Source organism: Sphingopyxis panaciterrulae, from assembly GCF_014199295.1.
Classification (GTDB): Bacteria; Pseudomonadota; Alphaproteobacteria; order Sphingomonadales; family Sphingomonadaceae; genus Sphingopyxis; species Sphingopyxis panaciterrulae.
The window spans coordinates 1-54493 of sequence record NZ_JACIJH010000005.1 but is presented as its reverse complement, the minus strand read 5'-3'; the positions used below and the strand labels follow the sequence as shown (position 1 = coordinate 54493).

59 protein-coding genes (1 of these 59 cut by a window edge) are annotated in these 54493 nt (G+C 68.0%); 30 read left to right on the top strand and 29 right to left on the bottom strand.

What is annotated here, in order from left to right:
• The 5 genes from uppS to rpsB all read right to left on the bottom strand — a co-directional run.
• Positions 1-461, bottom strand: the 5' portion of a protein-coding gene (gene uppS, locus FHR21_RS09780) for a polyprenyl diphosphate synthase (protein WP_221235123.1). The gene continues 187 nt to the left of window position 1, outside the view; 461 of the gene's 648 nt are visible here — the first part of the coding sequence; it begins with the start codon at positions 459-461; its stop codon lies beyond the left edge, outside the window.
• A gap of 164 nt (positions 462-625) precedes the next feature.
• Positions 626-1180, bottom strand: coding sequence for a ribosome recycling factor (gene frr / locus FHR21_RS09775; protein WP_184097703.1), 555 nt, complete (start codon positions 1178-1180; stop codon positions 626-628).
• Positions 1181-1190: 10 nt separating this feature from the next.
• Positions 1191-1916: a UMP kinase gene (gene pyrH, locus FHR21_RS09770; RefSeq protein ID WP_184097702.1), complete on the bottom strand. Its 726-nt coding sequence runs from the start codon at positions 1914-1916 to the stop codon at positions 1191-1193.
• Positions 1917-2030: 114 nt separating this feature from the next.
• On the bottom strand, positions 2031-2957 hold the full coding sequence (gene tsf / locus FHR21_RS09765; RefSeq protein WP_184097700.1) for a translation elongation factor Ts: 927 nt from the start codon (positions 2955-2957) through the stop codon (positions 2031-2033).
• Positions 2958-3094: 137 nt separating this feature from the next.
• A complete protein-coding gene (gene rpsB / locus FHR21_RS09760; RefSeq protein WP_184097698.1) occupies positions 3095-3940 on the bottom strand; it encodes a 30S ribosomal protein S2 in 846 nt (281 codons plus the stop codon).
• A gap of 446 nt (positions 3941-4386) precedes the next feature.
• Here rpsB and FHR21_RS09755 point away from each other — a divergent pair, with 446 nt between their 5' ends.
• Positions 4387-4644: a hypothetical protein gene (locus FHR21_RS09755; protein ID WP_184097696.1), complete on the top strand. Its 258-nt coding sequence runs from the start codon at positions 4387-4389 to the stop codon at positions 4642-4644.
• Here the strand turns inward: FHR21_RS09755 and FHR21_RS09750 are convergent.
• The gene (locus FHR21_RS09750; RefSeq protein WP_184097694.1) at positions 4628-5401 is read right to left on the bottom strand and encodes a CDP-alcohol phosphatidyltransferase family protein; all 774 of its coding nucleotides are present in this window, start codon (positions 5399-5401) and stop codon (positions 4628-4630) included. The two genes, FHR21_RS09755 and FHR21_RS09750, sit on opposite strands and share 17 nt — an antisense overlap.
• A complete protein-coding gene (locus FHR21_RS09745) occupies positions 5401-6135 on the bottom strand; it encodes a phosphatidylserine decarboxylase (protein ID WP_184097692.1) in 735 nt (244 codons plus the stop codon). Before FHR21_RS09745 ends, FHR21_RS09750 begins: the two co-directional genes overlap by 1 nt.
• Before the next feature lie 258 nt (positions 6136-6393).
• Here FHR21_RS09745 and FHR21_RS09740 point away from each other — a divergent pair, with 258 nt between their 5' ends.
• Together FHR21_RS09740 and FHR21_RS09735 are read left to right on the top strand one after the other, a co-directional pair.
• The gene (locus FHR21_RS09740; RefSeq protein WP_184097690.1) at positions 6394-7608 is read left to right on the top strand and encodes an NADP-dependent isocitrate dehydrogenase; all 1215 of its coding nucleotides are present in this window, start codon (positions 6394-6396) and stop codon (positions 7606-7608) included.
• Positions 7609-7826: 218 nt separating this feature from the next.
• Complete coding sequence (locus FHR21_RS09735; protein WP_184097689.1) at positions 7827-9614, top strand: cation:proton antiporter domain-containing protein; 1788 nt, start codon at positions 7827-7829, stop codon at positions 9612-9614.
• Between the two features lie 231 nt (positions 9615-9845).
• Here FHR21_RS09735 and FHR21_RS09730 read toward each other — a convergent pair whose 3' ends face one another.
• Complete coding sequence (locus FHR21_RS09730) at positions 9846-10061, bottom strand: hypothetical protein (protein WP_184097973.1); 216 nt, start codon at positions 10059-10061, stop codon at positions 9846-9848.
• A 299-nt stretch (positions 10062-10360) separates the two neighbouring features.
• On the opposite strand from FHR21_RS09730, the gene FHR21_RS09725 reads away from it, so the two are divergent.
• The gene (locus tag FHR21_RS09725) at positions 10361-11701 is read left to right on the top strand and encodes a PQQ-dependent sugar dehydrogenase (RefSeq protein ID WP_184097687.1); all 1341 of its coding nucleotides are present in this window, start codon (positions 10361-10363) and stop codon (positions 11699-11701) included.
• Between the two features lie 122 nt (positions 11702-11823).
• Here FHR21_RS09725 and dnaN read toward each other — a convergent pair whose 3' ends face one another.
• Positions 11824-12939, bottom strand: coding sequence for a DNA polymerase III subunit beta (dnaN, locus tag FHR21_RS09720; protein ID WP_184097685.1), 1116 nt, complete (start codon positions 12937-12939; stop codon positions 11824-11826).
• A gap of 172 nt (positions 12940-13111) precedes the next feature.
• On the opposite strand from dnaN, the gene FHR21_RS09715 reads away from it, so the two are divergent.
• Complete coding sequence (locus FHR21_RS09715) at positions 13112-13615, top strand: hypothetical protein (RefSeq protein WP_184097683.1); 504 nt, start codon at positions 13112-13114, stop codon at positions 13613-13615.
• A gap of 75 nt (positions 13616-13690) precedes the next feature.
• On the opposite strand, the gene FHR21_RS09710 is transcribed toward FHR21_RS09715, so the two are convergent.
• Positions 13691-14572, bottom strand: a complete 882-nt coding sequence (locus tag FHR21_RS09710; RefSeq protein WP_184097681.1) for a LysR family transcriptional regulator — start codon at positions 14570-14572, stop codon at positions 13691-13693.
• 151 nt (positions 14573-14723) lie between these two features.
• Here FHR21_RS09710 and FHR21_RS09705 point away from each other — a divergent pair, with 151 nt between their 5' ends.
• Positions 14724-15053, top strand: coding sequence for a UrcA family protein (locus FHR21_RS09705; RefSeq protein ID WP_184097679.1), 330 nt, complete (start codon positions 14724-14726; stop codon positions 15051-15053).
• A 6-nt stretch (positions 15054-15059) separates the two neighbouring features.
• Here the strand turns inward: FHR21_RS09705 and FHR21_RS09700 are convergent, their stop codons facing one another.
• Entirely contained in the window at positions 15060-15761 is a 702-nt protein-coding gene (locus tag FHR21_RS09700) for a methyltransferase family protein (RefSeq protein WP_184097677.1), read from the bottom strand.
• 13 nt (positions 15762-15774) lie between these two features.
• Positions 15775-16167 (bottom strand): winged helix-turn-helix transcriptional regulator, encoded by a 393-nt coding sequence (locus tag FHR21_RS09695; RefSeq protein ID WP_184097675.1) that lies wholly within the window; start codon positions 16165-16167, stop codon positions 15775-15777.
• Positions 16168-16283: 116 nt separating this feature from the next.
• On the opposite strand from FHR21_RS09695, the gene FHR21_RS09690 reads away from it, so the two are divergent.
• From FHR21_RS09690 to FHR21_RS09675, 4 genes are all read left to right on the top strand, one after another.
• Positions 16284-17027: an SDR family oxidoreductase gene (locus FHR21_RS09690; protein ID WP_184097673.1), complete on the top strand. Its 744-nt coding sequence runs from the start codon at positions 16284-16286 to the stop codon at positions 17025-17027.
• 174 nt (positions 17028-17201) lie between these two features.
• On the top strand, positions 17202-18440 hold the full coding sequence (gene rlmN / locus FHR21_RS09685) for a dual-specificity RNA methyltransferase RlmN (RefSeq protein WP_184097671.1): 1239 nt from the start codon (positions 17202-17204) through the stop codon (positions 18438-18440).
• Between the two features lie 206 nt (positions 18441-18646).
• Positions 18647-19105, top strand: coding sequence for a hypothetical protein (locus FHR21_RS09680; RefSeq protein WP_184097669.1), 459 nt, complete (start codon positions 18647-18649; stop codon positions 19103-19105).
• A 267-nt stretch (positions 19106-19372) separates the two neighbouring features.
• On the top strand, positions 19373-19696 hold the full coding sequence (locus FHR21_RS09675; protein WP_184097668.1) for a YnfA family protein: 324 nt from the start codon (positions 19373-19375) through the stop codon (positions 19694-19696).
• Between the two features lie 24 nt (positions 19697-19720).
• Here FHR21_RS09675 and FHR21_RS09670 read toward each other — a convergent pair whose 3' ends face one another.
• Positions 19721-19957: a hypothetical protein gene (locus tag FHR21_RS09670; RefSeq protein WP_184097666.1), complete on the bottom strand. Its 237-nt coding sequence runs from the start codon at positions 19955-19957 to the stop codon at positions 19721-19723.
• Positions 19958-20057: 100 nt separating this feature from the next.
• Between FHR21_RS09670 and FHR21_RS09665 the strand changes: the two genes are divergently transcribed.
• Both FHR21_RS09665 and FHR21_RS09660 read left to right on the top strand, forming a co-directional pair.
• The gene (locus FHR21_RS09665) at positions 20058-20609 is read left to right on the top strand and encodes a MarR family winged helix-turn-helix transcriptional regulator (protein ID WP_184097664.1); all 552 of its coding nucleotides are present in this window, start codon (positions 20058-20060) and stop codon (positions 20607-20609) included.
• Entirely contained in the window at positions 20606-21253 is a 648-nt protein-coding gene (locus tag FHR21_RS09660) for an MOSC domain-containing protein (protein ID WP_184097663.1), read from the top strand. The genes FHR21_RS09665 and FHR21_RS09660 overlap by 4 nt, the downstream gene beginning before the upstream one ends.
• A 145-nt stretch (positions 21254-21398) precedes the next feature.
• On the opposite strand, the gene FHR21_RS09655 is transcribed toward FHR21_RS09660, so the two are convergent.
• On the bottom strand, positions 21399-22103 hold the full coding sequence (locus tag FHR21_RS09655; RefSeq protein ID WP_184097661.1) for an arylesterase: 705 nt from the start codon (positions 22101-22103) through the stop codon (positions 21399-21401).
• 17 nt (positions 22104-22120) lie between these two features.
• Between FHR21_RS09655 and FHR21_RS09650 the strand changes: the two genes are divergently transcribed.
• Positions 22121-22834: an ABC transporter ATP-binding protein gene (locus FHR21_RS09650; RefSeq protein ID WP_184097659.1), complete on the top strand. Its 714-nt coding sequence runs from the start codon at positions 22121-22123 to the stop codon at positions 22832-22834.
• Positions 22835-23003: 169 nt separating this feature from the next.
• Positions 23004-25505 carry an ABC transporter permease gene (locus tag FHR21_RS09645; protein WP_184097657.1) on the top strand — a complete coding sequence of 834 codons (2502 nt, stop codon included), beginning with the start codon at positions 23004-23006 and terminating at the stop codon, positions 25503-25505.
• A gap of 12 nt (positions 25506-25517) precedes the next feature.
• On the opposite strand, the gene FHR21_RS09640 is transcribed toward FHR21_RS09645, so the two are convergent.
• The 3 genes from FHR21_RS09640 to FHR21_RS09630 form a co-directional block, all read right to left on the bottom strand.
• Entirely contained in the window at positions 25518-26612 is a 1095-nt protein-coding gene (locus tag FHR21_RS09640) for a S41 family peptidase (RefSeq protein ID WP_184097655.1), read from the bottom strand.
• Between the two features lie 84 nt (positions 26613-26696).
• Complete coding sequence (locus tag FHR21_RS09635) at positions 26697-26894, bottom strand: hypothetical protein (RefSeq protein WP_184097653.1); 198 nt, start codon at positions 26892-26894, stop codon at positions 26697-26699.
• A 55-nt stretch (positions 26895-26949) separates the two neighbouring features.
• Positions 26950-28086, bottom strand: a complete 1137-nt coding sequence (locus tag FHR21_RS09630) for an acyltransferase family protein (protein WP_184097650.1) — start codon at positions 28084-28086, stop codon at positions 26950-26952.
• Positions 28087-28178: 92 nt separating this feature from the next.
• On the opposite strand from FHR21_RS09630, the gene FHR21_RS21165 reads away from it, so the two are divergent.
• A complete protein-coding gene (locus tag FHR21_RS21165; RefSeq protein ID WP_184097649.1) occupies positions 28179-29039 on the top strand; it encodes a LytTR family transcriptional regulator DNA-binding domain-containing protein in 861 nt (286 codons plus the stop codon).
• Positions 29040-29122: 83 nt separating this feature from the next.
• Here the strand turns inward: FHR21_RS21165 and FHR21_RS09620 are convergent, their stop codons facing one another.
• A complete protein-coding gene (locus tag FHR21_RS09620; protein ID WP_184097647.1) occupies positions 29123-30640 on the bottom strand; it encodes an acyl-CoA carboxylase subunit beta in 1518 nt (505 codons plus the stop codon).
• A gap of 70 nt (positions 30641-30710) precedes the next feature.
• Here FHR21_RS09620 and FHR21_RS09615 point away from each other — a divergent pair, with 70 nt between their 5' ends.
• Both FHR21_RS09615 and FHR21_RS09610 read left to right on the top strand, forming a co-directional pair.
• Positions 30711-31220, top strand: coding sequence for a thioredoxin family protein (locus FHR21_RS09615; RefSeq protein ID WP_184097645.1), 510 nt, complete (start codon positions 30711-30713; stop codon positions 31218-31220).
• Position 31221: 1 nt separating this feature from the next.
• Positions 31222-32001: an SDR family NAD(P)-dependent oxidoreductase gene (locus FHR21_RS09610; protein ID WP_184097643.1), complete on the top strand. Its 780-nt coding sequence runs from the start codon at positions 31222-31224 to the stop codon at positions 31999-32001.
• A 1-nt stretch (position 32002) separates the two neighbouring features.
• On the opposite strand, the gene FHR21_RS09605 is transcribed toward FHR21_RS09610, so the two are convergent.
• Positions 32003-33052, bottom strand: coding sequence for a DUF6624 domain-containing protein (locus tag FHR21_RS09605; protein ID WP_184097641.1), 1050 nt, complete (start codon positions 33050-33052; stop codon positions 32003-32005).
• A gap of 77 nt (positions 33053-33129) precedes the next feature.
• Between FHR21_RS09605 and FHR21_RS09600 the strand changes: the two genes are divergently transcribed.
• Positions 33130-34032 (top strand): DMT family transporter, encoded by a 903-nt coding sequence (locus tag FHR21_RS09600; RefSeq protein ID WP_184097639.1) that lies wholly within the window; start codon positions 33130-33132, stop codon positions 34030-34032.
• Between the two features lie 103 nt (positions 34033-34135).
• Here FHR21_RS09600 and FHR21_RS09595 read toward each other — a convergent pair whose 3' ends face one another.
• Positions 34136-35092 carry an L-threonylcarbamoyladenylate synthase gene (locus FHR21_RS09595; RefSeq protein ID WP_184097637.1) on the bottom strand — a complete coding sequence of 319 codons (957 nt, stop codon included), beginning with the start codon at positions 35090-35092 and terminating at the stop codon, positions 34136-34138.
• Positions 35093-35145: 53 nt separating this feature from the next.
• On the opposite strand from FHR21_RS09595, the gene FHR21_RS09590 reads away from it, so the two are divergent.
• The 5 genes from FHR21_RS09590 to FHR21_RS09570 all read left to right on the top strand — a co-directional run bounded on the left by FHR21_RS09590 (position 35146) and on the right by FHR21_RS09570 (position 43638).
• Positions 35146-36882 (top strand): acyl-CoA dehydrogenase, encoded by a 1737-nt coding sequence (locus FHR21_RS09590; protein ID WP_184097635.1) that lies wholly within the window; start codon positions 35146-35148, stop codon positions 36880-36882.
• A gap of 119 nt (positions 36883-37001) precedes the next feature.
• Complete coding sequence (locus FHR21_RS09585) at positions 37002-39293, top strand: EAL domain-containing protein (RefSeq protein ID WP_184097633.1); 2292 nt, start codon at positions 37002-37004, stop codon at positions 39291-39293.
• Between the two features lie 858 nt (positions 39294-40151).
• On the top strand, positions 40152-42092 hold the full coding sequence (locus FHR21_RS09580) for a ribonucleoside-diphosphate reductase subunit alpha (protein ID WP_184097631.1): 1941 nt from the start codon (positions 40152-40154) through the stop codon (positions 42090-42092).
• A gap of 120 nt (positions 42093-42212) precedes the next feature.
• Positions 42213-43277: a ribonucleotide-diphosphate reductase subunit beta gene (locus FHR21_RS09575; protein WP_184097629.1), complete on the top strand. Its 1065-nt coding sequence runs from the start codon at positions 42213-42215 to the stop codon at positions 43275-43277.
• 130 nt (positions 43278-43407) lie between these two features.
• Complete coding sequence (locus FHR21_RS09570; RefSeq protein WP_184097627.1) at positions 43408-43638, top strand: hypothetical protein; 231 nt, start codon at positions 43408-43410, stop codon at positions 43636-43638.
• A gap of 381 nt (positions 43639-44019) precedes the next feature.
• On the opposite strand, the gene FHR21_RS09565 is transcribed toward FHR21_RS09570, so the two are convergent.
• A complete protein-coding gene (locus tag FHR21_RS09565; protein WP_221235114.1) occupies positions 44020-44526 on the bottom strand; it encodes a hypothetical protein in 507 nt (168 codons plus the stop codon).
• A gap of 414 nt (positions 44527-44940) precedes the next feature.
• On the opposite strand from FHR21_RS09565, the gene FHR21_RS09560 reads away from it, so the two are divergent.
• The 3 genes from FHR21_RS09560 (at position 44941) to FHR21_RS09550 (ending at position 46862) form a co-directional block, all read left to right on the top strand.
• Positions 44941-45927, top strand: coding sequence for a hypothetical protein (locus FHR21_RS09560; RefSeq protein ID WP_184097625.1), 987 nt, complete (start codon positions 44941-44943; stop codon positions 45925-45927).
• 54 nt (positions 45928-45981) lie between these two features.
• A complete protein-coding gene (locus FHR21_RS09555; protein WP_184097623.1) occupies positions 45982-46131 on the top strand; it encodes a hypothetical protein in 150 nt (49 codons plus the stop codon).
• A gap of 221 nt (positions 46132-46352) precedes the next feature.
• The gene (locus FHR21_RS09550) at positions 46353-46862 is read left to right on the top strand and encodes a hypothetical protein (RefSeq protein ID WP_184097621.1); all 510 of its coding nucleotides are present in this window, start codon (positions 46353-46355) and stop codon (positions 46860-46862) included.
• Positions 46863-47043: 181 nt separating this feature from the next.
• Here the strand turns inward: FHR21_RS09550 and FHR21_RS09545 are convergent, their stop codons facing one another.
• The 7 genes from FHR21_RS09545 to mnmA form a co-directional block, all read right to left on the bottom strand.
• Positions 47044-47289 carry a DUF2171 domain-containing protein gene (locus FHR21_RS09545; RefSeq protein WP_184097619.1) on the bottom strand — a complete coding sequence of 82 codons (246 nt, stop codon included), beginning with the start codon at positions 47287-47289 and terminating at the stop codon, positions 47044-47046.
• 100 nt (positions 47290-47389) lie between these two features.
• Complete coding sequence (locus FHR21_RS09540; RefSeq protein ID WP_420825276.1) at positions 47390-47800, bottom strand: thermonuclease family protein; 411 nt, start codon at positions 47798-47800, stop codon at positions 47390-47392.
• A 251-nt stretch (positions 47801-48051) separates the two neighbouring features.
• Positions 48052-48381, bottom strand: a complete 330-nt coding sequence (locus FHR21_RS09535) for a hypothetical protein (protein ID WP_184097616.1) — start codon at positions 48379-48381, stop codon at positions 48052-48054.
• A gap of 49 nt (positions 48382-48430) precedes the next feature.
• Positions 48431-49126 (bottom strand): DsbA family oxidoreductase, encoded by a 696-nt coding sequence (locus FHR21_RS09530; protein ID WP_184097614.1) that lies wholly within the window; start codon positions 49124-49126, stop codon positions 48431-48433.
• A gap of 18 nt (positions 49127-49144) precedes the next feature.
• Positions 49145-49297 carry a hypothetical protein gene (locus tag FHR21_RS09525; protein ID WP_184097612.1) on the bottom strand — a complete coding sequence of 51 codons (153 nt, stop codon included), beginning with the start codon at positions 49295-49297 and terminating at the stop codon, positions 49145-49147.
• A gap of 72 nt (positions 49298-49369) precedes the next feature.
• Positions 49370-49798, bottom strand: a complete 429-nt coding sequence (locus tag FHR21_RS09520; protein WP_184097610.1) for a hypothetical protein — start codon at positions 49796-49798, stop codon at positions 49370-49372.
• 57 nt (positions 49799-49855) lie between these two features.
• The gene (gene mnmA, locus FHR21_RS09515; RefSeq protein WP_184097608.1) at positions 49856-50992 is read right to left on the bottom strand and encodes a tRNA 2-thiouridine(34) synthase MnmA; all 1137 of its coding nucleotides are present in this window, start codon (positions 50990-50992) and stop codon (positions 49856-49858) included.
• Between the two features lie 143 nt (positions 50993-51135).
• On the opposite strand from mnmA, the gene FHR21_RS09510 reads away from it, so the two are divergent.
• From FHR21_RS09510 to FHR21_RS09500, 3 genes are all read left to right on the top strand, one after another.
• Complete coding sequence (locus FHR21_RS09510; protein ID WP_184097606.1) at positions 51136-51519, top strand: hypothetical protein; 384 nt, start codon at positions 51136-51138, stop codon at positions 51517-51519.
• Between the two features lie 2 nt (positions 51520-51521).
• On the top strand, positions 51522-51821 hold the full coding sequence (sciP, locus tag FHR21_RS09505; RefSeq protein WP_089215118.1) for a CtrA inhibitor SciP: 300 nt from the start codon (positions 51522-51524) through the stop codon (positions 51819-51821).
• Between the two features lie 178 nt (positions 51822-51999).
• Positions 52000-52284, top strand: coding sequence for a hypothetical protein (locus FHR21_RS09500; RefSeq protein WP_184097604.1), 285 nt, complete (start codon positions 52000-52002; stop codon positions 52282-52284).
• 483 nt (positions 52285-52767) lie between these two features.
• Here FHR21_RS09500 and FHR21_RS09495 read toward each other — a convergent pair whose 3' ends face one another.
• The gene (locus tag FHR21_RS09495; protein ID WP_184097602.1) at positions 52768-53406 is read right to left on the bottom strand and encodes a GNAT family N-acetyltransferase; all 639 of its coding nucleotides are present in this window, start codon (positions 53404-53406) and stop codon (positions 52768-52770) included.
• A gap of 84 nt (positions 53407-53490) precedes the next feature.
• Between FHR21_RS09495 and FHR21_RS09490 the strand changes: the two genes are divergently transcribed.
• Positions 53491-54402: a sugar phosphate isomerase/epimerase family protein gene (locus FHR21_RS09490; protein WP_184097600.1), complete on the top strand. Its 912-nt coding sequence runs from the start codon at positions 53491-53493 to the stop codon at positions 54400-54402.
• Positions 54403-54493: the final 91 nt, after the last annotated feature.

The following is a 54493-nucleotide window of genomic DNA, read 5'->3' as shown; positions in this document are numbered from 1 at the left end:
TCGGCGGTGTCGAGATGCGCCTCGATCGCCTCGGCGGTGATCCCGCCCTCGCTCGCCGCCGCGGCGCGCGCGGCGCGCACCAGTTCGTCCTGCGCGCCGTAGTTGAGCGCGACCGCGAGCGTGGTGCGCTTGTTGCCCGCGGTGCGGTCGAGCGCCTTCTCGATCAGTTCGACGACATCGGGCGCGAGCGCGCGCCAGTTGCCGATGATCTTCAGCTTCACGTCATTGGCGGCGAATTCGTCGAGGTCGCTCAGGATGAAGCGCTTCATCAGCCCCATCAGGTCGCTGACCTCCTCTTCGGGGCGCTTCCAGTTTTCCGACGAAAAGGCATAGAGCGTCATCGCCTCGACGCCGAGGTCGCCGGCGGCGCGCACGATCGTCCGCACCGCTTCCACCCCCGCGCGATGGCCGGCGACGCGCGGCAGGTGGCGCTTCTTCGCCCAGCGGCCGTTGCCGTCCATGATGATGGCGACATGGCGCGCGCCGTGATGAGTCTCGGGCACCGACGAAGCCTAGAACCCCGTTCGCCCTGAGCTTGTCGAAGGGCCGTTCTTTCTTTGGGAAGAAAAGGACGGGGCTTCGACAGGCTCAGCCCGAACGGACGAGAGGGAAGCGCGAGCAGGCACTAACCCAGAATTTCCTTTTCCTTCGCCGATGCCGCAGCGTCGATGTCGGCGATGGTCGCGTCGGTCAGCTTCTGCACCTCGGTCTCGTGGCGCTTGCGCTCATCCTCGCTGATTTCCTTCTTGTTCTCGTCGGCCTTGAGATTGTCCATGCCGTCGCGGCGGACGTTGCGCACCGCGACGCGGGCCTTCTCGGCATATTGGCCGGCGAGTTTCGACAGCTCCTTGCGGCGCTCCTGCGTCATCTCGGGGATCGGCAGGCGCAGCATCTGGCCGTCGACGATCGGGTTGAGACCAAGGCCCGCCGAGCGGATCGCCTTGTCGACCGGTCCAACGTTCGACTTGTCCCACACCTGCACCGTCAGCATCCGCGGTTCGGGCGCACTGATCGAGGCGACCTGGTTCAGCGGCATGTGCGCGCCATAGACCTCGACCGTCACCGGATCGAGCAGCGCCGAATGGGCGCGGCCGGTGCGCAGGCCCGCAAGGTCGTGCTTCAGCGATTCGACCGCGCCGTGCATCCGGCGTTCGAGGTCGGCCTTGTCATATTTCGCCATCGTTTTTCCTCTACTGAGCGGCGTCGGCGACGACGGTGGAGACACCCTCGCCGGCCAGAACGCGCGCAAGATTGCCAGGTTCGCGGATGTTGAACACGACGATCGGGATCTGATTGTCGCGGCACAGCGCCACCGCGCTCGCGTCCATCACCTTCAGATTGTCGGCGAGCACGCGGTCGTAGGTCAGCCGGTCATAGCGTTTCGCGGCCGGGTCCTTCTTGGGATCGGCGTTATAGACCCCGTCGACGCTGGTGCCCTTCAGCAGCGCATCGCACTTCATCTCGGCGGCGCGCAGCGCGGCGCCGCTGTCGGTGGTGAAATAGGGGGCGCCGACGCCGGCGGCGAAGATCACCACCCGGCCCTTTTCCATATGGCGCTCGGCACGGCGGCGGATCACCGGCTCGCACACCTTGTCCATCTCGATCGCCGACTGAACGCGCGTTTCGACGCCGAGCTGTTCGAGCGCATTCTGCATCGCCAGCGCGTTCATCACCGTCGCGAGCATACCCATATAGTCGGCCTGCGCGCGGTCCATGCCCTTAGCGGCGCCGGCCATGCCGCGAAAGATGTTGCCGCCGCCGATGACGAGGCAGATTTCGAGGCCGCGGTCCTTGGCCTCCTTGACCTCGGCCGCCATGCTCGCGACCGTTTCGGGGTCGATCCCGAACGGGCTGGAGCCCATCAACGCCTCGCCCGACAATTTGAGCAGGATGCGTTTCAGGCCGGGCAATGCCATGGAGGAACCTCTGTCGATGGGGTCGCAATATGCGAATGGCGCGCACCCTAGAGCGGGCACGCGCCATTGCCAAGCGGACTGCCGCGCCGAAACGCGACAGCCGCAGCTTTCGATTCAGCGTCCGGCCGCGGCGGCGACTTCGGCGGCGAAGTCGCTTTCTTCCTTCTCGATGCCTTCACCGAGCTGGAAGCGGACGAAACCCTTGAGCGTGATAGTCGCGCCGACGTCCTTGCCGGCGGCGGCGACGACTTCGGCGACCGGGGTCTTGCCGTCGATCACGAAGGGCTGCGACAGCAGCGCATTTTCCTTGCGGAACTTCGCGATCGCGCCGTCGACCATCTTCGACACGATGTCGGCGGGCTTGCCCGACTGCGCCGCCTTTTCCTCGGCGATCGCGCGTTCGCGCGCGACGAGGTCGGCGTCGAGATCATCGCCGTTGAGCGCGAGCGGGTTGGCGGCCGCGACGTGCATCGCAAGCTGCTTGCCGAGCGGCTCGAGCACATCGGCGCCGGCGCTCGATTCGAGCGCGACGAGCACGCCGATCTTGCCGAGACCCGGCGCGGCGGCGTTGTGAACATAGCCGGTGACGACGCCCGAGCCGACCGAAAGGATCGCAGCGCGGCGCAGCGACTGATTCTCGCCGATCGTCGCGATATTCTGGGTCAGCGCCTCGGCGACCGTGCCGCCCGAGGGATAGGCGGCGGCGCCCAGCGCGTCGATGTCCGTCACATTGCCAGCCAACGCGACCTGGGTCACGTCGCGCACGAAGCCCTGGAACTGCTCGTTCTTGGCAACGAAGTCGGTCTCGCTGTTCACCTCGACCACCGCGCCCCGGGTGCCGTCGGTGGCGACGCCGACCAGGCCTTCGGCGGCGACGCGGCCGGCCTTCTTGGCGGCGGCGGCCAGGCCCTTGGTGCGCAGCCAGTCGATCGACGCCTCGATGTCGCCGTTCGTTTCGGCGAGCGCCTTCTTGCAGTCCATCATGCCCGCGCCGGTGCGGTCGCGCAGTTCCTTGACGAGGGCGGCCGTGATCTCAGCCATGGAAATATCCTTTCAAAAGGGCGGACCCGAAACCGGCCCGCGGGACGCCCGCGCGCATGGCGGGGCGATAAGTCAGAACGATGACCGGGACGGCGCCTGCCCAGGGGGCAGCCACCGTCCCGTCATGCGCGAAACGCTCAGGCGTCGCGCTGGCTCTCGGTCTCGGCGGCGGCTTCGGCCGGAAGCTGCTCGTCCTCGGTGGCCGGGACGGCCTCGGCGGCGGGAGCGGCTTCGGCGACCGCCGGCTCGGCGATCGGCTCGACCGCCGCGCCCAGATCCTCGCCGCGCTCGGCGCGGTTCTGCTGGCCGCCGCGGGTCGCCGCCTGGGCCACCGCGTCGCAATAGAGGCGGATGGCCCGCGCGGCGTCATCGTTCGCGGGAACCGGGAAGGCGATGCCGTCGGGCGAAACGTTCGAATCGAGGATCGCGACGACCGGGATGCCCAGAACGTTGGCTTCCTTGATCGCCAGCTCTTCCTTGTTCGCGTCGATCACGAACATCACGTCGGGAATGCCGCCCATGTCGCGGATGCCGCCGAGGCTGAGTTCCAGCTTGTCGCGTTCGCGCGTCTTGTTCAGCACTTCCTTCTTGGTCAGGCCCGACGTGTCGCCGCCAAGCTGCTCCTCGAGTGCCTTCAGGCGCTTGATCGAGTTGGAGATCGTCTTCCAGTTGGTGAGCATGCCGCCCAGCCAGCGATGGTTGACGAAATGCTGGCCCGATGCGCGGGCCGCATCGGCGATCGGCCCCTGCGCCTGGCGCTTGGTGCCGACGAACAGCACCTTGCCGCCTGCGGCCGAGGTCGACGAGATGAAGTCGAGCGCGCGCGCGAAGAGCGGCACGGTCTGCGACAGGTCGAGGATGTGGATGCCGTTGCGCGCGCCGAAGATGTACGGCTTCATGCGCGGGTTCCAACGGTGGGTCTGGTGGCCGAAGTGGGCGCCGGCCTCGATCAGATTCTGCATCGTGACGACGGGAGTCGCCATAGTCTTTCTCCTTCCGGTTAGTCCTCTGGAAGGCAAGAACCGGGGTCTCCGCTAGGGGATGGCCCGGCACCGGTATGGGCGCCTTCCATGTGGAATGGGCGGCCCGTTAGCGGCCTTCGCCGCGAAAAGCAAGGGAAAGAGGCCTCTTCGCTTTCGGCAATAGGACATCCTTTCCGACATTCGTCACCCTGAACTCGTTTCAGGGTCCATGGTCTGCCCTCGAATGAAGCGCCGCGCTAGCCGAGAGAACAGGTCATGGATGCTGAAACAAGTTCAGCATGACGCAAGGCGATGATGCTTTGAACCGATGCCGGAATTCAATTCATCGACAATATCCCTCTATTCGTCGCAATCTCCTTGAGAACAAACAGGGAACATAGAACGAAAGGCCCAGCAAAACCGTTGAACGGGCAAACTCCGCCCGCCGCGCCGGAAGGACAGGGATCATGCTTCAGCTCGCCGCCGCTCTCCTCTTCGCCCTCGCCGTCGGGCTCGGCATCGCGGTGATCCTGGGCATGTTGAAGGTCAATGGCGAGGCGGTGCTGTCGGCGCTGGCCGGCGAGGGCGCCTTCCCGGCCGCGACGGGTCCGCGGACCGGCCCCGCGCCGCAGACGATCCCGCTGCGCCGGGCGGGCGAGCGCCGGAGCGCACCGCGCCCGCTGCGCATCGTCAAGGCGCGCGCGCCGCTCAGCCGCGCCGCCTGATCCGCTTATAGCTCGTGAGGCCGAACGGCAGCAGCACAAGATAGAGGGCACAAACGGCCAGCAGCGTGTGCCAGGGCGCAGTGACGAGCGCCGCGCCGAGCAGGCCGACGCCGGCCAGCGCGAACAGCCGCCACGAGCGGCGCAGGCGGATCGACGACCAGCTATAGGTCGGGATCGCCGAGATCATCAGCATCGCCACGGCGAGCGCCCACGGCATCACCACATACCAGGCCCGAAACAGCTCGTTGCCCGTCACCAGCCAAAGATAGACGGGAACGAAGGCGAGCCCTGCCCCGGCCGGCGCCGGAATGCCCGTGTTGAAACCCGCCGACTTGTGCGGCTGGAAATCGGCGTCCATGCGCGAGTTGAAGCGCGCGAGCCGCAGCGCACAGCCCACCGCGAGCGCGAGCGCCGCGGTCCAGCCGAACTTGGGCGCGTCGGCGAGCGACCAGAGGAACAGGATCATCGCCGGCGCGACGCCGAAGGCGATCACGTCGGACAGCGAATCGAGCTCGGCGCCGAAGCGGCTCTGCGCGCGCAGCAGCCGCGCGATGCGTCCGTCCATCCCGTCGAGCACGCCGGCGAAGATGATCGCGGCGAGCGCCTTTTCCCACTCCTCGCCGATCGCGAAGCGTACTCCGGTCAGCCCGAAGCAGAGCGCGAGCGCGGTGATCGCATTGGGCGCGAAGGCGCGCAGCGGCACCCCGCCGATCCGGCGGCGCGGATCGTCCGGCGCAGGCGCGATCGGCTCCGCCATTATTGCCCGACGCCGTCGAGGGTTTCGCTGGTGCCGATCCGCGCGACGATCGTCTCGCCCGCCAGCGTGCGCTGGCCGAGCAGCACCTGCGGCGTCGTGCCCGCGGGCAGGAACACGTCGACCCGGCTGCCGAAGCGGATCAGCCCGACGCGCTGACCGGTTTCGAGCGGGCTGCCCATGCTGACGAAAGGCATGATGCGCCGTGCGACGAGGCCGGCGATCTGGGTGAAGCCGATGCGCAGCCCGTCGGCGCGCTCGACGACGAAATGCTGGCGCTCATTGTCCTCGCTCGCCTTGTCGAGGTCGGCGTTCAGGAATTTTCCGGGGATATAGACGAGCTTGCGCAGCGTTCCTGCCATCGGGGTACGATTGATGTGGACGTCGAACACGCTCATGAAGATCGACACGCGCAGCACCGGCGCCTCGCCCAGCCCGTCCGGCCCCGCGATCTCGGGCGGCGGCGGCACTTCGGCGATCTGCGTCACCAGTCCGTCGGCGGGGGCGATAATCAGGTCGGCGCCGGTGGGCGTGATGCGGACGGGATCGCGAAAGAAGGCGCCGACCCAGATCGTCAGGCCCAGCATCAGCCACGGCAGCACCGGCCAGCCGAGCAGCCAGAAACAGACGGTGACGATCGCCGCGATCAACAGGAATTTGCGGCCTTCGGGATGCACCGAGGGCCAGCGCCACTTGATGCCGCCGCCGGGGCGGTTCGAGGATATGGTCGTGGACATGGCGGCTCTTCTACGGTGCGACCCCGGCACTGACAATGAATAAGGCAAGCGCCCGGTTCCGCCAGCCGCGCCGGGGGAACCGACCGGCAAGGGCGTCACTTTTCCCGCTCGGCCACCCCGGATCAAGTCCGGGGTGACGAGGAGGGTATCACTCTCCTCCAAAGCCGGACTCCGCCATCGGGTCAGGACAGTTGAACAATCGGGCCGCATTGCCTAAGGCGCGCTGCAAATCCGACTCCCCAAGGAAAAGGCAGGCATATGGGCAAGATCAAGGTAGCGAATCCGGTCGTCGAACTCGACGGCGACGAAATGACGCGGATCATCTGGCAGTGGATTCGCGAACGCCTGATCCTTCCCTATCTCGACATCGACCTGCATTATTACGACCTCGGCATCGAGGAACGCGACCGCACCGACGACAAGATCACCGTCGATGCCGCGAACGCGATCAAGAAGCATGGCGTCGGCGTCAAATGCGCGACGATCACCCCCGACGAGGCGCGGGTCGAGGAATTCGGCCTCAAGAAGATGTGGAAGTCGCCGAACGGCACGATCCGCAACATCCTGGGCGGCGTCGTCTTTCGCGAGCCGATCGTGATGAAGAACGTCCCCCGCCTCGTCCCCGGCTGGACCGACCCGATCGTCGTCGGCCGCCATGCCTTCGGCGACCAGTATCGCGCGACCGACTTCCGCGTCCCCGGCCCCGGCAAGCTGCGCATGGTGTTCGAAGGCGAGGACGGCACGCGGATCGACGAGGAGGTGTTCCAGTTCCCCTCGTCGGGCGTCGCGATGGGCATGTACAATCTCGACGATTCGATCCGCGACTTCGCACGCGCCAGCCTCAACTATGGCCTCGCGCGCCAGTGGCCGGTGTATCTGTCGACCAAGAACACGATTCTCAAGGCCTATGACGGCCGCTTCAAGGATCTGTTCGAGGAAATCTACCTCGACGAATTCAAGCCGAAGTTCGACGAACTCGGCATCACCTATGAGCATCGCCTGATCGACGACATGGTCGCATCGGCCCTGAAATGGTCGGGCAAGTTCGTCTGGGCGTGCAAGAATTACGACGGCGACGTCCAGTCGGACACCGTCGCGCAGGGCTTCGGCTCCTTGGGCCTGATGACCAGCGTGCTGATGACCCCCGACGGCAAGACGGTGGAATCGGAGGCCGCGCACGGCACCGTCACCCGCCATTATCGGATGCACCAGCAGGGCAAGGCGACCTCGACCAACCCGATCGCGTCGATCTTTGCCTGGACCGGCGGCCTCAAGCACCGCGGCAAGCTCGACGATAATGCCGCGCTGACCAAATTCGCCGAAGATCTCGAAAAGGTCTGCGTCGCGACGGTCGAGAGCGGCAAGATGACCAAGGACCTCGCGCTGCTGATCGGCCCCGACCAGAACTGGCTGACCACCGAAGGCTTCTTCGAGGCGATCGTCGAGAATCTCGAAAAGAAGATGGGCGCCTGAGAATAGCCGCTTCGGGGGAGCGGCCGTTCTCATATCTCCGTCGCCCCCGCGAAGGCGGGGGCCGCTGGAGACATAGCGCAAGGCCGATGGCGGCCCCCGCCTTCGCGGGGGCGACGAAGTGAGGGCCAATCCTCCCGGCCGCCCACCCCGCCCCCAAACAAGCATTTTGATTGACAAAGGCGGTAGCCAAGCCCGGCCCCGCTCCCTAAAACCGTTTCATGTCCATCGAAACGGAAGCATCCAGCCTCAGCAACGCCCTGGTCGTGCTCGGGGCCGCGGGGATCGTCATCCCCGCTTTCGCGCGCTTCCGCATCACGCCGGTGATCGGCTTCATCCTCGTCGGCCTGCTCGTCGGCCCGTCGGGGCTCGGCGCGCTCGCGGGCCAATATCCGTGGCTCAAGCATGTCACGATCCGGTCGCCCGAGGATATCGCGCTGTTCGGCGAGTTCGGCATCATCCTGCTGCTCTTCTCGATCGGGCTCGAACTGTCGTTCCGCCGCCTGTGGCAGCTTCGCAAGCTGGTCTTCGGGGTCGGCGCCGCCGAACTGCTGCTCAGCGGCGCGATCCTCGGCGGCGTCCTCTACATGATCGGGACGCTGTCGCCGCCCGCCGCGCTCGGCCTCGGCGTCGCGCTCGCGCTGTCGTCGACCGCGCTGGTGCTGCCGATCGCGGGCACCAAGTCGGCGGTCGGCCAGGCCTCCTTCGCGATGCTGCTGTTCGAGGATCTGGCGATCGTCCCGATCATCTTCGTGCTCGGCGCCTTCGCGCCCAGCGCCGGGGGCGACAATGCCGAACTGCTGCTGACGACGCTGTGGCATGGCGCGCTCGTCGTCGCGGCGCTGGCGATCGGCGGCTGGTTCCTGCTGCCGCGCATCTTCGCGCAGGCGGCGCGCGCCAAGGACCCCGAGCTGTTCCTCGCGGCCAGCCTGCTCGTCGTCATCGTCGCCGCGCTGGCGACCGCGATGGTCGGCCTGTCGCCGATCGTCGGGGCGCTGCTCGCCGGGCTGATGATCGCCGAGACCGAATATCATGGCGAGGTCGAGGCGATCACCGCGCCCTTCAAGGGGCTGGCGCTCGGGGTCTTCCTGATCAGCGTCGGCATGGGGCTGAACCTCGCGACCATTGCCCGCAACTGGACCGCGCTGGTCATCGCCGTGGTCGGCGTCGTCGCGGTCAAGACGATCGTGACCGCCGCGCTGCTGCGCTTTTCGGGCTCGGCGCGGCGCAGCACCGCGGCCGAGGTCGGTCTGCTGATGTCGAGCCCGTCGGAAACCACCCTGATCGTGCTCGCCACCGCCTTCCAGGCGCAGCTCATCAGCCGCGCGACCGCCGAATTCTGGCAGCTCGTCACCGCGATCGGCCTGACCATCACGCCGCTGCTGGCGCGGATCGGCCACGACGTCGCGCGGCGGATCGAGATGGGCAATAGCGAGGTCGAGGCCGAGGAGGCGCCGCCGCGGCGCACCGTCGTCGTCGGCTTCGGCCGCGTCGGCCGCGTCGTCGCCGAACTGCTGCGCGAGCACGACCGGCCCTATATCGCGGTCGACGCCGACATCGACACGGTGGCGGCGGCGCGGCGCGACGGCTTCAACGTCCGCTATACCGATGTCGGCCGGCCGGGCAGCCTCGCCAAGCTGGGGATAGAAAATGCCGAGGCCGTCGTGCTGACGATGGACGATCCAGTCCAGCAATTGCGGATGACGCGGCGGCTGCGCGGCAAATATCCCGACCTGCCGATCATCTCGCGCGCCCGCGGCGCGGACCACGCCGCCGCCCTCTATCAGGCAGGCGCGACCGACGCGGTGCCCGAAACGCTCGAAAGCTCGCTCCAGCTCGCCGAGGCGGTGCTGGTCGGGCTCGGCGCCCCGATGGGGCCGGTGATCGCGTCGATCCACGACGTGCGCGCAAAGATGCGCCACGACATCATGGCCAAGGGCCACCTCGACCGCGAACCGCGCATCCGTAAGCTGCGCTCGTCCCCGGCGCCGGCGGCGGAAGAGGGGTAGAGCGCCGGCGGATCACGGGAATCCCGCCAACCTTCCCCCTCGATGGGGGAAGGATATGAAGCCTTATCGCGCAGCGATTAGGCGCAGTTGGATGGGGGTGATGCCGCAGAGTGCCGCAGCGCCGCAACCCCACCCCCTCCGCTGCGACTGGGCGGCAAGCCGCCAGATCTCGCTGCCTCCCCCATCGAGGGGGAAGGGAGGGACGAAGAAAGATGCGCTGCTTCGCTCCGATCAATGAATCGTATCGAGCGCGCTATCCACCGACAGATAGGTGATCAGCCGCTCGATCTGCCGCCAGCGCGCAAAATGGATATGGTTGCCGAGCACGCGATATTGCTCGGCGCGCGCCGCCGCGGCGAAGCCGGCCTCCTCGCCATGGTCGCGGATCAGCGCCTGGGCATCGTCGACCGCGGCGCGGTCGGCAAGAAAGGGTGCTGGCAGTTCCATGATGTCCCCGGCCGATGGCATGAGCCTTCGTCCTAGCGCGCCCCTCTCACCGCCCCGTTCCCGAGCGTGATGAACAGCAGGGTAAGGTTAATGGAACGAGGGCTTGCACCTCCGCCATGATCCGTCCGCCCTGAGCTTGTCGAAGGGCTGTTCTTTCCTTCGAAGCCGCAGGAGGAAGGGCGCAGGCCCAGCGCGAACGGGCTTGGAGTGCCGATGCGGACAAGGGCAGGAGGCCACCCCATCACCCGCGAACGTTTCGCCCCTTTGCCGCCGCGATACGGCGGTGTAAGCAGAGGCCCATGCGCAAGATCCTGAAATATGCCGCCATCGTCCTCGTCCTGCTGCTGGTCGCCGCGGGCATCGCATTCTATGTGATGTCGCGCCCCGACGCCGCGCGCTTCTCGACCGCCGAGCTCAGCGGCCGCGTGCCGGTCATGGCCGCGCAGCACCCGGAGATGTTTCCGACGATGAACGTGCCCGAGGCGACGAGCTGGCCCGCGAATGCGGCGCCGACGCCGGCGCAGGGATTGACCGTCGCGCGCTTCGCCGAAGGGCTGCAGCACCCGCGCTCGATCCTCGTCCTGCCGAACGGCGACGTGCTGGTCGCCGAGGCCGAGAGCCCGCCGCGCGAGGATGGCGGCATCGAGGGCGCGGTGATGAAGCGGATGATGGGCAAGGCGGGTGCCGGCGGCGTGTCGGCGAACCGCATCACCCTGCTCCGCGACGGCGACGGCGACGGCAGGGCCGAGGTCAAGAGCGCCTATATCACCGGCCTCAACTCGCCCTATGGCATGGCGCTGATCGGCGACACCCTCTATGTCGCCAACACCGACGCACTGCTCGCCTTTCCCTATGTCGAGGGCGCAACGAAGATGGCGGGCAAGGCGAAGAAGATCGCCGACCTGCCGGCGAAGGGCACCAACCGCCACTGGACCAAGAGCCTCGTCGCGGCTCCGAACGGCTGGCTCTATGTCGGCGTCGGCGCCGACAGCAATATCGGCGAAAAGGGCGTGAACAACGAATTCCGCCGCGCCGCGATACTCGAGGTGCGGCCCGAGAACGGCTATGTCCGCACCTTCGCCGCGGGCCTGCGCAATCCGGTCGGCCTCGCTTATTATCCGGGCAGCGACCAGCTCTGGACCGTGGTCAACGAGCGCGACATGCTCGGCTCCGACCTCGTCCCCGACTATCTGACCGACGTCGACGAGGGCGATTTCTTCGGCTGGCCCTGGTATTATTGGGGCGGCTTCATCGATCCCCGCGTCGCGCCCGAGCCGGAGGACCGCCGCGAATATGTGAAGCGCCCCGACTACGGCCTCGGCGCCCATGTCGCGCCGCTCGGCTTCACCTTCACCCAGGGGCTCGACCTCGGCGAGCGCTGGGCGAACGGCGCGCTGATCGCCCGCCACGGCTCGTGGAACCGCGAGCCCGCGACGGGCTATGACGTGGCGTTCGTGAAGTTCGGCGCGAACGGCAAGCCGGTCGATGCGCTGCCCATCCCCTTCCTGTCGGGCTTCCTCGCCAAGGACGCCGAAACGACGCGCGGCCGCCCCGCCGACGTCAAGGTCGCCAAGGACGGCAGCGCGCTCGTCGCCGACGACACCGGCGGCGTGATCTGGCGCGTCGCGAAGGCGGGATAACGCCAAGACATCTCGTCGTCATTGCGAGCGAAGCGAAGCAATCCAGAATAGCGTAAACCGCTCTGGATTGCTTCGCTTCGCTCGCAATGACAAATATTTACCGGCGGATACTTACGCGAGCCTCACACCCGCATCGGCATCAGCACATAAAGCGCCGGGCTCTTCTCGCTCTCGCGGATCAGCGTCGGCGCATTGGCGTCGGCCAGATGCAATTCCACGCTGTCGCCGTCGACCTGCCCCAGGATATCGGACAGATAGCGCGCGTTGAAGCCGATCTCCATCGCCTCGCTGTCATAGCCGGCGGGCAGTTCCTCGGCCGCGGTGCCGTTCTCGGGGCTGGTCACGCTCAGCGTGATGCGATCCTTGTCGAGCCCGACCTTGACCGCGCGCGTCTTTTCGCTCGCGATGGTCGACACGCGGTCGACGCCCTGGAACAGGCTCTTCGGATCGACCTTGAGCAGCTTGTCGTTCGCGGTCGGGATGACGCGGCTGTAGTCGGGGAAGGTGCCGTCGATCAGCTTCGAGGTCAGCACGGCATTGCCGAGTTGGAAGCGGACCTTCGACGCCGACAGGCTGATCTCGACATTGCCCTCGGCCTCGTCGAGCAGCTTGCGGATCTCGCCGACGCATTTGCGCGGCACGATGACGTCGGGCATCCCGGTCGCCCCCTCGGGGCGCGTCACCGTATAGCGCGCGAGCCGGTGGCCGTCGGTCGCCGCCGCCTTCAGCACCGGCCCGGTCGCATCCTCGGCGACGTGCAGGAAGATGCCGTTCAGATAATAGCGCGTTTCCTCGGTCGAGATGGCGAAGCGCGTCTTGTCGATGATCTGGATCAGCTCGGCAACCGGCAGTTCGAAGCTGGTCGGCAGGTCGCCCTCGGCGATCACCGGGAAATCGTCGCGCGGCAGCGTCGGCAGGTTGAAGTTCGAGCGGCCCGCCTTGACCTGCATCTTGCCCTCGGCCGCCGACAGGCTGACCTCGGCGCCCTCGGGCAGCTTGCGGGCGATCTCGAACAAGGTGTGCGCCGACACGGTGGTCGTGCCCGGCGTCTCGACCCTGGCCGCGACGGTCTCGACCACCTGCAGGTCGAGGTCGGTCGCCATCAGTTTCAATTGACCCGAGGCGTCGGCCTCGATCAGCACGTTCGACAGGATGGGGATGGTGTTGCGCCGTTCGACCACCGACTGGACGTGGCCGAGGCTTTTCAGAAGCACTGCGCGTTCGATCGTCGCTTTCATTCTAATTCGTCATCCCTGTCTTGTCGGGAGAAGTCCCTGAAAGGGCGGGAACCCGCGGGCGATTCGGCGCCGCGATTCCCTGCCCCCGAAAATGCCAACCTTCCTTAACGAACGCACCGCGCCGCGCAAGCCATGCTTGCAAAGCATCCCCAATCGCGCAAACGAAGGCGCAATGCGGCGCGCCCTTCCTCTTCTCCTGTCGCTGGTCCTTCCCGTCGCCGCGGCCGCCGCGCCCACCGCGCTCGGCATCTTTGACGGCTGGGGTGCCTTTCGCGACGACGGCCAGGGGTCGTCGGCGCCGCGCTGCTACGCGATCGCCGCTCCCGCCGCGACGATCGGCCGGCCGCAGGCAAAACCCTATGCCAGCATCGGCTATTGGCCGAAATCGGGGATTCGCGGCCAATTCTACGTCCGCCTGTCGAAGCCGCGCCGCGATGGCGCCGAGCTGCGCCTGACCATCGGCAGCCGCCGCTTCATCCTGACCGGCAACGGCGTCCACGGCTGGGCGAGCGACAGGCGCATGGACGCCGGCATCGTCGCCGCGATGCGATCGGCCCCGAGCATGAGCGTCGAGAGCGTGGCGGAAGGCGGCGGCGCGATCGCCGACACCTACCGCCTGCGCGGCGCCGCCACCGCAATCGACGCCGCCGCGCTGGGATGCGCAAGGTTGCGATAAGCGCCCGTCCCCCAAGGCCACGACCGCCCCTTCCCTTCGTCATTCCCGCGAAAGCGGGAATGACGGGCGTGGCTCCTAATCCCGCCCCAGCCGCGTCAGCGCGCGCGCCAGGAAATCGAGCACGGTTCGCACCCGCGGCACGTGGCGCAGCCGCTCGTGGGTCAGCAGCCACAGGCCCGTCGTATCGTCGGTCTTGGGCGGAATGCAGCGGACGAGGTCGGGTTCGCGGTCGGCGAGGAAGGCGGGCAGGATGGTCAGCCCCATGCCCGAGCGCACGCCGGCGAGCAGGCCCGCCGCCGATCCATATTGCATGACCACCGACTCCTCGAACCCATATTGCCGCAGCCAGGCCTGATAGGGTTCCCAGACCGACCCGCCGCCGCCGATGAAGGGGTGCGCGGCCAGTTCCTCGCGGCCGTGCGGGATGCCGTGCAACTCGGCATAGTCGCGACTGCAATAGACGGTCCACGGATTGTCGGCGATGCGCCGCCCGACGAGGCCCGCGCCCGCCGGCTGCTTGCTGCTGCGGATCGCGATGTCCGCCGCGCCGGCGGCGAGGTCGCGCGGCTCGTCCGAACTGTCGAGGTGGATGTGGATTTCGGGGTGCGCCGCGCGCAGGTCGCGCAGAATCGGCGGCAGCACCGTGATCGCGAAAATCTCCATCGCCGTCACGCTGACCGTGCCCCCCGCGTCGCGCGAGCGGGCGCCCGCCGCGGCGTCGAAGCGGTCGGCGGCATCGCGCACCGCCATCGCGCTCGCCAGCATCGCCTCGCCAACCGGGGTCAGCGCATAGCCCGCCTGCCGGCGTTCGAACAGGGCCAGGCCCGTCGCCGCCTCCAGCGCCGCGATGCGCCGCGCCACCGTCGTCTGGCTGACGCGCAGCGCCTGTGCCGCGGCGAGCGTGCTGCCGCACTCCGCAACGCACAGGAAATATCTCAGGTCGTTCCAGTCGAACATGATGTCTTGTGCGTGATAGGGCCGAAAACCGCATTCTGCAATTTTGCAGAATAGTCGCGCAACATCGTTGCTCCTCGCGCGGCGAGCCGGGGCTTATCTCTCGTCTCACCGGCTTCCTCCCCTCCCGACAGCCGGCCGATGGAGATATAGGATGACCAAGCTTCCGATCCTCGCCGCCCTCGCTGCCGCGTTCCTCGCCCAGCCTGCAACCGCCCAACCCGCCTCCGCGCCGCGAACCGCCGTGGTCGCCCACGCCGACCTCGACCTCGCGACTCACAAGGGCGTCAAAACGCTCGACCGCCGGATCTGGCGCGCGGTCATCGCCGTCTGCGGCACCGCCCCCGACTATGACCTCGAAGGCAGGAACGACGTCCGCGAATGCCGCCGCGACACCCGTGCCCTCGCCTCGGCCGAAGCCGAGCAGGTCATCGCCGACGCGACGCGGGCTCGGCCGATCCGCGTCACCACCCGGGCGAAGTGACCGGCGCTACCAGACGCCGGGCAGCAGCCGCCAGCGCACGCGCGCGGCATAGGCGGAATAGCCCTGCAGCTCGCGCTGCAGCAGCCGATCCTCCCACGCCGTGCGCAGGATCAGCACGCCGCTCGCCACCAGCGCCGGAACCAGCCCCCACAGGCTGCCGAGCGCGAGCGCCATGCCGACGAAAAGCAGGATCGCGGCGGAATAGCCGGGATGCCGTATCGCGCGATACGGCCCGCTGTCGATCACCCGCTGGTGCCGTTCGGACTGGATGCGCACTCCGGGCTCGAAGAAGGGATTGACCGCCTGCGCCCACGCGGTGACCGCAATCCCCGCGAGCAGCGCGGCATAGCCCCCGGCGACGAGCCAGAGCGGCACATGCGACCAGCGAAAACGCCCCGCATCGAGCGCCGCGACCGGCAGGATCGCGACCATCGCGGGCAGGATGACCGCGAGCAGCGCCTTGTCCCACCCCTTCGTCCCCGGCTGGAACCGGCTGCGCGCGCGGTAGATCACCGGATTGACGCGCGCGAGGACGAGCCCCGACACGCCGAAGCCGATCACCACGATGGCGACGAACAGCCAGCCCGGCCGCCAGCCGAGCGAACCCGCGGGCCAGAAGATCAGCAGCAGCAGCGAAAGCGGCAGGGTGATCGCATAGACGATGATCTTTGCCGGCGGCATCGGTGGAGGATCTTGCGGCGTATCCATCGGCGGGGCTCCTTCAATCGCGCGTGTCGAACGCCGTTCGCGCCGCTTCCACTTCGCACAGATGCGCTTCGGCCCAGTGCCACACGCCGCAAAAGGCCTCGCCCAGGCTCTGGCCGAGCGCGGTCAGGCTATATTCGACCTTGGGCGGGATGACCGGGTGAACCTTGCGATGAACCAGCCCGTCGCGCTCCATCGCGCGCAGCGTCTGAGTCAGCATCTTCTGGCTGATGCCCGGAACGAGCTGGGCGAGGCGGGTGAAGCGGCAGGTGCCGTGCTCGTCCAGTTCCTCGAGCACCAGCAGCGTCCATTTGTCGGCGACTCGCCCGATCAGCTCGTTGACCAGCGTTTCGACGCGCGGATCGACCGGCGCCTCGGGGTCGTAGGATCGCTTTTCAGTCTGCGGCATCCTGGAAAATCCATTTCTCTCTTTTAGGTAACTATAGCACTTTCGGGTGCCTACTTTCCTTTGGAGAGTATAGGCATAAATAGGCCCCCTCACCACCCCCAAGCGAGGACCTCCCCATGAAGACCAAAGGCAACACCATCCTCCTCTCCGGCGGCGGCTCGGGCATCGGGCTCGCGCTCGCGCAGCGCTGGCACGATGCGGGCAACACCGTCATCGTCACCGGCCGCAACGCGGCGAAGCTGGAGGCCGCGGTCGCGGGCCGCGCGAACCTGCACGCGATGCCCCTCGACGTCACCGATCCCGACGCCATCGCCGCCTTCGCGCAAGAGGTGATCGCAAAATTTCCGGCGCTCAACATCCTCGTCAACAACGCCGGCATCATGCCGTTCGAGGCGATCGACGCCGAGCGCGACCTGACCGATGCCGAGACGACGATCGTCACCAACCTGCTTGGCCCGATCCGGCTGACCGACGCGCTGGTCGATCATCTCGCGGCCGCGTCCGACAGCGCGATCGTCAACGTCACCTCGGGCCTCGCCTTCGTGCCGCTGCCCAAGGCACCGACCTATTCGGCGACCAAGGCGGCGCTACACAGCTATACCCAGGCGCTGCGCGTCCAACTGGAGGGCAAGGTCGAGGTGATCGAACTCGTCCCACCCGCGGTGCGCACCGAACTGACCCCGGGGCAATCGACGCGCGAGGGTTATATGCCGCTCGACGCCTTCGCCGACGAGGTGATGACATTGCTCGCGGTAGGGCCGACACCGGCCGAAATCCTCGTTCAGAATGTCCTGCCGCTGCGCAACGCCGAAGCCGACGGCGCGGTCGCCGAACGGCTGGCGTTTCTGAAGACGCTCTAATCTACACCCTCCCCTTCAGGGGAGGGCAGCGAGACTTACGAACTTGTTCGTTAGTCGCAGCGGGTGGGGCCGTCGACCTTGCGCAAGGCCGACGGCCCCACCCCAACCCCTCCCCTGAAGGGGAGGGGCTTTGCATTGCGCAAACCGCCCTTCCTCCCTATATGCGCGCGCATCATGCAGATCCCCGGCCATATCGACCCGGTCATCACCGGCACCGTTCCGCTGCGCGGCGGCAATCGCGTCGACCTCGTCGGCCTGACGCGCGAGGGGATTCGCGGCGCGCTCGAAGAAGCCGGGCTCGACGCCAAGGCGGCGAAGCTGCGCGGCAAGCAGATCTGGCACTGGATCTATCACCGCGGCGTCACCGAATTCGACGCGATGACCGACATCGCCAAGGCGATGCGCCCCTGGCTGACCGAGCGTTTCATCGTCGGCCGCCCGACGGTGCGCGAGGCGCAGGTGTCGAACGACGGAACCCGCAAATGGCTGCTCGCCGCTGCCGACGGCCAGGAATATGAGATGGTGTTCATCCCCGACGCCGACCGCGGAACGCTCTGCGTGTCGAGCCAGGTCGGCTGCACCCTCAACTGCCGCTTCTGCCACACCGGCACGATGCGCCTCGTCCGCAACCTGACCGCGGGCGAGATCGTCGGGCAAGTGCTGCTCGCGCGCGACGCGCTGGGCGAATGGCCGAAGGGGACGATGGCGTCGGCCCCCGATGCCGACGACGAGGACGACGACGCCGGTCACTACACCGCCGACGGCCGTATGCTCACCAACATCGTGATGATGGGCATGGGCGAGCCGCTCTATAATTTCGACGAGGTCAAGGGCGCGCTCAAAATCGTCATGGACGGCGACGGCCTCGCGCTGTCGAAGCGGCGCATCACCCTGTCGACCAGCGGCGTCGTCCCGATGATGGCGCGCGCGGGCGAAGAGATCGGGGTCAACCTCGCGGTCTCGCTCCACGCGGTGAACAAAGAGGTGCGAGACGAGATCGTGCCGCTCAACCGCAAATATGGCATCGAGGACCTGCTCGCGGCCTGCGCCGCCTATCCCGGCGCCAACAATGCGCGGCGCATCACCTTCGAATATGTGATGCTGAAGGACAAGAACGACAGCGACGCCGATGCGCGCGAGCTGGTTCGGCTCATCAAGCAGTACAAGCTGCCCGCGAAGGTCAACCTGATCCCCTTCAACCCCTGGCCCGGCGCGCCCTATGAATGCTCGTCGCCCGAGCGGGTACGCGCGTTCAGCAACCTGATTTTCGAAGCCGGCATCTCCGCTCCGATCCGTACCCCGCGCGGGCGCGACATCATGGCCGCCTGCGGCCAGCTCAAGAGCGCCGCGACCAGGCCGACCCGCGCCGAACTCGACCGCATCGCCGCGGAAAAACAGGCCGCGCTGGGCTGAATTTTCGATATTGCCGCTTCGTTTTGCGCTTGAAAAAGCGCGATAAATCCCCATGCGCCTTCTGTACCGTGTGGTAAAAATAACACAGGTAAGGAAATTGTCACAATCTGAACGATGCGTTCATTGAAGCGACAGGCGCGAACGCCATTTAGGGCCCGGGCCGCGACCCAAAGGGCGTGACCCGGTTCAAAGAAAAGGAATAGAAAATGAAGAAGTTCGCAGTTGCAGCCGCTCTCCTCTCGGCCGTCGTTGCTGTTCCCGCCATGGCCGCCGACGGCGGCGAAATCCGCGCCGAAGTGCGTGGCGGCTATGTGACCGGCTCGGGCCTCGACGACGCGACCCTCGGCGCCGCCGTCGGCTATGACTTCGACCTGGGTTCGACGACCTTCGCGGGCGCCGAAATCGCGGGCGACAAGGTGCTCAAGAACGGCTTTGATGTCCAGTTCTCGGCCGGCGGCCGCGTCGGCGCGAAGGTCGGCACCGCGGGCAAGGCCTATGTCACCGGCGGCTACACCTTCAGCGACATCGACGATCCCTATGCGGGCGTCGGCTACCAGCACCGTCTGGGCGCCAACACCTATGCCAAGGTCGAATATCGCCACCAGTTCATCGGCAACTTCAGCGACTTCGACACCTTCGCGGCCGGCATCGGCGTCGCCTTCTGATCCTTTCGGACGGAAGACAAAAGAACGGAAAGGGGCGGTCCCGCGGGGCCGCCCCTTTTTCTTTGGAAGATACAATCGGTCGCCGCTCTCTCCCCTTCAGGGGAGAGATACGCAGGCTTGCGAGCTTGCTCGCTAGCCGAAGTTGAGAGGGGCAAGGCGCGCTATGGCCCCCTCTCCCAACCCTCTCCCCTGAAGGGGAGAGGGCTTTGGCAGTCCTCGACGCCACAACCCCCTTCCCTTTCCGCTATCCGCGCGCCACGGTGAAGCATGACCGCTTTCGCCTATATCGGCGCCGCACTCGCGGAGATCGCCGGCTGCTTCGCTTTCTGGGCGTGGCTGCGGATGGACAAGTCGGCCTGGTGGCTGCTGCCCGGCCTCGCCTCGCTCGCGCTCTTCGCCTGGCTGCTGACGCTGGTCGACGCCGACCATGCGGGGCGCGCCTATGCCGCCTATGGCGGGGTCTATATCGCCGCGGCGCTGCTGTGGCTGTGGGCGGTCGAGGGCGCGAAGCCCGACCGCTGGGATCTGGTTGGCGCCGCCGTCTGCCTCTGCGGCGCCGCGATCATCCTGTTCGGACCGCGCGGAACCTGACATCCGGTCCCGCGCGGCGCGGCTCTATTTGAGCGCGTCGAGCGAAGCGCCGAAGTTGATGTGATAGGGAAGCCCGCCGAGTACGAGCGCGGGGACCGACTGGACTCCCGCGGCCTCCGCCTCGGCGACACGGTCGGGCGCTTCGCCCAGATGAACGCTTTCGACGTCATAGCGCGCGGGGTCGATGGCGTCGGCCACCGCCTGCTCGGCGTCCACACAAACACGGCATCCGGCGTGATAGAAAATCGCTTTCTCGGTCATGATCATCTCCTGTTATCGAGTTTAGGTATCGACTCGATACCACTTACCTGCCACCCGCGCCGGGATTGCGCAAATGGTTTTTAGTCGATACCAAAAACGGATGACCGATCCGCTTTCCGACCTGCTGGCCCGCACCGCGCGACTGATCGCGGGGGACGGCCATTCGGCGGGGCTCAAGCCCGTGCAGTGGCAGGCGCTGCGCTATCTGGCGATCGCGAACCGCTTTTCGCGCACGCCGGGCGCACTCGCCGCCTGGCTGGGACAGACCAAGGGCACGGTGTCGCAGACCGTCGCGGCGCTGGAGCGCAAGGGACTGGTGGAGCGCACCGGCGACCCGGATGACCGGCGCCTCGTGCGCCTGTCGCTGACCGAAGCGGGACACGCCATGCTGGGACGGGCACCCGAAAGCATCGCCGATGCCATGCTCGCGGGCCTGACGGCGGCCGACCGCGCCGCCTTCGCTCCCTTGCTCGCCCATATGCTCAAGGAATTCCTCACCGCGCGCGCCTATCGCCCTTTCGGACTGTGCGCCGAATGCCGGCATTTCATCCGCGACGCCGCGTCGGGAACGCCCCATTTCTGCCGCCTGCTCGGCGTGCCGCTCGACGGCGCGGATGCCGCGGCCATCTGCGTCGAACAGGAGGCCGCATGATCCATGTCATCGACGCCCTGCTGACCGGCAAGGCGCGCGTCTTCGGCGACGGGGGAGAGACGAGCGCGATCGCGAAAGATCCTGTCGAAGGGCCGCACACCGTCGGCTTCCTCGGCATCGCGGGCGACGAGCAGGCCGACCTGTCGGTCCACGGCGGCCCCGACAAGGCGATCCACCATTATCCGCGCGATCATTATCCCTTCTGGACCGACACGCTCGGTCCTCACTCGCTGCTCGCCGCGCCGGGCGCGTTCGGGGAGAATCTCTCGACCCGCGGGATGGTCGAGGGCAATGTGTGCCTCGGCGATCGCTACCGCCTCGGCAGCGCGCTGGTCGAGATCAGCCAGGGCCGCCAGCCCTGCTGGAAGCTCGGGCACCGCTTCGGCGACCCGCGCGTGCCCGCGACCGTCGTCGCGACGCGGCGCAGCGGCTGGTATTACCGGGTATTGGAGGAAGGCCGGGTCGCGGCCGGCGACGCGCTCGCCCTGATCGACCGCCCGCTCCCCGACTGGACGGTCGAGCGAGTCTTCGCCCTGCTGATCGGCGGCGCCGGCAAGCGCGACCCCGCCGCGCTGCGCGCCCTCGCGACCATGAACGCGCTGTCGGCAAGCTGGCGCGCGCGGGCGGAGAAGCTGTTGGCTTGACGCGCCGGCTTCCATATCGGCCCGCTGACCCCAATTCCGTTCGCCCTGAGCCTGTCGAAGGGCCGTTCTTTCTTTTTGACGTCGCAAGAAGAAGGACGGTGCTTCGACAAGCTCAGCACGAACGGATCGGATTGACCGCGCCCCACTATTCCCCCTCCGGCAACGCTTCCTCGACCAGCGGCGCCAGCCCCTGCACGATCACCCCCACCCCCTTGGCATTGGGGTGGATATGGTCGTCGAGCATCAGCGACGGGTCGGTCACGACATTGTCGAGGATGAAGGGATAGAGGCTCGCGCCATATTGCGTCGCCAGCTCGGAATAGATGGGGTCGAACGCCTTCGCATAATCGGCGCCCAGATTGGGCGCGGCGACCATGCCGGTCAGCAGCACCGGAATGTCGCGCCGCTTGAGCTCGGCGAGCATCGCGTCGAGATTGGCGCGCGTCTCGGCCGCGTCGATCCCGCGCAGCATGTCGTTGCCGCCGAGGCCGAGCAGGACGAGCGCGGGCTTGCTCGCCGCATGGTCGAGCACGAAGGCCAGCCGCTGCCGCCCCGCTGCGGTCGTGTCGCCCGAAACCCCCGCGTTCTGAACCCGCGCCGCCACCCCGTCGGCGGCGAGCGCGGCCTGAAGCTGGGGCGCCAGCCCCTCCTTGGGTCCCAGCCGGTAACCGGCATAGAGGCTGTCGCCGAAGGCGATGACCAGCGGCGCGTCGGCGGGGACGGCGGACGCCTGGGCCTTCGTCGCCTGCTTCGCGGCGGGCGCCGCCGCGTCGCCGCACGCGGCGAGCGGTTGGCAAAGCGCAAGCACGCAACCATATATCCAGGCAGAACGCCATCCGGCCGTTTTCATTTCCAAAGGGTCCTTCCTTGCCCGACGCGCCTCGACACCAGATTTCTCTGGCGCCAGAACCGGCGATCGCCGCCCATAATGTGACGCTGACGCTAGGGAGCGACAAGGCCCCGGTCGAAATATTGCGCGGAGTCGATTTCGAGGTGCAGGCCGGCGCCTCGGTCGCGCTGCTCGGTCCGTCGGGGTCGGGCAAGAGCTCGCTGATGGCGGTGCTCGCCGGGCTCGAGCGCGCAAACGGCGGCAGCATCCGCGTCGCCGGGCTCGATTTCGGCGCGATGGACGAGGATGGGCTCGCGCGGGCGCGGCGCGGGCGGATCGGCATCGTGCTCCAGGCCTTTCACCTGCTGCCGACGATGACCGCACTCGAAAATGTCGCGGTGCCGCTCGAACTGGCGGGCCTCGCCGACCCCTTCGAGCGCGCGGCGCGCGAACTGGAGGCGGTAGGCCTCGGCCACCGTCTGACCCACTATCCCGCCCAGCTTTCGGGCGGCGAGCAGCAGCGCGTCGCGATCGCCCGCGCGATGGCGAGCGAGCCCGCGATCATCTTCGCCGACGAACCGACCGGCAACCTCGACACCGCGACCGGCCATGCGATCATCGAGCTGATCTTCGCCCGCCGCGCCGCGCTCGGCGCGACCCTGCTCATCATCACCCACGACCCCGAGTTGGCCGAGCATTGCGACCGCGTCGTCACCATGCACGACGGCCGGATCGAGGAACGGGCGGCGTGAATCCAACTTACCAGTGCCGTTCGTGTCGAGCGAAGTCGAGACACCCATCGACACAGCGCAAGGCCGTCGGGTGTCTCGACTTCGGCCAAAGGCCGAAGTTTATCCTGAGCGCCCGCCCTGCGGGCAGTCGAAGGGCTCGACACGAACGGGCCAAGGAGGGCTCGTTCCGATGATCCCCCTCGCCACGCTCTGGCGGATCGCGCGGCGCGATCTGGCGGCACGGATTCGCGGGCTGCGGCTGCTCGCACTGTGCCTGTTCCTCGGCGTCGCCACCCTCGCCGCGATCGGCAGCCTGACGCGCGGCATCACCGCCGAGCTGGAAGCGCGCGGGCAGACCATCCTCGGCGGCGACGTCGAGTTCGAGCTACCCCAGCGCGAGGCGGCGCCCGCCGAACTCGCCGCCTTCCGCCGCGCCGGCGATACCTCGGCGACGGTACGGATGCGCGCAATGGCGAATACGCCCGGCGGCGACGCGCTGCTCGCCGAACTGAAGGCGGTCGACGCCGCCTATCCGCTCTACGGCACGATGCGGCTCGTCAGCGGCGCACGGCGCGGCCCGCCGCCACCCGGCGGCGTCTGGATCGGCGCCGACCTCGCCTCCCGCCTCGCGCTGAAAACCGGATCGCGCATGACGTTCGGCGAAAAAACATTCCGCGTCGACGGCGTCATCGCCGACGAACCCGACCGGCTCGGCGAAGGCTTCACCCTCGGCCCGGTGGCGATCATCGGCATGGGCGACCTGCCCGCGACGCGGCTGATCCAGCCGGGCAGCCTCTATCAGAGCAAATATCGCGTCCGCCTGCCAGCGGGCACCGATCCCGCGGCGGTGGGCAAGCGGCTGACCGCCGCATTCCCCGATGCGGGATGGGACGTAAGCGACCGCAGCAACGGCGCGCCCGGAACGCGGCGCTTCATCGAACGGATGGGGCAGTTTCTGTCGCTGGTCGGGCTCGCCGCGCTGGTCATCGCCGGCATCGGCGTCGGCAACGGGGTCGCCAGCTATCTGGCGGGCAAGCGGCCCGGCCTCGCGACGCTGAAGATATTGGGCGCCGACAGCGCCGCGGTGATGCGCATCTATGGCTTGCAGATCCTGACCGTCGCCGCCGTCGCGATCGCCGCCGGGCTGGTCGTCGGGGCGCTCGCCCCGACGCTCATCACCATGGTCGCGGGCGACGCATTGCCGGTCAAGCCGGGGCTCGCCGTCTACCCGTTGCCGCTGGCGGTCAGCGCCGCCTATGGCCTGCTGATCGCCATCGCCTTTGCCCTGCCCCCGCTCGCGGCGGCGCGGCGGGTGCCGGCGGCGGGACTGTTTCGCGCCACCGTCGACGGGCTCGCCCGGCCCGAACCGCGCACGCTGCTCGCGGTCGGCGCGGCGCTGGCGGCGATCGTCGCGCTCGCGGTCGGCACCGCGCGCGAACCGCTGTTCGCGCTCGGCTTCGTCGGCGCGGCGGCGGGGCTGCTCCTGCTCCTCGTCGGACTCGGCTGGGCGGTGCGCCGCGTCGCGAGCCGCCTGCCGCGCCCCCGCCGCCCGCTGCTTCGCCTCGCGCTCGCCAACCTCCACCGGCCGGGCGCGGCGACCGGGGCGCTCGTCGTTGCGCTCGGGCTCGGGCTGACCCTGTTCGTCGCGCTCGCCGCGATCCAGACCAGCATCACCGCCGAAATCGCGCGCACCGTGCCGCAGCGCGCGCCGAGCTTCTTCGTCCTCGACATTCCGCGGGACGGCGCGGCGCGCTTCCGCGCGATGGTGGCCGGGGCCGACCCGTCGGCCGAGGTCAACCTGATCCCGGCGCTGCGCGGGCGCATCGCCGAATATGCGGGCCAGCGCGTCGACGAGCTCGCCGAGCTGCCCGAAGGCGCGTGGGTGCTGCGCGGCGACCGCGGCCTGACCTACAGCCCGGCGCTGCCAAAGGGCAGCACGCTCGCCGGCGGGCAATGGTGGCCCGCCGACTATCACGGGCCGCCGCTGGTCAGCGTCGAGCAACAGGTGGCGGCATCGCTCGGCCTCGCGCTCGGCGACACGCTGACCGTCAACATCCTCGGCGTCGAGGTGCAGGCGAAGGTCGCCTCCTTCCGCACCGTCGAGTGGGACAATTTCGGCCTCAACTATGTGCTCGTCTTCTCGCCGGGCGCCTTCGACGCGGCCCCGCACAACATGGTCGCGACGGTCGCGGTCGGACCGCAGGCCGAGACCGCGCTCGCGCGCGCCATTCCGCGCGCCTTCCCCTCCGCCTCGCTGATCGCGGTGCGCGATGTGGTCAGCCAGGTCACCGACCTGCTCACCCAGATGGCCCGCGCGATCGCCGCCGCCGCCAGCATCGCGATCCTCGCCGGCATCGCCGTGCTGATCGGCGCCATCGCCGCGAGCCGCGAGCGGCGCGTCTACGACAGCGTGATCCTCAAGCTGCTCGGCGCGACGCGCGGGCAGATACTGGGGGCGCAGGGGGTGGAATATGGCCTATTGGCGCTGGTCCTCGCGGTGATGGCGCTCGGGCTCGGGCTGGCCGCCGCCTGGTATGTCGTGACGCAGATCTTCGACTTCGCCTTCGCCCCCGACCCGCTGATCGTCGGCCTGACGCTGGCGGGCGGCGCCGGCCTGTCCTTCCTGATCGGCATGGCGGGAAGCTGGCCCCTGCTGTCGGCCCGCCCCGCCCGCGCCTTGCGGAGCCTCTAGGGTCCAGCCCGCTCAGGACGCCCGCCGCCGCGGCCGTTCCATCGGCCACGCCGGCCGGTGCGCGTCCGACAGCCGCTGCGCCGCGTCCACCGCGACCCCCAGGTCGGTCAGCACCCGCACCAGCGCGTCGGCGGGCGCGACCGCGATGTCGGGCTGCACCCCGTCGCCTTCCCAATCCTCGCCGGTCACCGGATCATAGGTCCGCCCGACCGGGATGAAGGCCTGAAAGCCCCCGCCCAATGACTCGCCGCGCCCGAAATGATTGGCGCCGCCGGTCGCGCTGCCCACCAGCACGCCGCGGCGCGTGTGCTTCATCGCCAGCGCGAAATGCTCGGCCGCCGATCCGGTCCCTCCCGACGTCAGCACATAGACTTTCGCGTCGCGCAGCCGCGCGTCGCCGTTCGGCGTCACCCAATGCTCGCGCGTCACCATGCCGGGATCGCCCGCGACCAGCCGCAACCCGACATCCTCGTCCAGCGGTCCCTCGCCCGATTCGTCGACCGACGCGCGCGTCGCCATGGTGACGAGCCGTGTCGGCCTGTCGAACAGCCAGGGAAAGATGACGTTCATCTGCTCGATCCCGCCGCCGCCGTTGGTGCGGATATCGAAGACGATCGCCCTGGCATCGGCATGGTCGGCCATGAATGTCGCCGCCGTCGCGGTCACCGCCGCATCGTCGGGAAACAGGTTGAAGCGGATGAAGGCGATCCCCGGCGCGATCCACCCCGCCTGCTCGACCGGCGGCTTCGGCCCGCGCGGCTTGCCGGGATGGGCGTCCGGCGGCGGCGCGGCGCCCTCGGGCGGACGGACGTGCAGATGCCCGTCGGGCTGCACCGCATTCACGTCGGCGTCGAGCGCACGGGCGAGTGCCGCGCCCGCCAGCGGCGCATAGCGCCCCGCCACGATGCCGGCGCGGATCGCGGCGGCGTAGCGCTGGCCCGTCTCGGGATAGACATAGTCGCGCTCGAGCAGCGTCGCATAGCGTTCGGCGACGGCATTGGCGTCCGCCTCGGCCTCCTCGGCGGCGGCCGGCGTCGCCGGGGCGGAAAGCGCGGCGCCGCTCACGGCGAGCAGCAGCGCGGACAGGATCAGGCGCGATCGACTCATGACAAACCTCCAGCACGACTCCCGGTCGGCCCAAGGCGTATCATATCTTCGATACGGATCAACTACATTTGTAGTCGATAGCACTCACCGCCGCCGCCCGGCCCAGATCAGCAGCGCGCCGACGACCGCGAGGATCGCGCCGTTGCGTGTCCACACCCGCTCGCCGAGCATGAAGCTGCTCGCGGGCCAGCGCACGACGTCCAGTCCCTGCAATATCCACAGCAGCCCCATCAGCACCGCCGCGATGCCGACGATCGTCGCCAGCCCCTTGACGAACCCCATGCCACCTCTCCTCGCTCTCCAGCTCGCGACAGGCTGCCACACGGCCGAGCGCCTGTCACGCGCGCCGCTGCAGCCCGATCAGCGGCCGCAGCCAGCCGATCCGCCGCCCGCCGAGATAGAAGGCCCAGCATCCCGCGACCGTCGCCGCGACCAGGATCGGGAAGGAGGCGGCCGGCCCCACTCCGCCGAGCAGCAGCCAATATCCGACGAGCACGATCACCGTCTGGTGGATGATGTAAAAGGGGAACACCGCCTCGGCGAGCATCGGGCGCCTCGCATGGTCGCGGTTCCAGAAGCAGTCGGCGATCCCGACCAGCGCGACGATCGCCGCCCAGCCCTGCACCAGCCGCACGGCCATGAACCAGGTCACGACCCCCACCGGCGGCGGCCCCTCGCCGGGCGACGCCCAGATCGCCCACGCCACAGTGGCATAGGCCACGACCGCGAGCCCCGCCGCCGTCCGCCAGCAGCGCGCCACCGCCAGGAACAGCACCGGCCGCACGCGCAGCAGCCAGCCGGTGAAGAAGGGCACCAGATAGTGAAGATGGTTCGGCCCGTCGTCGAACAGCGCGTGCGTCTCGCGATAGCCGGGAAAGGCGAACAGGATCGCCATCCACGCCGCCAGCGGCAGGACCAATATCCCCCAGCCGCCGAGCAGCCGCGCCGCGACGTCGGTGATCCGCGCCCGCGCCGCTTCGGGCACCAGCAGGAGCAGCAGCACCGCGAGCAGCGTATAAACAAAGAGATAGACGACGAACCACAGATGCTGCCACGTCGGCAGCACGATCCCCTCGAGCGTCCCGAAGCGGAAATAATCATGCGCCCAGAAATGCGCGAAGCTCGCGGCATAGCCATACTGGGTGACCAGCTCGATCCACGGCTGCACCGGGATGACGACGATCATGCCGAAGGCGAGCGGGATCAGCAGCCGCGCCGCGCGCGAGCGCAGGAAGGCGCCCGGCCCGCCCAGCTTCGCGAACAGCGCCGCGCTCGCATAGCCCGAGACGAGAAACAGCAGCGGCAGCCGCCAGCTGTTCGTCGCCATCATCGGGATCTGCACCCAGTCCATCGGCCGCGGCGTCTTGACGTGCCACCCCCACGGCACGAAATACATGCCGATATGATAGAGGATCAGCAGCGCGAAGGCGCCGATCCGCAGCCAGTCCATTCCATAATGTCGCGTCATGGTCATCGCGCCGAATCTCCTTTGCCGGTTTCCGTCGCAGCCGCTAATCGAAAGGGCGACCGGCGGACGATCCCGGCGGGACGAGACGCGGAGCCGATGTGACGGACAGGCAGGCACAAGGGACGAGCGGCGGCGCAGCCGGGACGAGCGGCCCCACTGGCGGCCTCAGCGCCCGCGCGCTCACCGCGCTGCTGCTGAGCGCGATCTTCCTCTTCGGGCTCGTCCGCATCGCCGCCAACGTCTATTCCTACATCGCCGACCGCGAGGGCGCCGGCCTCGCCACCTCGCCGACGATCGCCTGGATGCTCGAAGGCAGCAGCCTCGTCGCCTGGGCGATCGTGATGATTCCCTGCTGGTTCGCGGTCCGGTATATCCGCCCGCCGCGCGTTCCCCTGCCCGCCACGGCCCTGATCCACGCGCTGCTCGCGATCCCGGTCTCGCTCGGGCATATCGCGCTGATGGTCGCCTTCCGCACCGCGCTCTGGTGGATGATGGGCATCGACTATCACTTCAACGCGCCCGACGGATCGCCGATCCTCTACGAGTTTCGCAAGGACCTGTCGGCCTATGTCGAGCTCGTCTTCATCCTCTTTCTCGTCCAGTGGCTCGTCGCGCGCTACGCCGCCCCGCCCGCCGCGTCGTCCGAACGGCGCACGCTCGCGATCGGCGACGGGTCGGTCACCCACCATCTTCCCATCGACGAGATCGAGCATGTCGCGGCGGCGGGCAATTATGTCGAGATCGCGTGGCGCGGCGAACGCCTGCTCCACCGCGCGACGCTGAGCGCCGTCGAGGCCGAACTCGGCCCCGCCTTCGCCCGCATCCACCGCAGCCGCCTCGTCCGCCGCGCCGCGGTGCGCCGCGTCGTCACCCACAAGAGCGGCGATTTCGACGTCGAGACCCAAGGCGGCGACACGCTGCGCGGCAGTCGGCGCTATCGCGGGAATGTCGAGGGGTGAATACCGTCATTGCGAGCGAAGCGAAGCAATCCAGAGCGGCGTGAACCGCCCTGGATTGCTTCGCTTCGCTCGCAATGACGAGCTTATTGAAGCACGCGCCAAGCCAGTTCCGCGAACTCGCACAGCAAGGGCCGCGTATCGCGCGGGTCGATGATATCCTCGACCCCGAATTTCTCCGCCGTCCGGAACGGCGAGCGCACCCGGTTCAGCCGCTCCCTGATCGCCTCCAGATGCGCCGCCGGGTCCGCGGCCGCCTCCAGTTCGCTCTTGTAGGCGACCTCGACCCCGCCCTCGATCGGCAGGCTACCCCAGTCGCCCGACGGCCAGGCGAAACGATACTGAAAGCGCTCGGCGTTCGACATCGCGCTCCCCGCGATGCCATAGGCGCGCCGCACCACGACCGACGCGAGCGGCACCGTCGCGCGATAGATGGCGTTCATCGCCTGCACGCCATAGCGGATCGTCCCCGTCCGCTCGGCCTCGCCGCCGATCATGAAGCCCGGATTGTCGACCAGATGGACGATCGGCAGCCGGAACTGGTCGGCCAGCTTCACGAAGCGCTCTGCCTTCTCGCTCGTCTTCGCGTCCCACGATCCGCCGAGATAGGAGGGATCGCTCGCCAGCACCGCGACCGGCCAGCCGTCGAGCCGCGCGAAGGCGGTGATGACCGCCCGCCCCCAGCGCCCGCCCATCTCGAAGACGCTGCTCCGGTCGAACACCGCCTCGGCGATGCGCCGCATCGAATAGACCTGTTTCGCCGCGCGCGGCACCGCCGACAGCAGGGCCTCCTCGCGCCGGTCGACCGGATCGTCGCACGCGGTCCGCGCCGCGCGCTCGTGGATCGACGCGGGCAGATAGGACAGGAAGCGCCGCGCCGCCGCGAACGCCTCGGCCTCTGATCCCACCTCGTCGTCGACCACGCCGTTGCGCGTATGGACGTCGCTGCCGCCCAGTTCCTCGCGGTCGAGCGTGTCGCCGATCGCCGCCGCCACCGCCGGGCCCGCCGCGAACAGTTGCGACAGCCCGCGCACCATGATGCTGTAGTGGCTCGCCACCACCCGCGCCGCGCCCAGCCCCGCCGTCGGCCCCAGCGCCAGCGCCACCACCGGCACCGTGTCGAGATTGGCGATGACCTGGTCCCAGCCCGGAACATGCGGGATATAGGTATAGCCCATATCCTCCAGCGTCCTGACCGACCCGCCGCCGCCGGTACCGTCGATCATGCGGATCAGCGGCAGGCGATATTCGTGCGCCATCGCCTCGCACTGGATGAACTTGCGGTGCAGCGCCGCATCGGCCGCGCCGCCACGCACGGTGAAATCGTCGGCCGAGGCCACGACCGGCCGCCCGTCGATATTCGCGCGCCCGAAGATGAAATTGCTCGCCGCCAGATCCTCCAGCGCGCCATCGGGGCCATAGGTCCCCCGCCCCGCGATCTTGCCGATCTCGCGAAAGCTGCCCGGATCGACGATCGCATCGAGCCGCGCCCGCGCGTCCATCTTGCCCCGGCTGTGCTGGCGCGCGACCTTCTCGGCCCCGCCCATCGTCTCGGCCATCGCCCGCCGCGCGGCGAGCTCGTCGACTTCCTTTTTCCAGCTCATAGGCCCAACGCTACCTTACGTTAACGGAAACGTCATTCCGATTCTTTGCGCGCACTGCTATCGTCGCGCGATGACCCGCCGCCTCGCCTTCGCGCTCGCCGCCACGCTCCTCGCCGTCCCGCCCGCACCCGCCACCGAAACCAGCCCCGAAAAGGCCATTCCCGGCGTCGCCGACCCTTACAAGACCGACGTTTTCGATCCCGACGCCGACCCGATGGCGGACATCGACGCCGCGCTCGCCGCGGCGAAGGCTTCGGGCAAGCGCGTCCTGCTCGTGATGGGCACCAATACATGCCACGACAGCGCCTGGTTCGCGAACCTGATCGCCACCGACCGCTTCGCCGCCGTCCGCGACCGCTACATGCTCATCTATGCCGACATCGGCATGCCGCACGTCGATTTCGTTCGCCATCCCGAGGTACCGAAACGCTTTCGTTTCAAGATCAAGGGCACCCCGACGATCGCGATCCTCGATGCGGACGGCCGCGTCCTCAACCGCAAGGCGGCACCGAAGTGGCGCAACGCCGCCAGCCGCAGCGCCGACGAAATCTACGATGAACTGATGGAACAGGGAGAATAGGATGACCGACATACGCCTCGCCGGCCGCACCGCGCTCGTCACCGGCGCCTCGCGCGGCATCGGCCGCGGCATCGCGCTGGCGCTGGCCGGCGCGGGGGCCGATATCGCGGTCAACTACACCCGCGACGAAGCCGCGGCGGCCGAGACCGTCGCCGCGATCCAGGCGCTCGGCCGCAAGGCGAAGGCGTACCAGGCGTCGGTCGCCGACGAGGAAGCGAGCGCCGCGATGGTCGCCGCCATCGAGGCCGACCTCGCCCCCGTATCGATCCTCGTCAACAACGCCGGCGTCGCGAGCCGCGGCAAGCCGGTCGCCGACACCGACGCCGCCGAGGTCGAGAAATTGCTCGCGATCCACGCGGTCGGCGCGCACCGCCTGTCGCGCCTCTGCCTGCCCCAGCTCCGCCGGCACGACCGCAGCGACATCGTCATCATCTCCAGCGTCGCGACGCTGAACCACGCCGCGAACGGCGCGCCCTACACCATGGCGAAGGCGGCAGGCGAAGCCCTCGCGCTCACCCTCGCCAAGGAGGAGGTCAAGAACGGCGTCCGCGTCAACATCGTCGCCCCCTCGCTGACCGTCAGCGACATGGGCGAACGCCTCGCCCGCGCGGTGACGGGGCAGGACGACATCCACCACCTCGACGCCCACTTCCCCTTCGGTCGCGTCCCCACCCCCGACGATGTCGCCGCGGCGGTGCTGTGGTTCGTGTCGGACGCCAACCCCTATTGCTCGGGCCAGAAACTCAACATCGACGGCGCCGGCATGGCGAGCTTCCGGTGATCTATTCGGCGGTGCCGCACGCCCCGAAGGCCTCGTCCATCGACCTGCGATAGTCGGCGAGCGGTTCCAGCCCCATGTCGGCGCGCGCCGCGTCGATATGCGCCGGATCGTCGTCCTCCATCGGCCTGAGCGGCCGGATCGCCTGCCCGGTCTCGCAGCCGCCGAACTGCGTCGCATAGCGCTGCTTCCCCGCCAGCTTCAGCATGACGCGGTCATAGAGATAGGCATAATTCGACTTGCTCGCCTCGCCGGCCTTGGCCAGCGGCTCCATCAGCCGCAGCGCGCGCACCTGCAACGCGGGATCATCGTCGGCATGCTGCGCGAGCAGCCACGCGGCATGCGACGCCTTCTCCCCGACAGCGGAGATCGTCGGCCAGCCCTTTTCGGCCATATAGCCGCGCAGCTTCTCCCTGTTCTTGCGGTCCTCGCCCGCGACCATCGTCCAGCCCAGATAGTCGAACAGCGGCTTCAGCCGTGCCGGCAACGGCGGATCGCTCTCGTCGACGCCCCATGACAGCATGTGGCGCCCGAGTTGTTCGCGGAAAGTTGCACCGATCAGCATCTGCGCATCCTCGGACTCGGGCGGCCCCACTGCGGATGTGACGGCGCCTATCCCCATGCGTCCGCCCGCCAGCGCGAAATCCCACAGCCGGCGCGCCTCCGCGAGCCGCGCGGGAAGCGCGGCGCGTTCGGCTTCCGAAGCGGCGTCGATCACCATCGCGGCGGTGATCGCGCGGCACATCTCATCGCCATAGGATCGCGGCGGCAAATTCGCCGATTCGGCGCCTATCGCCGCCAGCTCCGCCTTGGCCTGCCCCGTTGCCGCCGCGATGCAGGCGTCCTTGTAGGCTTCCACCGACTCCCACGCCGCCCGCGCCGCGGTCCCCTCCGTTGCGAAGCGCCCGGCCATCCAGCCGAAATCGCCCGAATCGAACGTCCCATCCTTCACATAGGGTTTCAGCGCGCCCGGCACCGGCGTCGACTGTGCCCGGCTCGCTCCCGGCAGCATCGCGCCGACGAGCAACGCCAGCCCCAATCCCCGCATCCTCATGGTCCCACGCTATCATGCTTTCACCGCACCGCAAGCCGGCGCTGCCAGCCCCGCCATTCTCGGCTACAGCCCCTCCCATGCGCCCCGATTCGCCCTCGCCGCTCATCCCCTTTCTCGTCGCCTGCGCGGGGATCGCGACCTATTCGTCGATGGACGTGCTGATGAAGGGGCTGTCGATCGGGATCGGCGCCTATAATGCGGTGTTCTGGCGCAATGTCGCGGGGGCGCTGCTCAGCGGCCTCGTCTATTTCGCCGCACGGCCGGCGCGGCCCGATGCCGCCACGATGCGCATCCATGCGCTGCGCTCGCTGTTCGTCGCGATGATGGCGCTCGGCTTCTTCTGGGCGCTCGCGCGGCTGCCGATGGCAGAGGCGATCGCGCTCGCCTTCGTCGCGCCATTGCTCGCGCTCTACATGGCCGCCATCTTCCTCGGCGAGCGGATCGGGCGGCGCTCGATCGCCGCCTCGCTGCTCGGCTTCGGCGGGGTGCTCGTCATCGTCGCGGGCAAGCTCGGCGGCGGCGAGCGCGACCCGGAGGCGCTGCTCGCGGTCGGCGCGGTGTTCCTCTCGGCGATCTGCTATGCCTACAACCTCATCCTCGCGCGGCGGCAGGCGAAGATGGCGGGACCGATGGAGATCGCCTTCTATCAGAATCTGTTCGTCGCGCTGTTCCTCGCGCTCGCCGCGCCCTGGTTCGCGGTGCTTCCCGGCACCGCCCACGCCGCGCCGATCGCCGGCGCCGCGCTGCTCGCGACGCTATCGCTCCTTTTGTTGAGCTGGGCTTATGCCCGCGCCGAGGCCCAGATTCTGGCGACGACCGAATATACCGGCTTCCTCTGGGCGATGCTGTTCGGCTGGTATTTCTACGCCGAGCCGGTGACGCTACCGACGCTCGCCGGCGCACTGCTGATCGTCGTCGCCTGCCTGATCGTCGCGCGCAAGACCCCGCGCGGCGACCCGATCGAACCGGCGGCGGCGTAATCCCCCTCCCGCTTGCGGGAGGGGTTAGGGGAGGGCCTGTTTCGTCGGTCCGCTTCGCAACCGCCCCTCCCCCGACCCCTCCCATAAATGGGAGGGGAGGAGATCACACCGCCGCCCGCGCAAGCCGGTCGTTGATCGCCGCCCCCAGCCCTTCGTCGGGGATCGCCGCGACCGCGATCCGCGGCTTCGCGCTCGCCCCCCCCGCGTGGAGCGCGTCGAACAGATGCGCCGCCGCCTCGGTCAGATCGCCCGCCGCGCTCAGATCATAGTCGCCCGCCAGCCCGCCGAAGCCGATCCCATACTCATCATCGGCAAAGTCCGCCGCCCCCAGCCGCACCGGCTTGCCCGGCGCATAATGGCTCGCCAGCATCCCCGGCGCCACCACCTCCGCTCCCTCGCGCCCCGTCACCGGCAGTCCGCTCGCCGCGCCCAGCATCGCCGCGGTCACCGGCCCGGGCCGCAGCACCTGCACCGCGTCGTCCTTCACCCGCGCAATCGTCGATTCGACCCCCGCCGTTGTCGCGCCGTCGTCGATCACCAGCGCGATCCGCCCGCCCAGGCTCGCCAGCACATGATCGGCCTTCGTCGGGCTCACCCGTCCGCTCGCGTTCGCGCTCGGCGCCGCGAGCGGCGCGCCCGTCGCGGCGAGCAGCGCCTGCATCGCGCGATGCCCCGGCACCCGCAGCGCGATTGTGTCCAGCCCCGCGGTCGCGATCCGCGCCACCGGGCAATCGGCCGAGCGCGGCACGACGAGCGTCAACGGCCCCGGCCAGAAAGCCTCGGCCAGCGCCCGCTCGGCCGCTCCGAACGCGCCGAGCCGCTCGGCCGCCTCCAGATCGGGCACATGCACGATCAGCGGATTGAAATCGGGCCGCCCCTTCGCGGCATAGATGCGCGCGACGGCTTCGGCGTTGCGCGCATCGGCGGCGAGGCCATAGACGGTCTCGGTCGGCACCGCGACCGGCTGCCCCGCGCCGATCAGCCGCGCGGCGCGCGCGATCGCGTCGGCGCCATAGGGGGCGATCTCGGTTGCCACACTCTCGATTGGACGCTCGGCCATGCCGCGCTATAGCGCCGGGCGCAACGGAATCACCCCCAAAAGCGGGAACCCCTATGACCTACACGGCCCCCACCACCGAACAGCTTTTCGTCCTCAACCATATCGCGCGCATCGATGCGATGGCGGCGCACGACCGCTTCGCCGCCGCGACCCCCGATATGGTCGAGGCGATCGTCACGGGAATCGGCGACTTCGCCGCCGAGGTCTACGCGCCGCTCAACCGCGTCGGCGACACGCAAAACCCCAAATGGCAGGACGGCAAGGTCACCATGCCCCCAGGCTTCAAGGACGCGTACCGGCAGTTCGTCGAGGCGGGCTGGGGCAGCATCGACGGCCCCGGCGCCTATGGCGGGCAGGATCTGCCCTTCACCCTCGCGGCCGTGGTGATCGAGGCGCTCGGCAGCGCGAACATGGGCTTTTCGCTGTGCAGCATCCTCACCCCCGGCGCGATCCACGCGCTGATGGCCTATGGCACCGAGGAACAGCGCCAGACCTGGCTGCCCAAGCTGGTCACCGGCGAGTGGAACGGCACGATGAACCTGACCGAGCCTGCCGCGGGCAGCGACGTCGGCGCGCTGCGCTCGACCGCCGAAAAGATCACCGAAGGCCCGAACGCCGGCCTCTATAAAATCCGCGGTCAAAAGATCTTCATCACCTTCGGCGAGCATGACCTGACCGACAATATCGTTCACCTCGTTCTCGCGCGCACGCCGGGCGCGCCCGAGGGGACCCGCGGCATCTCGCTCTTCCTCGTCCCCAAATACCGCCTCGACGCACAGGGGCGGCCGACGATTTCCAACGGCGTGCGCTGCGCCTCGATCGAGCACAAGCTCGGCATCCACGCCTCGCCGACCGCGGTGATGATCTATGGCGAGGACGAGGATTGCCTCGGCGAGATCGTCGGCGAGGAAATGGGCGGGATGCGCGCGATGTTCGTGATGATGAACAACGCGCGGCTGATGATCGGCTGCCAGGGCATCCAGATCGGCGAGCGCGCGACCCAGCAGGCGACCCGCTTCGCCGCCGAGCGCATCCAATCCTCGCTCGCCGGATCGCCCGACCGCACGCCTGTCCCCATCGACCGGCACCCCGACGTGCGCCGCATGCTGTGGCGGATGCGCGCGCAGACGGAGGCGGCGCGCGCGCTCGTCTATTATGCTGCGGCGCAGACCGATTTCGGCAAGCTGGGCGACGAGGCCGCGGCGATGCGCGCCGAAATCCTGATCCCGCTGGCCAAGGCGCATGCGACCGACATCGGCTGCGAGGTCGCGAGCCTCGGCATCCAGGTCCATGGCGGCATGGGCTTCATAGAGGAAACCGGCGCAGCGCAGCATTATCGCGACGCGCGCATCGCGCCGATCTACGAAGGCACCAACGGCATCCAGGCCGCCGACCTCGTCGGGCGCAAGCTCGGCATGGCGGGCGGCGACCTGATCCGCGGCCTGATCGACGACATCGCGCATGGCGCGGGCGAGGAGTTTCCCGAACTGGCGCAGCTCGCCGAGACCTGCCGCGCGGTCACCGACTGGATGGCGAACGCCCCCGTGCCCGACCGGCTGGCGGGCAGCTCTCCCTATCTGACCATGCTCGCGACGGCGACCTGCGGCTGGCTGATGGCGCTCCAGCATATCGCGGCAAAGGCGGCGCTTGAGGATGGGACCGGCGACACCGCTTTCCTCGAGGCAAAGGTCGCCTCGACGCGCTTCTATCTGCAACAGATCGTCCCCGCCGCCGCGGGTCTCGCCCCCGCGGCGCTCGCCGGCGACGCGGCGCTGCCCGCCCTCGCCTGAATCGCGCCCGAAACCGCCCCTCGCGCCGACGGCGGCGCGAGGGGCGGTTTCGGGCCATGATTAACGCGATGATAACCATCGGCGGCTAGTCCCGTCCGGCAAGGACCGGAGATGCGCGGGTGCCGCTCATAGTCAAGAAGATGATCATCAGTTGGCGCTCGTTCGCGCTGTCGGTGCTGCTGTGCGTCGTCGTCGGCCTCTCGACCCTCGCCGAACCGCTCGACATGTTCGTCGAAGCGGCGATCGGCCGCCTTGGAAACCGGCCGGTTTCGGGCGATATCGTCGTCGTCGCGCTCGACGAACGCAGCCTGCTGATGGCCACCGGCGCCGACTTCACCCCAACCCTGCATGCCAAGGTCGTCGACGCGGTGAACGACGCCGGCGCCAAACGGCTCTTCCTCGATTTCGACTATCGCCGACGCGTGAACGATCGCGATTTCCCGAAATTGACCGACGCGGTCAAGCGGATGAAGGACCGGATCGTCCTCGCGGTCATGACGCATGTCGCCCCCGGCCAGCGCGGCGAGAGCTTCTTCTTTCCGAGCGCCAGGTTCGGCCCCGACGCCAAACCCGCCAGCATCGCCTGGCAAAGCGAATATTGGCAGGCATGGAACCTGCCGCGGGCCATCATCGCGGAGGGGAAGCTGATGCCGAGCTTCTCGTCGGTCCTTGCCAACAAACCGGTCGCCAGGGCCGAAAGCTTCCGGCTCGACTTCTTCTACAACACCGACACGATCAAGCTGTACAGCGCGGCCGATGTCATCGACGGTCGGGTTGGCCGAAAGGAGCTGGCGGGCAAGGACGTCATTTTCGCCCCGACGGCCTCCGCCTATCAGGACAATGCCTTTCTTCCGGGGCACGACATGGTTCCGGGTGTCTTCCTGCATGTCATCGGCGCCGAGACGCTGAAACGCGGCGATCCGATCGATATCGGCTGGACTCCCGCCCTCGCGCTTTCGCTCGCCGTGCTGCTGCTGACCTTGACCACCCGCCTCCAGCACTGGTTCACGCCGATCGCGCTCGGGGTCACGGTGGCGCTTATCGCCGCCAAGGTCGTGCTCGCCGCCATGCTCGTCACCTCGTCGATCGGCGCCGCGCTGTGCCTGATCGCCGCGATCAGCGCCAATGTCTCGCGCAAGCGGCGCCGTGCCTCGGCCCAGCGCGAAAATCCGGTGTCGGGCCTCCCCAATTTCGAGGCGCTGCGCGGTCAGGCGCCGTTCGGCAGCGCGACCGTCATCGCCGCGCGCATCGTCAATTTCGAGGATCTCGCCGCCTTCCTGCCCGGCGAGGGCAGCCAGCAACTCGTCGATCAGGTCGCGCGCCGCCTTGCGCTCGCCAGTCACGGCACCCAGCTCCACCACGATCTCGACGGCAGCTTCGCCTGGCTGGTCCCCTATTATCAGCACAGCCAGATCGAGGGGCATCTCGCCGGCCTCGCGGCGCTATTCAACGCGCCGCTGACCATTGGCGAGCTCAAGATCGACGTCGCCATCGCCTTCGGCGTGAACGACGAGTTCGAGGGTTCGAACGCGCAGCGCCTCGCCGCGGCGCTCGTCGCCGCCGAAAAGTCGATCCGCACCCGCGCGCTGTGGACCAAATATACGCCGCGCCAGAAAGAGGACGCCGGCTGGCAATTGAGCTTCCACTCGCAGCTCGAGGACGCGCTCGCCGGCGGCGACATCTGGGTCGCCTTCCAGCCGCAGTATGAGATCGCGACCCGCCGCGTCGTCGGGGTCGAGGCACTCGCGCGCTGGACCCACCCGACGCGCGGCCCCATCCCGCCCGACGAATTCATCGTCCAGGCCGAAAAGAGCCAGGACATCTATCGCCTGACCCTGTTCGTCATGGACCAGGCGATCCGCTCCGCGGCGCAATTGCGCGACCGCGGCCTCGCAATCAACATGTCGGTCAACCTGTCGGCGGCGCTGCTCGATCACGGCGATCTCGTCGGCACGATCCGCGTCATGCTGACCGCGCACCACCTGTCGCCCGAGATGCTGACGATCGAGGTCACCGAAACCGCGCAGATCGAGAACAGCCGCCAGGCGCGCCAGACGCTCGCCCAATTGCGCCGCACCGGCATCCGCCTGTCGATCGACGACTATGGCACCGGCCAGTCGAACCTCGAATATCTGACCGAGGTCGAGGCCGACGAGATCAAGATCGACAAGCGATTCGTGATGACCATGCGCGATTCGCAGCGCAACTTCGAAGTCGTCAAATCGACGATCGATCTCGCGCACCGCCTCGGCGCCGTCGCGGTTGCAGAGGGGATCGAGGACGCGCCGACCATGGCGCTGCTCGCACAGCTCGGCTGCGATGTAGGCCAGGGGTATCACCTTGGAAAGCCGCAGCTATTCTCTGAACTCACCGCCAATCTCCTTGGCCACCCGCACAGCCGCTCGGCATAGGTGCCAATTTGGCACTATCCGTTAAGGTTAAGACTCGCTTTACCTTGTTTCTTAAGGTATATGCCGCGTTAACTGTCCTGCGTTGACAGTGCGCAAGAGGAGTTTTGACATGGCTTGGATTTGGAGCTGGCTCGGCGGCGGCGGCACTCGTAATGCCGGCGGCACGGCCTAAAGAATAAAGGCCCCGGTATCCCCGGGGCCTTTTCTTTTGCTCGCGGACATCCTGATCGGACCCCGGCCATGACGACATTCCCGCGCCTCCCGAATTAGTTTTTTGTTGGTACCATAGAGGATTTGCCGAACGGCTGGTCGGTGGACACCGGCTTGTGGCGGCATACGCGCCATCCGGCGTCCGGGCGTCCGGGAACGATCCTCCCCGAATATAGGAGGCCCGCTTCCCACGCGATTTTTCGCTTGACCTTGTGAGCGTCCGCCGGGGTGCAATCGAAGCACCGCCACGCGGCAAAAATTTTTCTCCCTCGGTCCGATCGCAGCCCATTCGCGCGAAGACCGCGGAAAGCCTTGCGCCGGACCCGCGAGCCGGTCCATTCGAGCGACGAACCGAATCAAAATATCGGCGAGTCGAGTCTTCAACCTGTCATTTACCGTCTTGCATCGGCGCGCCGACATGGCACTATAGGTGGTGGGTCAGCCGACGGGGGCACCCAATAATTTGTGTCAGACCGAAAGTGGCGGTTTTCCGTCGCCCATCCCATATGGGCACGGGAGGAACGCGTTTGCGTCTGAAAAATATGCCCCACGAGGGGGGCGAAAGATGCTAGGCTGGGGCTTCGCCCTGAGTCGAACAAGACAGGAACAGATCGCGCCGCGGCGCGAGCAGAGAGGCAGGGCAGAACAATGGATTTTCGGGAAACGGATCGGGTGGAGACGAGCGACGTGGCGACGGCTGAACTGACCAGGACAGAGGCGGAGACCCCGGTCGAATCGACCGCAGGTGTCAAGGCGAAGCTGAACGGCGACGTCGAGCCCACAGTCCACGCGCGCCGATTCGCGGTCGAGACCGACGCGAGCCGCGACGCGCTGCTCACCGATTTCGGCAAGGAGACGCTGCAGGACCGCTATCTCCTCCCCGGCGAATCCTATCAGGATCTCTTCGCCCGCGTCGCCGCCGCCTATGCCGACGACGCCGATCATGCCCAGCGCCTCTACGACTATATCTCGAAGCTGTGGTTCATGCCCGCGACCCCGGTGCTCTCGAACGGCGGCACCGGCCGCGGCCTGCCGATCTCCTGCTATCTCAACAGCGTCGACGACAGCCTCGAGGGCATCGTCGGCACCTGGAACGAGAATGTCTGGCTCGCGTCGCGCGGCGGCGGCATCGGCACCTATTGGGGCAATGTCCGCGGCATCGGCGAGCCGGTCGGTCTCAACGGCAAGACCAGCGGCATCATCCCCTTCGTCCGCGTGATGGATTCGCTGACCCTCGCGATCAGCCAGGGCAGCCTGCGCCGCGGCTCGGCCGCCTGCTATCTCGACATCTCGCATCCCGAGATCGAGGAGTTCCTCGAGGTCCGCAAGCCGTCGGGCGACTTCAACCGCAAGGCGCTCAACCTCCACCACGGCGTCCTCCTCACCGACGAGTTCATGGAGGCCGTGCGCGACGGCGCTGAGTTCAACCTGCGCAGCCCCAAGGACCAGAGTGTGCGCGGCACCGTCGACGCGCGCAGCCTGTTCCAGAAGCTGGTCGAGACGCGCCTCGCGACCGGCGAGCCCTACATCATCTTCATCGACCAGGTGAACCGGATGATGCCCAAGCATCACCGCGACCTCGGCCTCAAGGTCTCGACCTCGAACCTCTGCTCGGAGATCACGCTGCCGACGGGCCGCGACCATCTCGGCAACGATCGCACCGCGGTCTGCTGCCTCTCGTCGCTGAACCTCGAAACCTGGGACGAGTGGAACAGCGACAAGGCGTTCATCGAGGACGTCATGCGCATGCTCGACAATGTCCTCCAGGACTATATCGACCGCGCCCCGCCCGAAATGGCGCGCGCCAAGTACAGCGCCAGCCGCGAACGCTCGGTCGGCCTCGGCGTCATGGGCTTCCACAGCTTCCTCCAGGCGCGCGGCCTGCCGTTCGAAGGTGCGATGGCGAAATCGTCGAACCTGCGCATCTTCAAGCATATCCGCAGCCAGGTCGACCAGGCCTCGATGCTGCTTGCCAAGGAACGCGGCCCCTGCCCCGACGCCGCCGACCAGGGCGTGATGGAGCGCTTTTCGTGCAAGATGGCGATCGCGCCGACCGCGTCGATCAGCATCATCTGCGGCGGCACCAGCGCATGCATCGAGCCGATCCCGGCGAACATCTACACCCACAAGACGCTGTCGGGCAGCTTCGTGGTCAAGAATCCGCACCTCGAAAGCCTGCTCGTCGACAAGGCGAAGAACAGCGACAGCATCTGGAACTCGATCCTCGAAAAGGGCGGCAGCGTCCAGCACCTCGACTTCCTGACCCAGGACGAGAAGGACTGCTACAAGACCAGCTTCGAGATCGACCAGCGCTGGCTGCTCGAACTCGCCGCCGACCGCACCCCCTATATCGACCAGGCCGCATCGCTGAACCTCTTCATCCCCGCCGATGTCGAGAAATGGGACCTGCTCATGCTCCACTATCGCGCGTGGGAACTCGGCATCAAATCGCTCTATTATCTCCGCTCGAAATCGGTCCAGCGCGCCGGCTTCGCGGGCGGTGTCGAGGCCGACAACACCCCCGAGGCCGCGAAATTCGAACTCTCGGCCGAGAGCACCGATTACGACGAGTGCCTGGCGTGCCAATAAGGCCGCGCTCCTCCTGCCCGTCTTTCCCGCGAAAGCGGGAACCCAGGGCGGGATTACGCGACACTGGGTCCCCGCTTGCGCGGGGATGACGATTGAAGTTTAGAAGCTGAGGATAGACCGATGCCTTTGTTGGAAGCCCGCAAGACCTACAAGCCCTTCGAATATCCCTGGGCCTATGATTTCTGGAAGCGCCAGCAGCAGATCCACTGGGTGCCCGAGGAAGTGCCGCTGGGCGAGGACTGCCGCGACTGGGCGCAGAAGATCAGCGACCATGAACGCAATCTGCTGACCCAGATTTTCCGCTTCTTCACCCAGGCCGACATCGAGGTGCAGGATTGCTACCACGACAAATATGGCCGCGTGTTCAAGCCGACCGAGATCAAGATGATGCTGACCGCGTTCAGCAACATGGAAACGGTGCACATCGCCGCCTACAGCCACCTGCTCGACACGATCGGCATGCCCGAGAGCGAATATGGCATGTTCCTCGAATATGACGAGATGCGCGCCAAGCACGACTATATGGGCACCTTCGGCGTCGACGACGACGAGGATATCGCGCGCACCCTCGCGATGTTCGGCGGCTTTACCGAGGGGCTTCAGCTCTTCGCCAGCTTCGCGATGCTGATGAACTTCCCGCGCTTCAACAAGATGAAGGGCATGGGCCAGATCATCAGTTGGTCGATCCGCGACGAAAGCCTGCACTGCGAGGGCATCACCCGCCTGTTCCACGCCTTCGTCAAGGAACGCGACTGCCTGACCAAGGCGGTGAAGGAAGACATCATCGACTGCTGCCAGAAGACGGTGCGGCTCGAGGATGCCTTCATCGACCTCGCCTTCGAACAGGGCCCGGTCCCCGGCATGACGCCCAAGGAGATCAAGCGCTACATCCGCTACATCGCCGACTGGCGCCTCGGGCAGCTCGGGTTCCAGCCGATCTACATGATCGACGAACACCCCCTCCCCTGGCTCGCCCCGCTGCTCAACGGCGTCGAGCACGCCAACTTCTTCGAAACCCGCGCCACCGAATATTCGAAGGCCGCGACGCGCGGCGACTGGAACAGCGTGTGGACCAGCTTCGACAACCGCAAGAAGGCCAAGACCAACGACGACGGCGCCGCGACCACCGAAGGCGAAGGCGACGGCGAGGACATGTTCGCCAAGGCCGGCATCGCCGCGGAGTAGCCCCCTTCAAAACCCCTCCCGCAAGCGGGAGGGGCAGCGAGACTTGCCAGCTTGCTGGCTAGTCGCAGCGGGGAGGGCCAGCGACGCCGGCGCCGCGCCGCAACGCGCAAAAGAGTCAAAAAGGCCATCCATGACCGACAAGAAAAAACTCAAGCTCCTGCACCTCAGCCAACCCCAGCGCGCGTGCCTGGAGGGCCTCTCCAACCGCCGCCCCCAACTCCCCACCGACCCGATCCGCGACGAACTCGTCGCGCTGGGCCTAGTGACGCAGCAAGGCGCCAGATGGACGCTGACCCCGACGGGCAGGAAGGTGCTGGCGGCGGGGTCGAACCGGCGCAATTCGGGCGGGTTTTCGGTTTGAGGTGAATTTCCCCGCCGCCGCGCTCCATCGCATGGATGCCGGATCAAGTCCGGCATGACGCGGCGCGGGGACGCCTCCATCCCACCCCCATCTTCGTCACCCCGGACTTGATCCGGGACCCATATAACAGCCGAAGCACGGGGCCCGGACGTGATGATCGGCGATAATCCCCGCGACATCCGCAGGCGTCATTGCGAGGGGCGTAGCGACGAAGCAATCTCCAGCCATCGGCAAGTTAGGATGATCGCTGGAAATTGCTTCGCTCCGCTCGCAATGACGCCATATGGGGGCAGAGGGGATCATCGCCGATCACGTCGGGGATGACGTATGAGGAATGAATCTTCGCGCCTTCGCGTCTTCGCGTGAAACGAAAATCCTCCCTCAATTCACCGTCACCCCGCTCGGCACCGCGCCCACTCCCGCCGCCGCGAACAGCACCCCGCCGCGCACCGCCGCCGGCGAGCCTTCGAGCAAGGGCAGCAGCACCAGTTCGCGCGTCGTCTCGCTGTCGTCGTCGACGACCAGCCGCAGCGACGGCAGGCCGAGGCCGCCGCGTTCGGTCACGACGTCGCGGACCGCCCCGAGCGGCCACGACAGGGCGCCGCCGCGATAGAGCCGCGCGCCGTCGTGGAAGATCCAGGCGTCGCGCTGGCGCCACAGCCGCAGACAGGTCCAGAAAAGGAACAGCGCGGCGAGCATCGCCGCGCTCGCCGCCGCGTCGCCGAACAGGATCGCGCGCAGCATCGCCGCCGCGCCGTCGGCCGCCACCGGCGCCGCCTGTCCCACCGCCAGCGCCGCGAACAGCAGCGCCGACACCGCCTGCCCCGCCAGCAGCGGCTTCGCCTTCAGCCGCGCGATCACGATGATTTGCCGGTCCCGATACGCCATCGCCCGCACACATAGGCACGGCGGACGCGCGGCGCCAGCATGGAGGCCACCAATCCTCCCGGTCGCGCGGCGATGGGGAGGTTGCGGCGCGAAGCGCTGACGGAGGAGCCGAGCGCGCAGCGCTCGCTGGCGCTGGCCGCCGCTCCCCTACCGCCTGCGGCGGCGGTCCCCCCTCCCCACGGCTGCGCCGCAGGGAGGATCTGGAGCAGGCCCGGCCGCCCCGGCCCTCCCCCGATCCCCGGCGAAAGCCGGGGTCCACGCCGCGTGGCGCTACGCCTCTGGACCCCGGCGTTCGCCGGGGATCAGGGCATGGAAACGGAAGGCAGCACGCCGAACAGGAAAAATCGCTTTCCTACAATTTACCTATATGGTTCAATGCGCCCATTCGACCAGCCATAAAGGAGGATTCCCCCCATGACCGACGCCACCGCCGCGATCCCCGCCCCCGCCCCCGCCGCGCCGCCCAGCTATCACTGGACCCCCGCCCTCCAGCGCGACTTCCTCTCCCATCTCGCGGTCACCGGATCGGTCAAGATCGCTGCCACCCGCGTGTCGATGTCGCCCAGCGCCGCCTATCAGCTCCGCCACAAACCGCAGGGCGCCGCCTTTCGGCTCGGCTGGGCGGCGGCGGTGCGGATCGCGCGCGAGCGGCTCGCCGACGAGCTGCTCGACCGCGCGATCTGGGGGATCGAGGAAAGCTATGAGCGCGGGCCCGCGACGCGCGAGGGCTATCATTACCACAACCGCCGCCGCCACGACCCGCGCCTCGGCCTCGCGATGCTCGCGCGGCTCGACCGCGTGGTCGAGGTGCGCGCGCAGGCCGGCGAGGACATGCTGGCGCAGGTCATCGCGGGCGACTGGGACGGCTTCCTGTCGCTGTTCGACGCCGCGGGAGTCGAGCCGGGCGTCGACGGCGAATCGGGCGGCCACAACGCCGCGCTCGCGCTGTGGCTCGCGGGGCGCGACAACCGCGCCAACCCGGTCGCGACGCTGTGGAAGGACAGCCCGATCGCGAATGAAGTTGCACGCTTTTCCGCCGATCCGGACGTCGAGCCCGTCGCCGAGCCGACCCCGGAAGAGGCCGCCGCCGACATGCACGTCTGGCACGACGACGCGCACGGCGAATGGCGCACCAATTTCCCGCCGCCCGAGGATTTCACCGGCATCGAGGAGGGCGAATTCGGCGATGAGGATTATGAGCGCACCCTCGAGATCGACGAGGAAGAGGCGTGGCTGGCGGCGCGCGAGGCCGAGGTCGCGCCGCTGCGCGCGGCCGGCGAGGCGGCACGGCGCGCCTTTTTCGCGATTCCCGCGCCCGCCAACGATCGCGGCGTGGCAGAGGCGCGGGGCACCGGCGAAAACCGCGCGCGGGCCGGGCGTTCCGCCCCGCCGGCGCGGTGAAGCGTGCGCCGCGGACGCGGGATGTGCTACACTGGCCGCGAAAGGAGAAAGCCCATGCAGGCCGTGACCGAAGGCGATCGCCGCAAGGAACTCGCCACCCTCCTGACGCAGATCCAGGCGCATCCCGAACGCGACTGGACCGCCGCCCGCCGCCGCATCGCGACGCTCAACAAGCTGATCGCCGCGCCGCGCAAGTCCCACTGACGGCGGGTCCGCGCGCCGCGTCGCGCGCGGGCCTTCGTCGCAAAAATTCGGCGATCCGCCGCGCTGCGCGTCCGGCCGAATTGGACGCCGAGTCCTTGAAATCCCACCGCTTTATGCGCTTCGGGCGCCGATTCGGCGCGCGCCCGCGTCGGCGCGCGATGAAACAAGCGGCGCGCGCCGCTCGTTTCCCCCGTATCCCCGTCAACCGCAGGAGATTTTCGATGCGCAAGACTTTCATCCTCCTCGCCGCCGGCACCGCGGCGATCGCCACCCCGGCGTTCGCCCAGCTCGCCGGCACCGCCGGACAGGTCACGGGCCATGTGACCGGCGACGTCGCCGGCCAGGTCGATCCGGCCGGCACCGTCGGCAATGTGACCGACCAGGTGACCCAGCCGGTCGGCGAGGTCGTCGATCAGGTCGACCAGACGGCGAACGACGCCGTCGACGCGACCGACCTCACCCTCGCGACGCAGGAGCAGGTGCGCGCCGGCGCCAATGTCACCGACATGGACGGCAACAGCATCGGCACCGTGCAGAGCGTCGACGGCGGCAATGCCGTCGTGGTGAGCGGCGGAAAGCTCTACAATGTGCCGCTTTCGGCGCTCTACGCCCATGGCACCGACACCGCGAAGGGCCTGGTCAGCAAGGTCCCGCAGGCCCAGCTCGAAGCGCATGCCGGGGCCGACGCGTCCGCCGATACGGATTCGGAGGCCGACCCCGGCAGCCGCTAGGGCCGATCGACACTCCCGACCGCGGTCGCACGAAGGCGCCGGGTCCCCCCTCCCCGGCGCCTTTTTCTTTTCGGCGCGCGCTGCTCCCCACAAGAAAATGGCCCGCCCCCGTGCGGCGCGGGGCGGGCCAGTTTCAGTGCCGGGGCGCCGGATTGCGCCCGCCGGCCCTCTGATTATCCCGTCACTCCTCGAACAGGTCGACCGCGTTGGCGGCGGTCGCCGACAGCCGCACCGTATCGCCCTCGACCGCGGCGACCAGCCCGGCGGGCAGATAATGATGTCTGGCGCCTTCGCCGTCCTCGGCCTGCGGGCTGTCGCTCTTGGTCAATTTGATGCGGTCGCCGTCCAGATGATCGACGGTCCCGACATGGACGCCGTCGGCGCCCACCACCGTCATATGTTCCTTGATCGCGCTATGCTCGGCCATGGTCCTTCTCCTCGCTGCCAAAATCATCATACGCGCCGCGGCGGCGATTCGATCCACCGGCGCGGCGAAGCGGGGCGAATCGTCGCCCGCCGTCCCGCCCTCAGCACCAGGGCCGGCGATGGCCTTCCCAACGCCGCGCCAGCCCTTCGGCGACCAGCACCGACCCGGCACTTTCGCCGCCGCGGGTCACGACGCGCAGTTTGCGGCCATAGCGGTCGCTGTCGCGCTCGACGGTCTCGAGGCGGAAGGCGCCGGCGTTCAGCCAGTCCCACAGCCGCCGTGTCGCCGCCGCCCCCAGCCGCGCCTCCTCGGCGCAGCGCGACGGATGCGTTTCCGGCGTGTCGATATCGGCGATGCGATATTTCTCCCCGGCGAACCAGAAGGTGTCGCCATCGACGACGCAATCGCGCCCGCCGCCGGTCGAACAGAGCCCGAAATGCGCCGAAAGCGGATCGACGGCGGCGGTGCGGGCGGGCAGGTCGGCGAAGGCCGCGGGCGGCGCCCCCGCCATTTGCAGCACCGCCAGCGTCCCCACGAAACCGCCCGCCGCGACCAGAATCAGCGATCGGGCGAAGCTGCGTCGAACCACACGCCGGCGTTGGCGCGGCGAAACCCGCCGGGACCGGACGGGTGGGAAGGGATGAACCGGCATGCCACCGACCCTGCCACCATCTGCTTGCCAAAAAGCAAAAGGGCCGATCCGCTATGGAAGCGGGCCGGTACCAACCGCGTCCGGCGCGGCGCCGTTTCGGCGCTTGCCTCTCAGGGCGCGCCGCGCGGTTCCTCGTCGTCGACCCCGCCGGGGCCGAGTTCGTCCTCCTCGTCGTCGTCGCTGCGTTCGCCGCGATAGGCGTCCATGTCGATGCGGCCCGACCGCTCCATCTGGCGCATATGGTCGACCAGATCCTGCACATCGTCGCGTTCGTCGCGGCCCGGGGGCTTTTTCGAATCCTCCAGCCGCCGCCCGTGCCGGGCCGCTTCGGCCACGGTCTGCGCCTGCGCGTCGTCGTCGCGCTGCTCGCGGTTCACCGCCTCGGGGGCCTCAGGATTGCGGACATCGTCCGCCGGGGGCTTGCGGGATTCGTCGGCCATCACAGGCTCCTTCCTGCCTCTCCAACGCGCAGCGGCGTCACCGCGTTCCTCAGGCCGCGTCGGCCAGCACCTTGCGCTCGATCACCCGAATGAAGACCTCCGGGTCCTGCGCCCCCGGCACCAGCATCCGGCCGCCGAGGATGAAGGCGGGAACGCCGGTGATATTCTGCTCGGCCCAATAGGCTTCCTCGGTCCGCACCATCTCGGCATAATCGTCCGACGCCAGGATCGCCGCCGCCCGGGCCGCGTCGAGCCCGACCGACGCCGCGATCTCGGCGAGCACGCTATGGTCGCTCACGTCGCGATTGTCGGTGAAATGCGCGCGGAACAGCGCGAGCTTGAGGTCCGTCTGCACCCCGGTCGCGCTCGCCTGCTCGGCCTCTTCCAGCGCCCCCGCCCAGCTCAGCAGCCGATGCGCGTCGAAACTGTTGCGCATCCGGAAACCGGGTCCGCGGTTGAAGGCGAAGCCCAGTTCCGCGGCCACCGCCGCCATCTTGCCGCTGTTGGCGCGGCTCTGTTCGGCGCTGATGCCATATTTGCGCTGCACATGGCTCGCCGCATCCTCGCCCTCGGGCGGCATGTCGGGGTTGAGTTCGAAGGGATGCCACTGCACCCGGAAATCCAGCCGTCCCGCGAAACGCGTCATCACCGTCCGGAATCGCAACCAGCCGATGATGCACCAGGGGCACATCACGTCGGAGACGATATCGACCGAAAGGCGCGGCCTGTCCATCGTTCCGGTCATCGACTCATCTCCTGTCCGTCAGGGCTCGCTCCGGTCGTCGGCGCGCCGATCCTTGCCCGATCGGCGTTCGCCCCTGCGGCGTTCGGGGCCCTTATAGTCGGGATCGTCGGCGATCCGCCGGTCACCCGACCGCCGGTCGGACGAACTACGCTTGTCGTGGTCGCTGGCCATGGCCGGTCCTTCCCGCAAACAGGGGCGCGACCGCGCCCTCTTAACGCACGGACCGACCGAAAAGACAAGCGCCTAGACCGGTGAAGCCTCATCCCCCGCCTGTCCGGCGGCAACAACCGTCGGCCGCGACAAGACCCACCAGCTTCCGGCCATCAGCGCCAGCGACAGCGCCTCGACGATCATGGCCTGGATGATCGCCGGACCCACCATGTCGCCGCTCGCCGCACCGATCAGCCGCCCGACCAGCGCCGTGCCATAAAGCGCCGCCGGCACCAGCAGCGCACCGCGCCAGCGCGGCAGCAGCGCGCCAATCGCGGCCGCGACCGCCGACACCAGGAAAAAGGCCGACATGTCGGCACGCACCGTATTCGCCGCGACGCCGTCGGCCGCGATGCCGAACTGGCCGGTATAGGTCGCCGGGTCGAGCACGCCCTGCACGCCCAGAATCAGGAAAAACACCGCCCACAGCAGGACGGCGCCGCGCAGCACCCAGTTGATCATGGCTCTTCTCCCCATTTTTCGTCGACAAGGCTGCGGCAGGACGGGGAAAAGTGCAATCTATTCCGTCGGCTCAGCGGCGAATGTCTCTTCGATCCAGCCGCCGCCGAGGACGCGGCTTTCGTCCGCCGCGTCATAGAGCACCGCCGCCTGCCCCGGCGCGACGCCATATTCGGGCGCGGCAAAGCGCAGCCGGTCGCCTTCGACCCGCGCCGGCACCGGTTTCGCCATGCTGCGCACCTTGGCGAGCAGGTCGCGGCCCTCGACGTCGGTAAGCCAGTTCGCCTCGCCGAGCCGCGCGCCCGACACGGCGAGCGCGCGCCGCGGCCCGACGACGACGCGCTTCGCCTCGGCGTCGAGCCGCACGACGTAGAGCGGCTCGGCCTGTCCGCCGATCTCGATCCCGCGCCGCTGCCCGACCGTATAATGGATCAGGCCCCGGTGCGCGCCGAGCAGCGTGCCGTCGACATGAACGATCTCACCCCGATCTTCGGCCTCGGGCCGCAGCTTGCGAACCAGGCTGGCATAATCGCCGTCGGGAACGAAGCAGATGTCCTGGCTGTCGGGCTTGCCTGCAACGCCCAGCCCCAGGTCGCGAGCAATGTCGCGCACCACGCTCTTCTCCAGCCCGCCCAGCGGGAAGCGCAGGAAATCGAGCTGCTCCTGCGTCGTCGCGAACAGGAAATAGCTCTGGTCGCGCGCCGGGTCGACCGCACGATGCAACTCGGCGCCCGCCGGTCCCATCACGCGGCGGACATAATGGCCGGTTGCTAGGCAGTCGGCGCCGAGGTCCTTCGCCAGCGCGAACAGATCGGTGAACTTGACGCCCATGTTGCAACGCACGCAGGGGATAGGAGTCCGCCCGTTCAGATATTCGTCGGCGAACTGGTCGATCACCGTGTCGCGAAAGCGGCTTTCATGATCGTGGACATGGTGCGCGAAACCCAGCCGGTCGGCAACCGCGCGCGCGTCGCGGATATCCTGCCCGGCACAGCAGGCGCCGACCCGCTTCGCCTTGGCGCCATGATCGTAAAGCTGCAGCGTCACCCCGATCACCTCGGCGCCCGAGCGCGCGGCAAGCGCCGCGACGACGCTCGAATCGACCCCGCCCGACATGGCGACGACGATTCGCCGGTCCTTCAGCGGTCCGGCAAGCTGGAAATCGCCGAGTCGGTCGGGGGCAAGCACATCGGTCATGATCGCGGTCCTCTAGGGATTCCGATGCCGAAATGCCAGCATTTCCGCCGCTTCGTCAAAATATTGACGGGGGTTAAGCTTCGCTAACAAGCTCTGAAATGGGCATTTACGGGACCTTAGGTGGTGCTTGCTAGACCGACGGCATGAACCTTGTCCCGTCCGATCTTCCGCGCCCCGACAGTGCGGCCAGCATGGCGAAGCCCGGCTTCGACATCATCCTGGCCGTGTCGAGCGCGCGCCAGACCGCCCTGCCGACGGTGCGCCTGCTGCGCGCCCGGGCGCAGGACGAATCGCACGCGGCGCGGCTCACGGCATTGCGCGAAATGCTGGGCGGACATGCGGGTGGGGCCCGTTCCGTCGACCGGGGGCCGGTACGCTTCTTCGACTTGTCCGAAGCGGCGAACGGCCCGTCCCAAACCATGAACAGCCTGTTTACCAGAGGGTTTCAGCCGATGTTGAACCCCTCCGATATAGACCAGCCGCTGTCGGTCGAACCGATCCCCCCCGTCGAAGACTTTATGGAATGATCATGATCGAGAATCAGAAAATTCGCCCCGCCCAGGTCATCGGTCCGCTCGGAGAGCCGCTGACACTGGACTCGCTCCCGCCGCCGAACACCACCCGCTGGGTCGTCCGCCGCAAGGCCGAGGTCGTCGCCGCGGTCAACGGCGGCCTGCTTACGGTCGACGAGGCCTGCGAGCGCTACGGCCTCAGCCTCGAAGAGTTCGCGAGCTGGCAGCGATCGATCGATCGCAGCGGCATGCCGGGCCTGCGCGTCACCCGCATCCAGCACTACCGCGACCTCTACGAGCGCCAGCAACGCTTCTGAGCCGCGCGGACCTTGTGCGAAAGAGGGCGCCGCGAGCGCCCTCTTTTTTGCCCGAGGCGCCGAAAACCCATGGTGATATCAGCAAAAATAATGACGCAACTTCCGTGATTTGTCTATTTTCTTGCAACCCCTTGGTTCACCCGGCGTTAAGCCGGGGAGTAATCAAGGAGACACTCGAATGCGCAAGATCATCATCTCACTGACCGCGGCGTCGGCCCTCGCGCTCGGCGCGTGCCAGAGCCCGCAGGCCGACAAGGTCGAGGATCAGGCGGAGGCGCAGGCCGACGCCATCGACGATCAGGCCGACGCCATGCCCGAGGGCCCGGCGCAGGATGCTATGGAGAAAAAGGCCGACGTCGTCGAGGAACAGGGCGAAGAAAAGGCCAATGCGATGGACGACAATGGCGAGATCGCCCCGTCGGAAAGCGGCGTCGGCGACACCCAGACCCCGCCCAAGCAGTAAGCAACGGCTCAAGCCTGTCTTCATCGAAGGCAGCGAGAGGGCGCCGGCGGCCTTCCCCCGGCGCCCTTTTGGTGCGCGGGCCGGATCAGCGCTCCGTTTCACCGGCCAGGGGTTGTGGGGATCTGTCTTGAGGAATCCCGACCGGTGCTGAAAAAGCCGTGGGTCCCCGCCTTCGCGGGGACACATGGTTTTACCGTTATAGGGCCGCCGAAACCTGAATCCCCACAAGCCTCAGAGCATGACGCCATGAGATGGATCGTCATTGCGAGGAGCGAAGCAATCTCCAGTCATCGCTCTTCGATACCGATAGCTGGAGATTGCTTCGCTCCGCTCGCAATGACGAAGAGGTCAATCCAATGTCATCAGAATCTAGAGCGGCAAGCCGTAAATCTGCATCACCCTTTCTTCCGTTCGTGCTGAGCTTGTCGAAGCACCGTCCTTTTTCTTGCAGTGCCTGAAAGAAAGAACAGCCCTTCGACAAGCTCAGGGCGAACGGGCCGGATTTAAGGCTCGATGCTCCAATGCCCGGAACACGTCCTGCACGCCCCGCGCGTCGCGGTCGGCGCGCAGCCCCTCCAGCGCCCGCATCACGTCGATGCGATATTCGGCGACGCCGGCCGATCCGCGCAGCCAAGTCGCGCCGAGCGAATGAACGAGCCGCGCCACGGCGCGATTCTCCGCCAAGGTGTGGACGTCGAGCTCGGTCAACCCTTCGGCGAGGCACTGAATCAGCAGCGCCGCGGTCATCATCCGCGCCAGCCCCTTGCCGTGGAAGGCGTCGAGCACCGCGACGGAATATTCGCCGATCGTCCCGCCGTCCGCATAGCGCACCGCATGCACCGCGCCGATCGCCGGCGTGCCTTCGCAGTCGGTGCAGAGCGCGCCCCAGCCGATATGATCGTGCCCGTCGACATCGACCAGTCCGGCGACTACCGGATCGGGTGGCATCGGTGTCGGCGAGAAGAAGCGCAGATAACGGGATTCGGCCGACAACGTCGCGATCCCGGCGCGCAGCAGCGGCTCATCCTCTGGCGTGATCGTGCGCAGGCAGACGGCGGTGCCGTCGTTCAGCTCGCTATGCACCTCGATGCGATGCAGCGGTGTCGCCGTTCTTGTCGCCATGGCCTTGCCTCCGGCCGCTCGCTATGCTGGCGACGATAAGGCCGCGGCGGCGGTCGGACAAGCATGGGCAGGGAGAGCGAACCAATGGACCATCACTGCACGCGACGGTCGCTGTTGTCGACCGCTCTGCTCGCTGCGGTGCTTCCTGGGACAGCAAGTGCCGTCGCAGCGGACCATCCGCAGCTCGGCATTCAGCTCTGGATGGTCAAGGACGCACTCGCCGCCGATCCCGCGGCGACGTTGCGCGCCATCGCCGCCGCAGGCTTCGGCGCGGTCGAGCTTGCGGGCTGGCCCTCCGGCGACCGTACCACCTTTGCCGCGATGCTCGCCGAAGCGGGCCTGTCCTGCCGCTGCGCGCACCTACCGATCCTGCTGGCGAGCGACGAGGAACTCGCCCCGCTTCTCGACGAAGCCGCGGGCTTTGGTCTAACCCATGTCTTCGCCCCGGTTCCCGGCTTCGCGGATGCGCTCGACCTGCCTCAGAGCGAGCGCGGCAGCGCGCTGTTCGCCCGCACCCTGAACGCCGACGACTGGCGCTGGAACGCCGAGCGGCTGAACCGGGTCGCCGACAGGGCGGCGGCGCACGGGCTGACGATCGGCTATCACAATCACAATATCGAGTTCGCGCCGCTCGACCGCACGACGCCCTATGCGATGCTGCTCGCCGGAACCGACCCGGAGCGCGTCGTCTTCGAATTCGACGTCGGCCATGTCATCCTCGCCGGCGCCGATCCCTTCGCGCTGCTCGCCGAGCATCCGGGCCGCTTCCGGGCCGCGCACCTCAAGCAATGGCGCCGGCCCTTCGCGCCCCGCACCAGGCTCGACCTGCCGCCGTCGGCCGATTTCAGCGCGGGCTTCGACTGGCCGGGCTGGCTCGCCGCGGCGCGCGGCGCCGGGATCGTCCATCTTTTCGCCGAGCGCGACAACCTGACGCCCGCCGAACAGCTTCCCGCAACCCTCCAGGCCGGACGCTATTTCGCGGGGCTTGGACGCTAGGCGACGTTTACATTCACGCGGCACATTTGATGGCTGCGACGAGATTGAGGAAGCCAGCGTAGTTTCTGGCGAGCTTGTCGTACCGGGTTGC

Bases quoted from the DNA above. Each gene is read 5' to 3' on its own strand.
- FHR21_RS09535 (WP_184097616.1), bottom strand. From the start codon at position 48,381: ATGGCCGACGAATCCCGCAAGCCCCCGGCGGACGATGTCCGCAATCCT.
- FHR21_RS09665 (WP_184097664.1), top strand. From the start codon at position 20,058: ATGACCGATCCGCTTTCCGACCTGCTGGCCCGCACCGCGCGACTGATC.
- FHR21_RS09510 (WP_184097606.1), top strand. From the start codon at position 51,136: ATGAACCTTGTCCCGTCCGATCTTCCGCGCCCCGACAGTGCGGCCAGC.
- sciP (WP_089215118.1), top strand. From the start codon at position 51,522: ATGATCGAGAATCAGAAAATTCGCCCCGCCCAGGTCATCGGTCCGCTC.
- FHR21_RS09550 (WP_184097621.1), top strand. From the start codon at position 46,353: ATGCGCAAGACTTTCATCCTCCTCGCCGCCGGCACCGCGGCGATCGCC.
- FHR21_RS09545 (WP_184097619.1), bottom strand. From the start codon at position 47,289: ATGGCCGAGCATAGCGCGATCAAGGAACATATGACGGTGGTGGGCGCC.
- FHR21_RS09490 (WP_184097600.1), top strand. From the start codon at position 53,491: ATGGACCATCACTGCACGCGACGGTCGCTGTTGTCGACCGCTCTGCTC.
- FHR21_RS09525 (WP_184097612.1), bottom strand. From the start codon at position 49,297: ATGGCCAGCGACCACGACAAGCGTAGTTCGTCCGACCGGCGGTCGGGT.
- FHR21_RS09500 (WP_184097604.1), top strand. From the start codon at position 52,000: ATGCGCAAGATCATCATCTCACTGACCGCGGCGTCGGCCCTCGCGCTC.
- FHR21_RS09640 (WP_184097655.1), bottom strand. From the start codon at position 26,612: ATGAGTCGATCGCGCCTGATCCTGTCCGCGCTGCTGCTCGCCGTGAGC.
- FHR21_RS09690 (WP_184097673.1), top strand. From the start codon at position 16,284: ATGAAGACCAAAGGCAACACCATCCTCCTCTCCGGCGGCGGCTCGGGC.
- FHR21_RS09560 (WP_184097625.1), top strand. From the start codon at position 44,941: ATGACCGACGCCACCGCCGCGATCCCCGCCCCCGCCCCCGCCGCGCCG.
- rlmN (WP_184097671.1), top strand. From the start codon at position 17,202: ATGCAGATCCCCGGCCATATCGACCCGGTCATCACCGGCACCGTTCCG.
- FHR21_RS09570 (WP_184097627.1), top strand. From the start codon at position 43,408: ATGACCGACAAGAAAAAACTCAAGCTCCTGCACCTCAGCCAACCCCAG.
- FHR21_RS09595 (WP_184097637.1), bottom strand. From the start codon at position 35,092: ATGGCCGAGCGTCCAATCGAGAGTGTGGCAACCGAGATCGCCCCCTAT.
- FHR21_RS09680 (WP_184097669.1), top strand. From the start codon at position 18,647: ATGAAGAAGTTCGCAGTTGCAGCCGCTCTCCTCTCGGCCGTCGTTGCT.
- FHR21_RS09675 (WP_184097668.1), top strand. From the start codon at position 19,373: ATGACCGCTTTCGCCTATATCGGCGCCGCACTCGCGGAGATCGCCGGC.
- FHR21_RS09750 (WP_184097694.1), bottom strand. From the start codon at position 5,401: ATGGCGGAGCCGATCGCGCCTGCGCCGGACGATCCGCGCCGCCGGATC.
- FHR21_RS09590 (WP_184097635.1), top strand. From the start codon at position 35,146: ATGACCTACACGGCCCCCACCACCGAACAGCTTTTCGTCCTCAACCAT.
- FHR21_RS09620 (WP_184097647.1), bottom strand. From the start codon at position 30,640: ATGAGCTGGAAAAAGGAAGTCGACGAGCTCGCCGCGCGGCGGGCGATG.
- FHR21_RS09730 (WP_184097973.1), bottom strand. From the start codon at position 10,061: ATGGAACTGCCAGCACCCTTTCTTGCCGACCGCGCCGCGGTCGACGAT.
- FHR21_RS09555 (WP_184097623.1), top strand. From the start codon at position 45,982: ATGCAGGCCGTGACCGAAGGCGATCGCCGCAAGGAACTCGCCACCCTC.
- FHR21_RS09630 (WP_184097650.1), bottom strand. From the start codon at position 28,086: ATGACCATGACGCGACATTATGGAATGGACTGGCTGCGGATCGGCGCC.
- FHR21_RS09725 (WP_184097687.1), top strand. From the start codon at position 10,361: ATGCGCAAGATCCTGAAATATGCCGCCATCGTCCTCGTCCTGCTGCTG.
- FHR21_RS09660 (WP_184097663.1), top strand. From the start codon at position 20,606: ATGATCCATGTCATCGACGCCCTGCTGACCGGCAAGGCGCGCGTCTTC.
- FHR21_RS09740 (WP_184097690.1), top strand. From the start codon at position 6,394: ATGGGCAAGATCAAGGTAGCGAATCCGGTCGTCGAACTCGACGGCGAC.
- FHR21_RS09715 (WP_184097683.1), top strand. From the start codon at position 13,112: ATGCGGCGCGCCCTTCCTCTTCTCCTGTCGCTGGTCCTTCCCGTCGCC.
- dnaN (WP_184097685.1), bottom strand. From the start codon at position 12,939: ATGAAAGCGACGATCGAACGCGCAGTGCTTCTGAAAAGCCTCGGCCAC.
- FHR21_RS09695 (WP_184097675.1), bottom strand. From the start codon at position 16,167: ATGCCGCAGACTGAAAAGCGATCCTACGACCCCGAGGCGCCGGTCGAT.
- pyrH (WP_184097702.1), bottom strand. From the start codon at position 1,916: ATGGCATTGCCCGGCCTGAAACGCATCCTGCTCAAATTGTCGGGCGAG.
- FHR21_RS09575 (WP_184097629.1), top strand. From the start codon at position 42,213: ATGCCTTTGTTGGAAGCCCGCAAGACCTACAAGCCCTTCGAATATCCC.
- FHR21_RS09540 (WP_420825276.1), bottom strand. From the start codon at position 47,800: ATGGCGGGGGCGCCGCCCGCGGCCTTCGCCGACCTGCCCGCCCGCACC.
- FHR21_RS09600 (WP_184097639.1), top strand. From the start codon at position 33,130: ATGCGCCCCGATTCGCCCTCGCCGCTCATCCCCTTTCTCGTCGCCTGC.
- FHR21_RS09755 (WP_184097696.1), top strand. From the start codon at position 4,387: ATGCTTCAGCTCGCCGCCGCTCTCCTCTTCGCCCTCGCCGTCGGGCTC.
- FHR21_RS09495 (WP_184097602.1), bottom strand. From the start codon at position 53,406: ATGGCGACAAGAACGGCGACACCGCTGCATCGCATCGAGGTGCATAGC.
- FHR21_RS09735 (WP_184097689.1), top strand. From the start codon at position 7,827: ATGTCCATCGAAACGGAAGCATCCAGCCTCAGCAACGCCCTGGTCGTG.
- rpsB (WP_184097698.1), bottom strand. From the start codon at position 3,940: ATGGCGACTCCCGTCGTCACGATGCAGAATCTGATCGAGGCCGGCGCC.
- tsf (WP_184097700.1), bottom strand. From the start codon at position 2,957: ATGGCTGAGATCACGGCCGCCCTCGTCAAGGAACTGCGCGACCGCACC.
- FHR21_RS09655 (WP_184097661.1), bottom strand. From the start codon at position 22,103: ATGAAAACGGCCGGATGGCGTTCTGCCTGGATATATGGTTGCGTGCTT.
- FHR21_RS09530 (WP_184097614.1), bottom strand. From the start codon at position 49,126: ATGACCGGAACGATGGACAGGCCGCGCCTTTCGGTCGATATCGTCTCC.
- FHR21_RS09635 (WP_184097653.1), bottom strand. From the start codon at position 26,894: ATGGGGTTCGTCAAGGGGCTGGCGACGATCGTCGGCATCGCGGCGGTG.
- mnmA (WP_184097608.1), bottom strand. From the start codon at position 50,992: ATGACCGATGTGCTTGCCCCCGACCGACTCGGCGATTTCCAGCTTGCC.
- FHR21_RS09645 (WP_184097657.1), top strand. From the start codon at position 23,004: ATGATCCCCCTCGCCACGCTCTGGCGGATCGCGCGGCGCGATCTGGCG.
- FHR21_RS09605 (WP_184097641.1), bottom strand. From the start codon at position 33,052: ATGAGGATGCGGGGATTGGGGCTGGCGTTGCTCGTCGGCGCGATGCTG.
- FHR21_RS09745 (WP_184097692.1), bottom strand. From the start codon at position 6,135: ATGTCCACGACCATATCCTCGAACCGCCCCGGCGGCGGCATCAAGTGG.
- FHR21_RS09520 (WP_184097610.1), bottom strand. From the start codon at position 49,798: ATGATCAACTGGGTGCTGCGCGGCGCCGTCCTGCTGTGGGCGGTGTTT.
- FHR21_RS09710 (WP_184097681.1), bottom strand. From the start codon at position 14,572: ATGTTCGACTGGAACGACCTGAGATATTTCCTGTGCGTTGCGGAGTGC.
- FHR21_RS09565 (WP_221235114.1), bottom strand. From the start codon at position 44,526: ATGGCGTATCGGGACCGGCAAATCATCGTGATCGCGCGGCTGAAGGCG.
- frr (WP_184097703.1), bottom strand. From the start codon at position 1,180: ATGGCGAAATATGACAAGGCCGACCTCGAACGCCGGATGCACGGCGCG.
- FHR21_RS09615 (WP_184097645.1), top strand. From the start codon at position 30,711: ATGACCCGCCGCCTCGCCTTCGCGCTCGCCGCCACGCTCCTCGCCGTC.
- FHR21_RS09705 (WP_184097679.1), top strand. From the start codon at position 14,724: ATGACCAAGCTTCCGATCCTCGCCGCCCTCGCTGCCGCGTTCCTCGCC.
- FHR21_RS09580 (WP_184097631.1), top strand. From the start codon at position 40,152: ATGGATTTTCGGGAAACGGATCGGGTGGAGACGAGCGACGTGGCGACG.
- FHR21_RS09700 (WP_184097677.1), bottom strand. From the start codon at position 15,761: ATGGATACGCCGCAAGATCCTCCACCGATGCCGCCGGCAAAGATCATC.
- FHR21_RS09610 (WP_184097643.1), top strand. From the start codon at position 31,222: ATGACCGACATACGCCTCGCCGGCCGCACCGCGCTCGTCACCGGCGCC.
- FHR21_RS09670 (WP_184097666.1), bottom strand. From the start codon at position 19,957: ATGACCGAGAAAGCGATTTTCTATCACGCCGGATGCCGTGTTTGTGTG.